Origin of the sequence: Rhodococcus sp. 06-156-4, from assembly GCF_002259345.1 — a bacterium.
Taxonomy (GTDB): domain Bacteria; phylum Actinomycetota; class Actinomycetes; order Mycobacteriales; family Mycobacteriaceae; genus Rhodococcoides; species Rhodococcoides fascians_E.
In genome coordinates this window covers 172,619-221,752 of sequence record NZ_NPGB01000027.1, presented here as the reverse complement: position 1 = coordinate 221,752, position 49,134 = coordinate 172,619, and the positions used below count along the sequence as shown (strand labels likewise).

The 49,134-nt window shown below is 65.3% G+C and carries 58 protein-coding genes and 1 pseudogene (1 of these 59 running past the window's edge); 32 read left to right on the top strand and 27 right to left on the bottom strand.

Translation table 11 applies throughout. The features are described 5' to 3' along the window. Positions 1 to 538 precede the first annotated feature (538 nt). Positions 539 to 1,936, top strand: coding sequence for a replicative DNA helicase (dnaB, locus tag CH290_RS19860; RefSeq protein ID WP_027498586.1), 1,398 nt, complete (start codon positions 539 to 541; stop codon positions 1,934 to 1,936). Positions 1,937 to 1,952: 16 nt separating this feature from the next. Here dnaB and CH290_RS19855 read toward each other — a convergent pair whose 3' ends face one another. Further along, positions 1,953 to 2,639, bottom strand: a complete 687-nt coding sequence (locus CH290_RS19855) for a methyltransferase domain-containing protein (RefSeq protein WP_033190253.1) — start codon at positions 2,637 to 2,639, stop codon at positions 1,953 to 1,955. A gap of 283 nt (positions 2,640 to 2,922) precedes the next feature. Further along, entirely contained in the window at positions 2,923 to 3,534 is a 612-nt protein-coding gene (locus CH290_RS19850; protein WP_033190254.1) for an NAD(P)H-dependent oxidoreductase, read from the bottom strand. 79 nt (positions 3,535 to 3,613) lie between these two features. Here CH290_RS19850 and CH290_RS19845 point away from each other — a divergent pair, with 79 nt between their 5' ends. Both CH290_RS19845 and CH290_RS19840 read left to right on the top strand, forming a co-directional pair. Next, positions 3,614 to 4,198, top strand: a complete 585-nt coding sequence (locus CH290_RS19845) for a TetR/AcrR family transcriptional regulator (protein ID WP_033190255.1) — start codon at positions 3,614 to 3,616, stop codon at positions 4,196 to 4,198. Between the two features lie 82 nt (positions 4,199 to 4,280). Next, on the top strand, positions 4,281 to 4,700 hold the full coding sequence (locus CH290_RS19840) for a glyoxalase superfamily protein (RefSeq protein WP_230621078.1): 420 nt from the start codon (positions 4,281 to 4,283) through the stop codon (positions 4,698 to 4,700). Positions 4,701 to 4,706: 6 nt separating this feature from the next. Here the strand turns inward: CH290_RS19840 and CH290_RS19835 are convergent, their stop codons facing one another. Then, positions 4,707 to 5,927: an ATP-binding protein gene (locus tag CH290_RS19835; RefSeq protein ID WP_033190257.1), complete on the bottom strand. Its 1,221-nt coding sequence runs from the start codon at positions 5,925 to 5,927 to the stop codon at positions 4,707 to 4,709. Between the two features lie 364 nt (positions 5,928 to 6,291). Between CH290_RS19835 and CH290_RS19830 the strand changes: the two genes are divergently transcribed. Next, positions 6,292 to 8,094 (top strand): DEAD/DEAH box helicase, encoded by a 1,803-nt coding sequence (locus CH290_RS19830; protein WP_033190258.1) that lies wholly within the window; start codon positions 6,292 to 6,294, stop codon positions 8,092 to 8,094. Beyond that, positions 8,091 to 8,621: an SWIM zinc finger family protein gene (locus CH290_RS19825; protein ID WP_019665171.1), complete on the top strand. Its 531-nt coding sequence runs from the start codon at positions 8,091 to 8,093 to the stop codon at positions 8,619 to 8,621. Before CH290_RS19830 ends, CH290_RS19825 begins: the two co-directional genes overlap by 4 nt. Positions 8,622 to 8,631: 10 nt before the next feature. Here the strand turns inward: CH290_RS19825 and CH290_RS19820 are convergent, their stop codons facing one another. Continuing rightward, complete coding sequence (locus CH290_RS19820; RefSeq protein WP_019665172.1) at positions 8,632 to 9,204, bottom strand: nucleotidyltransferase family protein; 573 nt, start codon at positions 9,202 to 9,204, stop codon at positions 8,632 to 8,634. A gap of 143 nt (positions 9,205 to 9,347) precedes the next feature. Between CH290_RS19820 and CH290_RS19815 the strand changes: the two genes are divergently transcribed. From CH290_RS19815 to CH290_RS19800, 4 genes are all read left to right on the top strand, one after another. Next, positions 9,348 to 9,608, top strand: coding sequence for a PLD nuclease N-terminal domain-containing protein (locus CH290_RS19815; protein WP_019665173.1), 261 nt, complete (start codon positions 9,348 to 9,350; stop codon positions 9,606 to 9,608). Positions 9,609 to 9,649: 41 nt separating this feature from the next. Next, positions 9,650 to 10,219, top strand: a complete 570-nt coding sequence (locus CH290_RS19810; protein ID WP_230621079.1) for a hypothetical protein — start codon at positions 9,650 to 9,652, stop codon at positions 10,217 to 10,219. Positions 10,220 to 10,338: 119 nt separating this feature from the next. Beyond that, positions 10,339 to 11,094 carry an LLM class flavin-dependent oxidoreductase gene (locus CH290_RS19805; RefSeq protein WP_033190260.1) on the top strand — a complete coding sequence of 252 codons (756 nt, stop codon included), beginning with the start codon at positions 10,339 to 10,341 and terminating at the stop codon, positions 11,092 to 11,094. Next, positions 11,091 to 11,657 (top strand): DUF6188 family protein, encoded by a 567-nt coding sequence (locus tag CH290_RS19800; RefSeq protein WP_033190261.1) that lies wholly within the window; start codon positions 11,091 to 11,093, stop codon positions 11,655 to 11,657. The genes CH290_RS19805 and CH290_RS19800 overlap by 4 nt, the downstream gene beginning before the upstream one ends. A 34-nt stretch (positions 11,658 to 11,691) precedes the next feature. Here the strand turns inward: CH290_RS19800 and CH290_RS19795 are convergent, their stop codons facing one another. Then, a complete protein-coding gene (locus CH290_RS19795; protein ID WP_033190262.1) occupies positions 11,692 to 12,600 on the bottom strand; it encodes a LysR family transcriptional regulator in 909 nt (302 codons plus the stop codon). Between the two features lie 67 nt (positions 12,601 to 12,667). On the opposite strand from CH290_RS19795, the gene mqo reads away from it, so the two are divergent. Both mqo and CH290_RS19785 read left to right on the top strand, forming a co-directional pair. Continuing rightward, positions 12,668 to 14,104, top strand: a complete 1,437-nt coding sequence (mqo, locus tag CH290_RS19790) for a malate dehydrogenase (quinone) (protein ID WP_230621080.1) — start codon at positions 12,668 to 12,670, stop codon at positions 14,102 to 14,104. A gap of 39 nt (positions 14,105 to 14,143) precedes the next feature. Then, entirely contained in the window at positions 14,144 to 14,656 is a 513-nt protein-coding gene (locus CH290_RS19785) for a hypothetical protein (protein WP_230621081.1), read from the top strand. A gap of 9 nt (positions 14,657 to 14,665) precedes the next feature. On the opposite strand, the gene CH290_RS19780 is transcribed toward CH290_RS19785, so the two are convergent. After that, complete coding sequence (locus tag CH290_RS19780; protein WP_230594030.1) at positions 14,666 to 15,583, bottom strand: LysR family transcriptional regulator; 918 nt, start codon at positions 15,581 to 15,583, stop codon at positions 14,666 to 14,668. Between the two features lie 84 nt (positions 15,584 to 15,667). Here CH290_RS19780 and CH290_RS19775 point away from each other — a divergent pair, with 84 nt between their 5' ends. Beyond that, the gene (locus CH290_RS19775; RefSeq protein WP_033190265.1) at positions 15,668 to 16,978 is read left to right on the top strand and encodes an NAD(P)/FAD-dependent oxidoreductase; all 1,311 of its coding nucleotides are present in this window, start codon (positions 15,668 to 15,670) and stop codon (positions 16,976 to 16,978) included. 18 nt (positions 16,979 to 16,996) lie between these two features. Here CH290_RS19775 and CH290_RS19770 read toward each other — a convergent pair whose 3' ends face one another. From CH290_RS19770 to CH290_RS19755, 4 genes are all read right to left on the bottom strand, one after another. Continuing rightward, positions 16,997 to 17,365, bottom strand: a complete 369-nt coding sequence (locus tag CH290_RS19770) for a VOC family protein (protein WP_033190322.1) — start codon at positions 17,363 to 17,365, stop codon at positions 16,997 to 16,999. Positions 17,366 to 17,466: 101 nt separating this feature from the next. After that, the gene (locus CH290_RS19765) at positions 17,467 to 18,690 is read right to left on the bottom strand and encodes an RNA polymerase sigma factor (RefSeq protein WP_033190266.1); all 1,224 of its coding nucleotides are present in this window, start codon (positions 18,688 to 18,690) and stop codon (positions 17,467 to 17,469) included. Positions 18,691 to 18,701: 11 nt separating this feature from the next. Then, entirely contained in the window at positions 18,702 to 19,070 is a 369-nt protein-coding gene (locus CH290_RS19760) for a YciI family protein (protein WP_020110410.1), read from the bottom strand. Positions 19,071 to 19,181: 111 nt separating this feature from the next. Continuing rightward, complete coding sequence (locus CH290_RS19755) at positions 19,182 to 20,339, bottom strand: epoxide hydrolase family protein (RefSeq protein ID WP_033190267.1); 1,158 nt, start codon at positions 20,337 to 20,339, stop codon at positions 19,182 to 19,184. 267 nt (positions 20,340 to 20,606) lie between these two features. Here CH290_RS19755 and CH290_RS19750 point away from each other — a divergent pair, with 267 nt between their 5' ends. Further along, a complete protein-coding gene (locus tag CH290_RS19750) occupies positions 20,607 to 21,848 on the top strand; it encodes a PucR family transcriptional regulator (RefSeq protein WP_033190268.1) in 1,242 nt (413 codons plus the stop codon). Beyond that, on the top strand, positions 21,848 to 22,585 hold the full coding sequence (locus CH290_RS19745; RefSeq protein ID WP_033190269.1) for an EAL domain-containing protein: 738 nt from the start codon (positions 21,848 to 21,850) through the stop codon (positions 22,583 to 22,585). Before CH290_RS19750 ends, CH290_RS19745 begins: the two co-directional genes overlap by 1 nt. Here the strand turns inward: CH290_RS19745 and CH290_RS19740 are convergent. From CH290_RS19740 to CH290_RS19710, 7 genes are all read right to left on the bottom strand, one after another. After that, positions 22,520 to 23,170, bottom strand: a complete 651-nt coding sequence (locus CH290_RS19740) for a DUF998 domain-containing protein (protein ID WP_051127722.1) — start codon at positions 23,168 to 23,170, stop codon at positions 22,520 to 22,522. The two genes, CH290_RS19745 and CH290_RS19740, sit on opposite strands and share 66 nt — an antisense overlap. A gap of 250 nt (positions 23,171 to 23,420) precedes the next feature. Further along, on the bottom strand, positions 23,421 to 24,299 hold the full coding sequence (locus tag CH290_RS19735) for a hypothetical protein (RefSeq protein WP_020110404.1): 879 nt from the start codon (positions 24,297 to 24,299) through the stop codon (positions 23,421 to 23,423). After that, positions 24,296 to 24,640: an Asp23/Gls24 family envelope stress response protein gene (locus CH290_RS19730; RefSeq protein WP_230621082.1), complete on the bottom strand. Its 345-nt coding sequence runs from the start codon at positions 24,638 to 24,640 to the stop codon at positions 24,296 to 24,298. Before CH290_RS19730 ends, CH290_RS19735 begins: the two co-directional genes overlap by 4 nt. Continuing rightward, positions 24,630 to 24,830 (bottom strand): DUF2273 domain-containing protein, encoded by a 201-nt coding sequence (locus CH290_RS19725; protein WP_019665198.1) that lies wholly within the window; start codon positions 24,828 to 24,830, stop codon positions 24,630 to 24,632. The genes CH290_RS19730 and CH290_RS19725 overlap by 11 nt, the downstream gene beginning before the upstream one ends. 26 nt (positions 24,831 to 24,856) lie before the next feature. Continuing rightward, positions 24,857 to 25,081: a hypothetical protein gene (locus CH290_RS19720; protein WP_019665199.1), complete on the bottom strand. Its 225-nt coding sequence runs from the start codon at positions 25,079 to 25,081 to the stop codon at positions 24,857 to 24,859. Positions 25,082 to 25,100: 19 nt separating this feature from the next. Beyond that, positions 25,101 to 25,376, bottom strand: coding sequence for an Asp23/Gls24 family envelope stress response protein (locus tag CH290_RS19715; RefSeq protein ID WP_020110402.1), 276 nt, complete (start codon positions 25,374 to 25,376; stop codon positions 25,101 to 25,103). 14 nt (positions 25,377 to 25,390) lie between these two features. Then, positions 25,391 to 25,870 (bottom strand): Asp23/Gls24 family envelope stress response protein, encoded by a 480-nt coding sequence (locus CH290_RS19710; RefSeq protein ID WP_019665201.1) that lies wholly within the window; start codon positions 25,868 to 25,870, stop codon positions 25,391 to 25,393. 193 nt (positions 25,871 to 26,063) lie between these two features. On the opposite strand from CH290_RS19710, the gene CH290_RS19705 reads away from it, so the two are divergent. The 4 genes and pseudogenes from CH290_RS19705 to CH290_RS19690 all read left to right on the top strand — a co-directional run bounded on the left by CH290_RS19705 (position 26,064) and on the right by CH290_RS19690 (position 28,885). Further along, positions 26,064 to 26,645: an RNA polymerase sigma factor gene (locus CH290_RS19705; RefSeq protein WP_019665202.1), complete on the top strand. Its 582-nt coding sequence runs from the start codon at positions 26,064 to 26,066 to the stop codon at positions 26,643 to 26,645. Positions 26,646 to 26,652: 7 nt separating this feature from the next. Beyond that, on the top strand, positions 26,653 to 27,111 hold the full coding sequence (locus tag CH290_RS19700) for a hypothetical protein (RefSeq protein ID WP_019665203.1): 459 nt from the start codon (positions 26,653 to 26,655) through the stop codon (positions 27,109 to 27,111). A gap of 17 nt (positions 27,112 to 27,128) precedes the next feature. Beyond that, positions 27,129 to 28,202 (top strand): annotated as a pseudogene (locus tag CH290_RS19695) (sensor histidine kinase); the annotation flags it as partial. Next, positions 28,199 to 28,885: a response regulator gene (locus CH290_RS19690; RefSeq protein WP_019665205.1), complete on the top strand. Its 687-nt coding sequence runs from the start codon at positions 28,199 to 28,201 to the stop codon at positions 28,883 to 28,885. The pseudogene CH290_RS19695 and the gene CH290_RS19690, both read left to right, overlap by 4 nt. A 30-nt stretch (positions 28,886 to 28,915) precedes the next feature. Here CH290_RS19690 and CH290_RS19685 read toward each other — a convergent pair whose 3' ends face one another. Next, positions 28,916 to 31,174 (bottom strand): putative bifunctional diguanylate cyclase/phosphodiesterase, encoded by a 2,259-nt coding sequence (locus CH290_RS19685; protein ID WP_019665206.1) that lies wholly within the window; start codon positions 31,172 to 31,174, stop codon positions 28,916 to 28,918. Positions 31,175 to 31,377: 203 nt separating this feature from the next. On the opposite strand from CH290_RS19685, the gene CH290_RS19680 reads away from it, so the two are divergent. The 4 genes from CH290_RS19680 to CH290_RS19665 are packed head-to-tail and all read left to right on the top strand — an operon-like array spanning position 31,378 to position 33,900. After that, a complete protein-coding gene (locus tag CH290_RS19680; protein WP_033190324.1) occupies positions 31,378 to 31,815 on the top strand; it encodes a DUF6069 family protein in 438 nt (145 codons plus the stop codon). Positions 31,816 to 31,837: 22 nt separating this feature from the next. Continuing rightward, positions 31,838 to 32,422: an FAS1-like dehydratase domain-containing protein gene (locus tag CH290_RS19675; protein ID WP_033190271.1), complete on the top strand. Its 585-nt coding sequence runs from the start codon at positions 31,838 to 31,840 to the stop codon at positions 32,420 to 32,422. Positions 32,423 to 32,436: 14 nt separating this feature from the next. Then, entirely contained in the window at positions 32,437 to 33,126 is a 690-nt protein-coding gene (locus tag CH290_RS19670) for a hypothetical protein (RefSeq protein ID WP_027498581.1), read from the top strand. A 51-nt stretch (positions 33,127 to 33,177) separates the two neighbouring features. Continuing rightward, a complete protein-coding gene (locus CH290_RS19665) occupies positions 33,178 to 33,900 on the top strand; it encodes a Clp protease N-terminal domain-containing protein (RefSeq protein ID WP_033190272.1) in 723 nt (240 codons plus the stop codon). A 40-nt stretch (positions 33,901 to 33,940) separates the two neighbouring features. Here CH290_RS19665 and CH290_RS19660 read toward each other — a convergent pair whose 3' ends face one another. Continuing rightward, entirely contained in the window at positions 33,941 to 35,137 is a 1,197-nt protein-coding gene (locus tag CH290_RS19660; protein ID WP_033190273.1) for a multidrug effflux MFS transporter, read from the bottom strand. 43 nt (positions 35,138 to 35,180) lie between these two features. Here CH290_RS19660 and CH290_RS19655 point away from each other — a divergent pair, with 43 nt between their 5' ends. Continuing rightward, positions 35,181 to 35,630, top strand: coding sequence for a MarR family winged helix-turn-helix transcriptional regulator (locus CH290_RS19655; RefSeq protein WP_230621083.1), 450 nt, complete (start codon positions 35,181 to 35,183; stop codon positions 35,628 to 35,630). Here the strand turns inward: CH290_RS19655 and CH290_RS19650 are convergent. Further along, entirely contained in the window at positions 35,627 to 36,595 is a 969-nt protein-coding gene (locus tag CH290_RS19650; protein WP_033190275.1) for an NAD(P)/FAD-dependent oxidoreductase, read from the bottom strand. The genes CH290_RS19655 and CH290_RS19650 overlap by 4 nt on opposite strands. A 118-nt stretch (positions 36,596 to 36,713) precedes the next feature. Here CH290_RS19650 and CH290_RS19645 point away from each other — a divergent pair, with 118 nt between their 5' ends. From CH290_RS19645 to CH290_RS19635, 3 genes are all read left to right on the top strand, one after another. Continuing rightward, a complete protein-coding gene (locus CH290_RS19645; protein WP_033190276.1) occupies positions 36,714 to 37,388 on the top strand; it encodes a thiamine pyrophosphate-binding protein in 675 nt (224 codons plus the stop codon). A gap of 2 nt (positions 37,389 to 37,390) precedes the next feature. Further along, on the top strand, positions 37,391 to 38,311 hold the full coding sequence (locus CH290_RS19640) for a transketolase family protein (protein ID WP_033190277.1): 921 nt from the start codon (positions 37,391 to 37,393) through the stop codon (positions 38,309 to 38,311). 192 nt (positions 38,312 to 38,503) lie between these two features. Further along, positions 38,504 to 38,719 carry a hypothetical protein gene (locus CH290_RS19635; RefSeq protein ID WP_141216333.1) on the top strand — a complete coding sequence of 72 codons (216 nt, stop codon included), beginning with the start codon at positions 38,504 to 38,506 and terminating at the stop codon, positions 38,717 to 38,719. A gap of 19 nt (positions 38,720 to 38,738) precedes the next feature. On the opposite strand, the gene CH290_RS30320 is transcribed toward CH290_RS19635, so the two are convergent. From CH290_RS30320 to CH290_RS19625, 3 genes are read right to left on the bottom strand one after another with little or no spacing between them, the layout of a single operon-like run. Further along, positions 38,739 to 38,906, bottom strand: a complete 168-nt coding sequence (locus CH290_RS30320) for a hypothetical protein (RefSeq protein WP_019665217.1) — start codon at positions 38,904 to 38,906, stop codon at positions 38,739 to 38,741. A gap of 28 nt (positions 38,907 to 38,934) precedes the next feature. Next, on the bottom strand, positions 38,935 to 40,575 hold the full coding sequence (locus CH290_RS19630) for an alpha/beta hydrolase (protein ID WP_170947617.1): 1,641 nt from the start codon (positions 40,573 to 40,575) through the stop codon (positions 38,935 to 38,937). Positions 40,576 to 40,616: 41 nt separating this feature from the next. Beyond that, on the bottom strand, positions 40,617 to 41,522 hold the full coding sequence (locus tag CH290_RS19625) for an MBL fold metallo-hydrolase (protein ID WP_033190278.1): 906 nt from the start codon (positions 41,520 to 41,522) through the stop codon (positions 40,617 to 40,619). 272 nt (positions 41,523 to 41,794) lie between these two features. Between CH290_RS19625 and bla the strand changes: the two genes are divergently transcribed. The 3 genes from bla to CH290_RS19610 all read left to right on the top strand — a co-directional run bounded on the left by bla (position 41,795) and on the right by CH290_RS19610 (position 44,456). Further along, positions 41,795 to 42,715 carry a class A beta-lactamase gene (bla, locus tag CH290_RS19620; protein WP_033190279.1) on the top strand — a complete coding sequence of 307 codons (921 nt, stop codon included), beginning with the start codon at positions 41,795 to 41,797 and terminating at the stop codon, positions 42,713 to 42,715. Between the two features lie 11 nt (positions 42,716 to 42,726). After that, positions 42,727 to 43,704, top strand: coding sequence for an SGNH/GDSL hydrolase family protein (locus CH290_RS19615; RefSeq protein WP_080748785.1), 978 nt, complete (start codon positions 42,727 to 42,729; stop codon positions 43,702 to 43,704). A gap of 110 nt (positions 43,705 to 43,814) precedes the next feature. Beyond that, a complete protein-coding gene (locus CH290_RS19610; protein ID WP_033190280.1) occupies positions 43,815 to 44,456 on the top strand; it encodes a LysE family translocator in 642 nt (213 codons plus the stop codon). On the opposite strand, the gene CH290_RS19605 is transcribed toward CH290_RS19610, so the two are convergent. The 3 genes from CH290_RS19605 to CH290_RS19595 form a co-directional block, all read right to left on the bottom strand. Next, a complete protein-coding gene (locus CH290_RS19605; protein WP_080748786.1) occupies positions 44,352 to 44,939 on the bottom strand; it encodes a winged helix-turn-helix transcriptional regulator in 588 nt (195 codons plus the stop codon). The two genes, CH290_RS19610 and CH290_RS19605, sit on opposite strands and share 105 nt — an antisense overlap. Before the next feature lie 16 nt (positions 44,940 to 44,955). Further along, positions 44,956 to 45,459 carry a PaaI family thioesterase gene (locus CH290_RS19600; protein ID WP_019665252.1) on the bottom strand — a complete coding sequence of 168 codons (504 nt, stop codon included), beginning with the start codon at positions 45,457 to 45,459 and terminating at the stop codon, positions 44,956 to 44,958. Between the two features lie 106 nt (positions 45,460 to 45,565). Then, on the bottom strand, positions 45,566 to 46,603 hold the full coding sequence (locus CH290_RS19595) for an NAD(P)-dependent alcohol dehydrogenase (protein ID WP_033190282.1): 1,038 nt from the start codon (positions 46,601 to 46,603) through the stop codon (positions 45,566 to 45,568). A 125-nt stretch (positions 46,604 to 46,728) separates the two neighbouring features. Here CH290_RS19595 and CH290_RS19590 point away from each other — a divergent pair, with 125 nt between their 5' ends. The 3 genes from CH290_RS19590 to CH290_RS19580 are packed head-to-tail and all read left to right on the top strand — an operon-like array spanning position 46,729 to position 48,574. After that, positions 46,729 to 47,310: a TetR/AcrR family transcriptional regulator gene (locus tag CH290_RS19590; RefSeq protein ID WP_019665254.1), complete on the top strand. Its 582-nt coding sequence runs from the start codon at positions 46,729 to 46,731 to the stop codon at positions 47,308 to 47,310. Positions 47,311 to 47,334: 24 nt separating this feature from the next. Continuing rightward, on the top strand, positions 47,335 to 48,222 hold the full coding sequence (locus tag CH290_RS19585; RefSeq protein WP_019665255.1) for a spermidine synthase: 888 nt from the start codon (positions 47,335 to 47,337) through the stop codon (positions 48,220 to 48,222). 58 nt (positions 48,223 to 48,280) lie between these two features. Further along, positions 48,281 to 48,574 carry a putative quinol monooxygenase gene (locus tag CH290_RS19580; RefSeq protein ID WP_019665256.1) on the top strand — a complete coding sequence of 98 codons (294 nt, stop codon included), beginning with the start codon at positions 48,281 to 48,283 and terminating at the stop codon, positions 48,572 to 48,574. Here the strand turns inward: CH290_RS19580 and CH290_RS19575 are convergent. Then, on the bottom strand, positions 48,571 to 49,134 hold the end of the coding sequence (locus CH290_RS19575) for a bifunctional diguanylate cyclase/phosphodiesterase (protein ID WP_033190283.1). 1,296 nt of this gene lie beyond the right edge of the window; the window shows 564 of its 1,860 coding nt (coding positions 1,297-1,860); the start codon falls outside the window, past its right edge; the stop codon is at positions 48,571 to 48,573. The two genes, CH290_RS19580 and CH290_RS19575, sit on opposite strands and share 4 nt — an antisense overlap.

Here is a 49,134-nt window from a genome sequence, read left to right as displayed (position 1 = left end):
GTGCACGGGCGGTGTGGCAGGCGGGGTGGGGTGGCGTGCGGCGGGCGCGGATTCGGGCGGGATGCAGCGAAACCGGGCTGACGACTGGTTTTGTGAGTGTTCCCAGACACTGTGACGTGAATCACTGGTTTGTTCACTTCGCATTTACTCAACACGCCCGAGTTGTCAACTTGGGCGACACGCCGCGCAATAATTCATACACAGGACAGAAAGTTTATGTACACCCTTTGAGCTGGTGGAATGGTCGATATTCGGAAAGTTATACCCAGGTTATCCCCAGATGGTCAACACAGTTGTTCAGCACTATCCACATTCGATCCCCAGGTTCATCCACAGGCTGTGTTGTGACGGGAAACGATTGCGCCTAACGTCCCAGCAGCGTGTCTCCACCGGCAGAAGGGGTGACGCACGGAGGTGCCCGATCGTGGGTGCGCGTGCGGGATTCTTGTCGGTGGCGAGGGGTAGAAATTGTGTCGGTACGTAGTCGTGCGGTAGTCGGCTGCGAGGTTTCGTACGGGGAAAGGACGGTCGACTTCACGTGGCAGTTGTGGACGATCGAGGGCAATCGGACTACTCCTCCGAGCCGCCGCCCAGTGAAGCCCCGGGCGAAGATTTCGGTCGTCAACCCCCGCAGGACATGGCGGCGGAGCAGTCGGTTCTGGGCGGCATGCTCCTCAGCAAGGACGCCATCGCCGACGTGCTCGAGGTGCTCCGTCCCGGCGATTTCTACCGCCCGGCGCATCAGAGCGTGTACGACGCCATTCTCGACCTCTACAGCCGCGGGGAGCCCGCTGACCCGGTGACGGTCTCGGCGGAGCTGGATCGTCGCGGTGACCTGAAGCGGATCGGGGGTCCTCCGTACCTGATCACACTCACGCAGACTGTTCCCACTGCGGCGAACGCCGGTTATTACGCGGAGATCGTGGCCGAGAAGTCGATCCTGCGCAGGCTCGTGCAGGCCGGCACCCGCATCGTGCAGTTCGGGTACGCGGGTTCGGACGGCCAGGACGTCGCCGAGGTCGTGGATCGTGCGCAGGCAGAGGTGTACGAGGTCACCGAGCGTCGTACTTCCGAGGACTTCCTCCCCTTGGAGGAGCTGCTGCAGCCGACGATGGACGAGATCGACTCCATCGCCAGTCGCGGCGGTATCTCCCTCGGTGTGCCCACCGGATTCGCCGAGCTCGACGAAATTACGAACGGTCTTCACCCTGGTCAGATGATCATCGTCGCGGCGAGGCCTGGTGTGGGCAAATCGACCCTGAGTATGGATTTCATGCGGTCGTGCTCGATCAAGCACGGTATGCCCAGTGTCATTTTCTCGCTGGAGATGAGCCGCACCGAGATCGTGATGCGTCTGCTGTCGGCGGAGGCCAAGATCAAGCTCGGTGACATGCGTTCGGGAAAGATGACGGACGACGACTGGACCAAGCTTGCTCGACGGATGAGCGAGATCAGTGAGGCGCCTCTGTTCGTCGACGACTCCCCCAACCTGACGATGATGGAGATTCGCGCCAAAGCTCGGCGTCTGAAGCAGCGCAACGGTCTGAAGTTGATTGTCGTGGACTACCTTCAGCTGATGTCGTCGGGCAAGAAGGTCGAGTCGCGTCAGCAGGAAGTCTCGGACTTCTCCCGTCAGCTCAAACTTCTCGCCAAGGAACTCGAATGCCCGGTGGTTGCCGTGTGTCAGCTCAACCGTGGTCCTGAGCAGCGCACCGACAAGAAGCCGATGGTGTCCGACCTCCGTGAGTCGGGATCGCTCGAGCAGGACGCCGACATGGTGATCCTCCTGCACCGCCCCGACGCCATCGAACGCGACGACCCCCGTGGCGGCGAGGCCGACCTCATTCTGGGTAAGCACCGTAACGGCCCGACGGCGACCATCACAGTGGCTCACCAGCTGCACCTGTCGCGTTTCGTGGACATGGCGAGGGGCTGATCGCCGCGCTGGGTGTTCAGCTGGACGGGCCGTGGTGGCACACGAGCATCTGCGTGGCGCCCCGTTGGAACTCGTAGTCGACGTTCGCTGTGCGGCAGTGAATGTTTCGGTTGCGCAGTTCGTCGAGCAACTCGGCGAGCCGAGGATAGGGCTCCGACGACCCGACCGGGACGAGCGGAAAGATTCGCAGCTCGTGGGACGTGACTCGCATGAGTTCGACGATCGTGTCGAGGTGGAACGCGGCGTCGAGGGTGTCCGCGTAGCTGAACAGTAGGTGGGAGCTGAGCACCAGATCGAAGCTGGCATCGCTGAACGGCAACGATGGTAGCCGCCCGGGAACGTACCGGCCGGGGTGCCGTCGTATATCGGCCGAAAACTGTTGCGCAGCGGTGTGTCTGGCGAGTCGGTGTTCGTCGGGTCCAGCGAAGAACGTCCACGCGTAGTGGTCGGCGTGCGCGAGTACGTATGCGTGCCCGCGATCAGTCTCGGACAGTGCAACGGACGCGAGTCCCTCCGGGTCGTCCGCGAAATACGCTACGTCGCAGGCTGTTACGTCGCTGCCGCGGTCGGTTGCCTCGCAGGTGAACCCGGAGGCGCCCGCAGGGCAGTCGAGGATGCGACGGGACAGATCGGAGTCGGTCAGGCCGAACATCGCACGATATTCGTCGAACGATCTTGCGGTCATCACTACGTCGAGGGTCATGGGGTGGTCCTCTCGGGATGGGGGCCACCTCGGGCGTCGACCACGAACGCGACGTACAGGTGAGAATCGTCGGCCGACATGAGGCGGCCGAAGGAGTGCACAGGTCAGGGCCGCGGGTTCAGGGCCGCCACCGAAGCTGTACGAACGTGGTCACCTGATCAGTGAAACACATCAGCCCGTGAAAAGGCCCGACACGGATTGCCCGATACCCGGCCGAATCGGCGGGATCCCGTCGAACAGGCGAAGTATCGGGCAATCCATGCCGCTGCCTAGCCCCTGACCTCTATGCATCGACGGTGGCACGCCCTGACACTCGGGATGCAATAGCGTCGGCGATGACGTTCACCTCGGCGGCAAGGGTTTCGCGACTCTTGGTTTCGGATTCGTGCAGGAAGGTCGAGGATCCGAGTGTTGCCCCGACGTATTCGACGATGCCGCGTTCGATCTGGATGGCGAATGCCTGATCGATGCCGTGGCGCCCGAAGCTGTCGGCGTCGTCGGCTGCAACGGCGACGAGGTGGATGGTGAGTCGACCCAGTTTCTTGACGAACCCGGTGTCGGGGCTGTCGTCGAAGGCCCATCCGTTGATGAACACACGGTCGATCCAGCCTTTCAGCTGAGCGGGCATGGACCACCAGTACATGGGAAAGACGAGGACGAGGTGGTCCGCGCGGTCGACGCGGGCCTGCTCGGACGCTATATCGGCGTCGAGGGTTCCGGTTCCGCGGAAGAGGTCCAGGTCGGCCCGGGTGAAGCGGGGGTCGAAGTTCTCGGCGGCGAGGTCTGCGAACTCCACCGTGTCGCCCGCGTCGACGAGTGCGTCGATGGTCGAGCGTGCGACGTGGTGGGTGAGGGAGTTCGGGTCGGAATGGGAGACTACGACGAGGCTGCTCACGGAGATCCTTTCGTTGGGCGAAGAACGCTATGTACCAAAGGTAGGTTACTATTGGTACATAGCGCAAGGAGGTGTGTGGATGGCTCGGACCAGGTTGTCGCGTGCCGAAAGGTACGACCAATTGATCGAGGTCTCATGGGCGCTCGTCCGAGCAGAGGGCGCCGACGCTCTCACCCTCGGTCGGCTCGCGGAACGGGCGGGAGTTGCAAAACCCGTGGTGTACAGCCATTTTGCGTCCAGGGCGGTGCTGCTGGCCGCGCTCTTCCAGGAGTTCGACGACCGTCAGGCGGCCATGCTCGAGGAGTACCTCGACAACGCAGAAGCGACGCTCGACGGCCGTGCCGCGGCAATTGCCAACTCGTACGTCGGGTGCACGCTCGCGCAGGGCCGTGAACTCACCGGAGTACTCGCTGCGCTGGAAGGATCGCCGGAGCTCGAGCAGGTCAAACGCGCTGCAGACCAAGCTTATTCGCAGCGGTGCCGCGAAATCCTTGCCCCGTTCGTCCAATCGTCGACGGGGGTGTCCGTACCCTCGATCACCGCGATCTTCGGCGCGGCAGAGGCGCTGTCTCGTGCGGCCGTGACGGGTGACCTGTCCCCGGATCAGGCCACGAGTCAATTGGCCGAGACCATCGTCGCCGTCGCCGGCAGGAGCGGGGCCTAGAGCGGGTGGATCCAGCGCTCGACGTGACAAGCCGAGAAGCTTGTACTGTTGTCCCGGCGACGCGAACGTGAGGTGAGTGCACGTGAAGTGGAAGAAACGGCCCGGTGACGCAGGTATCGCTCTGGGCCCGAGCATCCCGATTCTTCGCATGTTCGACGACGCGGCTACGCGGGCGTTCTACATCGATTATCTGGGTTACGACGTGGAGTGGGAGCACAGGTTCGAGCCCGGGATGCCGTTGTACATGAGGGTTCGTCGTTCCGGTTCGGTGCTCGATCTGTCGGAGCATCATGGAGATGGAACACCGGGGACTGTCGTGTGGATTCCGATTCAGGACATTCGGGCGTTCCATCGGCAGCTCGACGCCGCCGAGTATCGGTCGATGCGGCCGGGTCTGGACACCGATGCGCCGGGTGGGCCGACGGTGACCGTGATCGATCCGTCGTCGAACGTGCTGCGTTTCTGCCAAGTAGAGGACCCGGACGAGTACACCAACCGGTGAGACCGTTCACGGGTCGTAGCGTCGACGGCGCTGTTTGCGGGCAGGTACCTCCAGTGTCGGCATCGTTCGTAGCAGAAAACTCTCGAAGTGCGGTGTGGTGAAGACCGATTCGTTGTTTTTAGTGATGTGCAGCAGCCCTTTGTCCACCAAACCCGCCCGTGTTCGCGCGCACTGCGCGACGGTACGTTCGAGGGCTCGTGCGGTGTCGATCTCGGCGGGAGCATCCACGATTGCGCGCAAGTACGCGAGGTCCACGTCGTCGACGCGACCGAGGTTTCGACGGAAGAAGTTCTCGTCGACGAACTTCTCGTATTCGGGAACGGCGTTCTCGATGTCGGCCTCGGTGACGACGTCGGTGTTGCGAGCGTCCCAGACGACGAATCCGAGGGCGTGCAGCAGCGCCGGAAATTTCCCCGTGATCGTCGACGCGGCCAGGACCGCTCCGTCCGTCCACGACCCTCCACTGCGCAGCGTGGCGGCGGCATCGGCGTCGGCGAGAGCACCGAGAACCGGGAATTCGAACAGGCGGTCCGCGCGCGCTCGAACCTCGTCCACGGTCGGTCGGTTCGGCGGCTGCGCGCCCTCCGGTATCTCGTCGACGGGATCGGTGAGCCCTGCACCGACGACCGTGATGGGCAGTTCGCGCAGGTAGCAACGATGGAACGCGTCGATCAGCGCGGAGAGCTGTGCCGAGGTGAGCCGCTGTAGCTCGTCGATCACGAAGACGATGCCTGTGTCGTGGGCACGCGCGGCCTCTCCCAGCGCGAGGAGGGTTGCCGTCGTGTCCGCGGACAGCTGCCCGGTGTCGGCTGCCCCGGGCGTCGTCTCGGTCCATTCCGCGGTGAGGGGGCTGCTCGCTCCGAGCACCGAGGCGAACGAGCCGAGTACGCCGGACGCTCTTTTCGCCTCCGATCCCCAGTGCCCGCGGGCGGATACGGCCAGCAAGGCACTGCGGCATTCGAAGGCCAGTTGTCGTCGGAATCCGTCGTCGTCCCGTCGGACCGCATCGATGTCGACGATCGCCCAACGCCTCGACCGCGCGATCGAGACGTACTCGCGGAGCAGTACGGTCTTACCGGTGCCGCGCATGCCGGTGATCAGCTGCGACCGTGCGGTATGACCGCGTTCGAGGCCGTCGAGCAGAGAGATGAACGCCGACCGGTACTTCTCGCGTCCCGCCAGTTCCCTCGGCACCTCGCCCGACTCGGGTGTGTAGGGATTGTTCATAGGAAGAGTTATAGGGGCACTCGGCAGGTAAGTACATCGCTGCGAGAAACTCTGTGACATGCGAGAAAAGTGAGGTACCCCGGCCGCACGGATCGGTAATTGCACACTCCGGCACTTCGGTCTACTCTCGACGGTCTTCAGCCCACGGATGGTGGCCGACCGCGCTGTCCCACTGCCGATCGCCGAACGATCGGAACCCGCCATCCCTCACCGCCCACCAGGTTGGGTCCGACGCGGTTTGTCGGACCTCACAGTGCCCTGACCGGAGGTCACGAACATTTTCACGACGGTAGACGCCCGAACCCACGAACCATCGGTCGATGCGAACCTCCCCGGAACACTGCAAGCGTGCTACTCGATCGAGTTGGACAAGTTTGCCTGGTGGGGCACGGGCAGCCCCTCTCAGGATGCCGTCGCGGCCGGACTACCTGCAGGAACGCCGGCGTCGTTGACCATCGCACTGCCCGACGCCGCCTCCCGATCGGTGCAGGCGCTGTCGGTCCCGGTTGCACTGGTGGACGCGCCGGACGCGCTCACTGCGCTCACCACGTGGCGACCGGGAGATCGCGCGAGTCGGTCACTGCGGGTCTGGGCGCGCATAGCAGTGGCGTCTGCGGCTGGTGGGGACGTGGAGGGCCTCGTCTCGTCGCTGCCGATTGCCGGACACGCGGCGGTCGGACTCGACACGACGACGATCTGGTCTGCAGCGTCCACCGTCGACGCGGCGCTGCATCGGCGGGCGGGTGAGCCGACGCTTCTGCGGGCAGAACTTCGGCCGTATCAGCGGGCAGGCGTCGCGTGGATGAACGCAGTGGCAACGAGCGGCGGGGGAATTCTGGCCGACGAGATGGGCCTGGGAAAGACGGTGCAGGCGATCGCCGTCTTCACGCTGCGACGCGATGCGCCGCACCTGGTGGTGTGCCCGACGTCGTTGGTCGGCAACTGGGCTCGGGAACTGACCAAGTTCGCGCCGGGCATCGAGGTTCACGTTCATCACGGGGCGTCGAGGACGCGGAGCCTCGAGCACGTCGGGCCGGGTTCCGTCGTGATCACCAGCTATCCGACGCTGCGAAGCGATGCGGACATGATCACGGAAGTAGACTGGGACACAGTGGTTCTCGACGAGGCGCAACAGATCAAGAACTCGGATTCGCAACAGGCGCGCGCGGCCAGGAGGCTGCAGGCGCACCTGCGCATCGCGATGACAGGTACTCCGGTGGAGAATCGACTCGACGAACTGTGGTCCCTGATGGCGTTCGCTTCACCCGACGTTCTGGGAGCACGTGCGCGCTTCCGGCGACGGTTCGTCGTCTCCATCGAGCAGAAGCGGTCCGACGCCGCGGCGGGTCGGCTTCGTGAGCTCGTGGGGCCGCATATTCTGCGACGGCGCAAGGTCGATGTCGCACCCGAACTCCCTGCCAAGGTGATGAATTCGGTGGTCTGCACGCTCACCCAGGAGCAGGAGCGACTGTATCGGCGTCACCTCGACAGCTCGTTGACCGAAGGATTCGGGACAGGGATCGGACGCAGGGGACGGATCCTGACGTTGCTCACTCGCCTCAAACAGATCTGCAATCATCCTGAGCTCGTCGACGGTACCGGTGCCGAAATCCAGGGCAGATCAGGCAAACTCGATCGGGTGACGGAGATGCTGTCGGAGATCGTCGACGACGGGCAGGCGGCGCTCGTGTTCACGCAGTATCGCGGGACCGGCGAGTTGTTGTCCCGGCATCTCGGTGACGAGGTCACCGGACATCCGGTGCCGTTCTTGCACGGCGGTCTGTCCACTGCGGCCCGCGAGACGATGGTCGACGAGTTTCAATCGGGCGACGGCCCACCGATTCTGATCCTGAGTCTGCGCGCGGCCGGGTTCGGCCTCAACCTCACTCGTGCGTCGCACGTGGTTCATTTCGATCGGTGGTGGAACCCGGCCGTGGAGAGCCAAGCGAGCGATCGCGCTCACCGAATCGGGCAGACGCAGACCGTCACGGTGCACACACTGCTCACCGAACGAACCCTCGAGCAGTCGATCGACGACATGCACGGACACAAGCGTGACCTCGCGGACATCGCGACCAGCGAAGCGACGCTCGACATCGGTGGCGATCTGGCGAAACTGTCGGACGGTCAGCTTCGCGAGCTGCTCGAGATCGGGGCGGGCCGATGAGTGACGATCTCGGGGTCACCGCGTGGGGGCGTGACTGGGTACGGCTGGCGCAGCCGACGTCCATCACCCGACCGAATCCAGCTCTTCCTCGGGCGCGATCACTGGTTCGGAACGACAAGGTCGGTGACGTCGTGATCTCGGCCGGGTCGATCAGAGCAACCGTGTTCGGGGCGCGTGACCAGCACGTCAGCCTGCATTGTCCCCTCTGGGCGGACGACGCTGCGGAGTCGGCCCGAGCAGCGCTGCGCGGTCTACCCGCCGGCGACGTGCCGGATTCCGTCCACGCCGAATGGTCGAAGGCAGGCATGCCCGTCGGTCCGAGTCGTGACGAGCTGACCGCCGACTGCGACTGCACGAAACGAACCAGTCCCTGTGTGCACGTGCTTGCGGTGTTCTTCGAGATTGCTCGACGCATGGACGAGCGCCCGGTATCGGCGGTCGAGTTGCGCGGGGTGAGTAGCTCGCCCGACGCCGACGCCGCTCGGCTGCCGATCGACGGCCTCGACCCGGCGACCTTCTACGGGTAGGACGGCGCATCTACTCCGGCCACGGGAGAACCGTCAGATGCGGCCAGATCGATGTCCACCGGGCGGCCTTCGACTCGTAGACGTGCCGCATCGGAAGCAGCGGGTTCGGCCTGATCACCCCGGCGAACACGTCGTCGAATCCGTGGGGTGCATACACCGTCGTCGTTCCGTCGTTCTCGCTGCGGGCCCCGAAACAGCAGGTGGTGGACACGAAGTGGTCGATCCCGTCCTCCGTGCTTCGGAACGGCTTCACCGGTGCGCCGAAGCGATCTTCGTACCAGAGATGAACGCGGGCTTGGTTGCGGACCTCGACGTCGACTCCCAGATCGGCGAACAGAGTTTCCGCATGTCGAATGACGCGATCCTCTGATTCGTACGACAGGTCCGTGCCGTCGTAGTAGAGAAAGTCGTAATCGCGTATGCCGGCTCGAGGATCGGAGCCGGCGACGTGGTTCCAGACGGTCTGGAACAGGCCACCTGCCGTCAGATACCAGTCGGTGAGCCCGAGTTCTGGTCCACGCTCCAGGATCTCGACGACCACCGGATTGGTTTCGATTGCCGTCAGAAAGTCGTCACGCCCCATTCGTCCGATCGTGCCACAGCACCCGAGGTCGGGGTCGAGTCGTTCCGAAGGTGTACGGAATGTACATCGCAACGACGATGTGTGACGGCGCCTGCGTTCGTAGGGTGGAGTGCACATCACCGCTTCGACGAAAGGAACGTTCGATGTTGCTGGAACTCAGCGCGCAGGACGACACGGCCACCACGGTTTTCGGCCTCGGTTTCGGGGTTCTGATTCTGATACTTGTCGTCGCGGCGTTCGCGTTGTTCGTCGCCGCCCTGGTCAGCATTTTGCAGTCGAAGAACTACACGACCGCGGGCAAAGCGATCTGGGTCCTGATCGTGCTGGCGTTCCCGTTTCTGGGGACGATCGTGTGGTTCGTCTGGGGTCGCGGTTCGAGTTTCACGACCGACCGTCCGCGGTAGAACGCATGGACTGCGCCGACGTGGCGTGCGACGCTGGTCTCATGCGTACGGGGCGGATCGCAGGGCGAGTCGTGTTGGTCGGCGCCGTGGCGGCAGGGTTGGCGACCGGCATCACTCCCCCCGTCGCGCAGGCTTGCACGTGTGCCTACGTCCTTTCTCAGGTGAGCGACCGTGTTCGACAGCACTCGTCTCCCGACGGCGCGGTCTTCGTCGGGGTGGCGACCGATGTCCGCGACGACGGCAGCACACTCACCTACGACGTTCGGGTCAGCGAGATCTACGACGGTGACGTGGAGGCCGACGCCGTGGTGTCGACGGCCGCGGAGTCGGCCGCGTGTGGCTCGACGCTTGCGGTCGGTGACGAGTACATCTTCTTCGCCCAACGCGGTGAGTCGTCGCGGGATCGTCTGCAGGTCAACAGCTGTTCGGCCACGGCGCCGACGACCGATCGTACGACGCTCGATGCTGCCGAGCGCTCCTACGGCACTCCCACCGTGCTGGAGGCCGATTCCCCTCCGATCGGGGCGACCCTGTGGCTCGGGGTCGCCGGCGTGGTCAGCGTGGCCGTTGCCGTCGGCGGGGTTCTTCTGTTGGGTAGGCGTCGATCCTGACCTTCGGTGGGGCGGGAGTGGAGCCTGCGGAATGACCTTCGGTGGGGCGGGAGTGGAGCCTGCGGAATGACCTTCGGTGGGGCGGGAGTGGAGGATGAAGTGGAAGAGAGAGGGATGTGATGACGCGATTCGGTGTTGTGCTGAGGCCGGAACTGCCGCCGGAGACCATCGTCGACGCGGCGCGTGCGGCCGACGAGGCCGGGGTGGACGAGATCTGGCTGTGGGAGGACTGTTTCTTCTCCGGGGGAATCTCCATGGCCGCAACTGTTCTCGCGGTGACGCCGCGGTTGAACGTCGGGATCGGAGTTTTGCCCACCCCTCTGCGGAACGTCGCGGCCACGGCGATGGAGGTCGCTGCTCTGGCTCGGCTGTATCCGGGACGGACGCGGGTCGGGTTGGGTCACGGTGTGCAGGATTGGATGGGGCAGGTGGGGGCGCGAGTGCAGTCCCCGCTGACTCTTCTTCGCGAGCAGATGACGGCACTGACGAGTCTGCTGGCTGGTGAGACGGTCGACGTTCGGGGCCGTTACGTCTCGTTGGACAACGTCCGCTTGGATTGGCCACCGGCGGAGCCTCCGCCGCTTCTGGTCGGTGCGACGGGCCCCAAAACCCTTGCTGTGAGCGGCGAGACGAGCCGCGGGACGATACTGACCAGCTCCACCACGCCGCAGCAGGTCCGCGACGCGATCGGCCACATCGGTGGTGGGCCGGGCCACGACATCGTCTTGTACGTGTCGGACCTGGTGGACGACCTCGACGAGTACACAGAGGCTGGTGCGACCACCCTGGTACTGGAACCAGGTCCGCAGACAACCGATCTGGCCGGCGTGTTCCAGCGCGCCGTCCACCTCGCGTCCGGTGGACCTCCCCGGTGACGAGTGTCGACGTGCAGAACGCAACAGTGCGGAACGTTCACCTCGACTTCGATCTGAGTATCGGCTTCGACGACGGTTCGGCGGTGGCGTTCAGTCAGCTCGACATCGGTGGCACACGGTTCGACGAGGACAACCAGTTCGAGGGGCTGCGTGCACTGACGTCCCTGCTCACGACTCGGTGCACGATGTCCGAGTTGGCCGCGGACGGCACGCTGACGCTGCGGTTCGACGACGGAAGTGCCGTCACCGCAGCTCCCCGGGAGGAAGTCGAGTCCTGGGAGTACACCGCGCCGGACGGTGCGACGGTGCTGTGCCTTCCCGGAGGCATCATCGAGACGCTGGACGCGCCTGAAACGTCCGCCGCGCCTGCGTCACCGACCGGTTCACCGGCAATCGGCTCGACCGTCGTACGGATTTCCTCCGGTGAGCACGGTGGGATTCAATTCTCGGACGGCACGCTGCTGGCGACGAACGTGGATCTGGAGTCGGCCTATCTGGTTCTGCGCGAAAGCGTCGTTCGGGTCGGGCGAGGCATCGAGCTGTCCTCGGGTCATGTTCTCTGACATCGGGGTACTCGGGTAGGCCGGCTCCGAGTCCTCAGGGTCGAACGATGAGCTGATCCGCGTGTCGGGTGACGTGACGATGGAAGCGCGCGACGGGAGCTGTCGGTCGGCGTCGGCCTGTCGCCAGCCCGACCGATCGAGTGCGGTCACCGGTCAGGGGAACGGTCGTCACGCCGGCGACGGCGACCTCCGGCTTCGGTAGAAGCGCGATCCCGAGCCCGGCTCGTACGAGTGCCTCGATGGTGTCGATCTCACTGATCTCGAAGGGAACCCGCGGGACGAATCCGGCTTCCGCGCACCACGTGTCGAGCAGTGTGCGCAGCTGGAACGACGGCGGGCTGGCCACGAAGGCTTCGTCGGCGAGGTCTTCGACCGCGAGTGCCCGACGAGACGCAAACGGGTGTGTGGCCGCTGCGTGGACGAAGATCTGCTGGCTGCCCAGGACCGTCACGTCCAGGTCGTCGGGCGGAGGAATCATGACGGCGAGATCCAGTCGTCCGTCGCGAATCATGTCCGCGAGGGCTTCGCCGTGTGCTTGCACCAGTCGAACCCTGACGCGGGGAGCGACTGCATGAAAGTCCGTCAGAAGGGCGGCCACCGAACGCGATCCGAGCGTCAGAGGGAATCCGAACCCGACGACTCCGCTGTCCGGATCGGCGTCGGACCGCACCGCGGCGACAGCGTCGTCGAGTTCCCGCATCACTTGGTGGGTGCGGTCGAACAACTCCCGGCCCGACGCGGTCAGAGTGACCCCGCGACCCACCGGTTGGATCAGCGCCAACCCGAGGATGCGCTCGAGGCTGTGCACCCTTCTGCTGACCGAGGATTGGGGCACGTCGAGCCGGGCTGCCGCGCGGGTGACGTGGCCTTCCGCGGCGACGGCGTCGAAGGCGGAGAGCAGAGGCGCTACGGACTCCGGGCGGTCGAACGAGTAGTCATCCATTTCCGGATGATAATTGCTCGAACATCTCATTGGACGGAACGGTCTCGTCGCCGCCAGCATTGACGGCATGACTTCACATGCGGAAATCCTGGACGTCGCGCTCGTCGGCGGCGGCGTCATGTCCACGACCCTCGGAACGCTGATCCAGAGGGTGCTGCCGGACAGGTCGATCGCGTTGTTCGAGCGACTCGACCGGCTGGCCGGCGAGAGCTCGGGTCCGTGGAACAACGCGGGTACCGGTCACGCAGGTCTGTGCGAACTCAACTACATGCCCGACGCCGACGACTCGTCCCGGACCGAGCAAATCGCACGGCAGTTCGCGGTGTCGAGGGCATTCTGGGACTCGCTGACGCGGAGCGGTGACCTCGATCCGTCGTTCCTGAACGCAGTGCCTCACATGGACGTGGTGTTCGGCGATGCCGATGTGGACTACCTGCGACGCAGATGGGAGACGCTGAAGTCGAACCCCCTGTTCCAGGGTATGGAGTATTCCGAGGATCGTGATCGAATTTGCGGCTGGGCGCCGTTGCTCGTCGACGGTCGCGCGCCGGGCGAGCGGATCGCGGCGACGTGGGACGCCGGTGGTACCGACATCGATTTCGGCGCACTCACCGAATCGCTCGGCCGGACGATGGAGGCGAGCGGGTGCTTGATCCGCACCGGCCACGAGGTGACGCGTCTGCGCCGCACGTCGGACGGTCTGTGGCATCTATCGGGTCGAGTCCGATCGACCGGGCGGGTGTTCGAGGTTCGCGCGCGGTTCGTGTTCGTCGGAGCCGGCGGGTACGCACTGCGTCTGTTGCAGAAGGCTCGTGTTCCCGAAATCCGCGGGTACGGGGTATTTCCCTTCGGCGCCGAGTTCCTGTACGCCGATGCCCCGGAGGTCGTCGCGCGGCACGGCGTGAAGGTCTACGGCAGACCGTCGCTCGGTGCGCCTCCGATGTCGTTGCCGCACTTGGACAGAAGGCATGTCGACGGCACGACGTCGCTCATGTTCGGGCCGTACGCGACCTTCAGCACCCGCCTGTTGAAACACGGTCGCCTCCGCGATCTCTTCGGTACCGTCCGTCTTCGAAACCTGCCCGTTCTGTTGTCGGTCGGTATCGGCAACCTCCCCCTCGTCCGTTATCTCGTCGGGCAGGTTCTGGCGTCGTCGAAGCGCAAGTTCGCCGAACTCGAAACGTTCTACCCCGCTGCCGACCCCGCGCAGTGGCGTCTGATTCAGGCCGGTCAACGAGCTCAGCTGATCAAGCCGCGCAGCAGATTTCGCGGTGATCTGATGTTCGGCACGGACATCGTCACCGGCAGGGACGGATCGATCGCGGGCCTGCTCGGTGCCTCGCCCGGTGCATCGGTCGCGCCTTCAGCGATGATCGAGGTGTTGACGAGATGTTTCGCCGACGATCGTTCCGAGTGGCAGCCACGGCTCGACGCATTGCTGGCTGCTGCCGGCTCACGCCATGGCGCACTTCAGGAACAATCCGACAGGTATGGTTTTCGGTGACGAGTGTCGTTGTCGGTCGGGGATGAGGTGGTGGAAGCGGTGAAGAATGTTGTCGCGCCTGGGCTGGTGCTGGTCGCTGTGGCTGCGATCGGTGGGTGCGCCGCGCCGCAGCCGGGCGACCCCAGTTGCAGCGACGCGGTGGCGTCGGATCTGCGTGTGACGGGAGAGGCCGCTCCCGAGTGGTCCGACGAGTGGCTGTCGCAGGCGGGTGGGGCGCTCGGCGGGGGCTGGGTGGACCCGGAGGGTGACGTCTTCGCGCGGGTCTACTCCTGTGTCGGGTTGGACACCATCGCATTTCGGGAGATCACCGGTACGGGAAAGAAGGCGGCGCAGCGAGATGTTCGGGTGGGCGTCGCCGACTACCTGTATCGCGCCGGTGATGTGAGCACCCCCGACGGTCGGTACTCGGTCGACATCGCGGTGTCGAGGTCGGAGCCGGGCCCGGTTCGGTTCGGTGTTGCGTTCTCGCCGCTTCAGACAGAGCGGACGTACATCGACGTCTACTCCGGGGCCTTCGTCGTGCAGCAGATGCGCGAGTCCGGCATCCTGTGACCCCGATCGTCAGAGTGGCACCGGAGACGGCGCCGTATCGGCAAGTGCGGCAATGAGATCCCTCTGAATGTCCGTCGGGGGTATGGACGAGTCGACCACCGCGGAGACGGGAAGTTTCAGTCTGCGCTGCGCTTCGGTGCGGAACACCAGCCCGGTCTTCGGAGTGCTCTCGGCCGTGCTCGCGTAGATGATGGACCAGCATTCGGGGTGGTTGAGCAACTCCGCGCTTGCCGTGTGGTCCATGGCGACGGGTGGGCCGAAGGCCAGGCGTCGACCACTTCTTTTCATGGCTCCTTCGATCACCCGATGCAACAGGATCTGCTCGCTGCGCTTGGGGAGGAGCAGTGGGTACTGAGCGAGCTGCTCGAGTCGCGGATCCGGCCCGGATGCCAGTGGGTGACTGTCGGCGAGTACGACGACGAGGTTCTCCTTCCACAGCTCGGTGACCTCGAGACCGGAGCGCTCGACGTTGCCTCGGATCAAGGCCACCTGGCAGTCGCCCGACGTGACGGCTTCGATCTGTTCGGCGAATCGTTTCAGGACGAAGTCGATCTCGGCTTCCGGATGCCGCTCGCGTACTTGGACGATCGCGGCGATTGCGTTGGCTGCGAACGTCATGTTGCCGGTCAGGCGCAGCTGATTCCGGCGCCTGGCCGTCAACGCGAGCGCGGACTGCTCGAGCTCGACCATGTGCCGTGCGATGGACATCAATTGTGTTCCGACAACGGTCAATCGGACCGAGCGCGACGACCGTTCGAACAGTGACTCGCCCATCTCGCGTTCCAGTTTGCCGATCTGGAGGCTGATCGCCGACTGCGAGACATAGCACCGCTCGGCGGCGCGCGAGAAGCTCAGCTCCTCGCCCACGGCGAGGAAGTACTTCAGTTGCCGAAGTTCCACAGCGCTCCATTCATGAGTTTTACTCATCGATACTATTCCAAATTTCCCGTTGATAGACCACTGGCCGGGGCGTTTCATGGAGTGTGGTTGCTCGATTGGAAAGGAAAACCAGTGGATACGTACGAGGTCGTCATCGTGGGATCGGGATTCGGAGCGTTGGCTGCGGCCAAGTCTCTGGGCAAGGCCGGCGTGAAGTTCTCGCTCGTCTCCAGCACGACGGAGCACCTGTTCCAACCGCTTCTCTACCAGGCAGCGACCGGCATGCTGTCGACCGGCGAGATCGCTCCACCCGTCCGGCGCATCCTCGCCCGTTACGAATCGGCCGATGTCCGGCTCGGCAAGGTCGTCGACGTCGACCCCGAGTTGCACCAGGTCACCTACATCGGCGCGGGCGGTAGCCACACCATCGGGTACGGCCGATTGATCGTCGCGACGGGCGCGACGCAGGCGTACTTCGGACGCGACGAGTTCAAGGACCGCACGTTCGCTCTCAAGACCGTCGACGACGCCGTCGCTCTGCGTGAGCAGATCCTGCGCTGCTACGAGACTGCGCACCACACCTCCGACCAGGAGGCGAGAAAGGAGCTGCTCAGTTTCGTCGTGGTCGGTGCCGGTGCCACCGGTGTGGAATTGGCCGGGCAGATCAGGGATCTCGCTCAGCGGTACTTCGCCGGATCCTTCCCGGACATCCATCCGGACGACGTGACGGTGACACTCGTCGACGGCGTCAAGGACGTGCTGCCTGCGTTCGGCGGCAAGCTCAGTACCTACGCCCGCGCCAAGTTGGAGAAGTCGGGCGTCGAGGTGGTCACCGGGGCAATGGTCACCGACATCGTCGACGACACGGTCACGGTTCAGGATGTGGACTCGAAAACGTCGCGGACCATCGCCGCCAAGACCGTCATCTGGTCGGCCGGCGTGCAGGCCAGCGATCTGGCGGCCACGCTCGCCGAACGCACCGGCTGCGAGACCGACCGTGCCGGCAGGCTTCTCGTCCACGACGACCTGACCGTCGGTACGGCGAAGGACATCTACGCCATCGGCGACGTGACCTCGTTGAACGGTCTGCCCGGTCAGTCGCCCGTGGCAATGCAGCAGGGCCGCCACGTTGCCAAGGTCATCACCGGAAAGGCGGACGCCGGAACCCCGTTCGCGTACACCGACAAGGGAAGCATGTCGATCGTCGGCCGGTTCAGCGCAGTGGTGCGGTTGTTCGGGAAGGTCGACATGTCGGGTCCCATCGCGTGGGTCATGTGGTTGGCGGTGCACCTGATGTACATGGTGGGCTTCCGCAACCGCTACGTGGCCGTGGTGTCGTGGATGAGCTCGTACATCGGAGACAAGCGCCCGCATTTTCAGTACACGGACAGATCCGCCGTACTCACGCAGGCGAAACAGCACGAGGACCGCGAAGCAGCCTAGGAGCAAGGCCGATTGTTTTCACTGCACTGCGTAGAGGGTGTTGCCGTCGATGTCGTCGAACTCGAACATCGGCGGCAGCCCCTCCCAGAGGAGAAGCTCGTTCACCTTCGCCCCGTGCCCGACGAGGTGGGCGTGCAGGGCTCTGGCGTCCGCTGTCACCAACCGCACGCCGGTATCGCGGCCCGCGGAGAATCCCGGGTACTCCGTCAGTAGCGCGATCTCGATACCGGGAGCGCTCATCTGCACCCAACGCGATCCGAGTTCCTCGATCACACGGTCCGCGGACTTCGTCAAACCCAGTGCAACGGAGTAGAATTCGATTGCACGGTCATGGTCGGCGACGGGTATCGCCACCATTCTCACTCCGGTGACATGTGCCTCGGTCATGGTTACCTCCAAGGTCTATGTTTGTCCTTGCGCAGAGGTGGACTCGACGGCGCGATGGAAATCATCGCGGTGCACGAAAGGACTGTGAATCCGCCTCGGTTTCACAGCCGACGTAACTGTTTGTCCAGATAGGCACGGGTGGGAGGGTCTGCGGTGAGGGAGATGGCTTTCTCGTAGGCGGATCGGGCGGAGTCGACGTTACCCAGCTGAGCCTGCAGGTGAGCGCGCGCCGCCCATGCGGGCTGGAATCGCTCGGTTCCGTTCGTTCGATCGAGCAGACGGAGTGCAGCGAGGGCGCCGTCGGTTTCTGCGGTGACGACGGCGAGCGCAACGGCGCTGCCGACTGTCGGTGCCGATGTCTGTAGTGCGGAATACAATTCGCGCAACGCGGTCCAGTCCGTTCGGCCGGTCTTTCGGCGACCACAGTGCACGGCAGAGGCAGCTGCTTCCAGTTGGAAACGCCCGAGTGCACTGGAGCCTGCGGCCACCAGGCGGTGTGCCGCGACGAGATGCTGCTCCCCGCGATGCAACAGGTCTGCGTCCCACAGGTGAAAGTCCTGCTCGGCCAACGGAACCAGTACCCCGTCTCGGCAGCGTGCCGGCATCCGAGCGGCGGACAGTCCGATCGATGCGGCAAGCCCGTGCGCCTCCGCGTCCTCCGGCAACACTGCACACAGTGTCTCGGCGAGGTGCATCGCCTCACCGATCATGTTTTCTCGCACTTCGGATCCCGAGGCGTTCCAGTCGATCGCGAACGCGCCGTACACGGCTTCACGAATCGCGTCGACCCGTGCCGGCAGGGCACTCCGATCGGGTAGTTCGAACGGGATGTGCGCATCCCGGATGCGCTTCTTCGCTCGGCCCAGGCGTGCCGCCATCGTCGAGGCGGGTAGCGCGAACGCCTGCGCGATGTCCTTGGCCGTGAACCCCAGCACGACGTCGAGCATCAGCGGTGTCCTGACCGCACGGTCGACGTCGGGGTGGGCACACACGGCCATCAGCTCGAGCCGCTTGTCCGGCAGCGCATCGACATCGATGTCGTCGAGACGCGATTCGGCGTGGACCACGGGATCGAGCGCTACCGAGGTTCGATGTGCCGCCGATTTCCAGACGTCCCGACGCTTGTTCCTGGCGGCGGTGAGGAGCCAGGCGTCGGGATCGGTGGGCACGCCGTCGCGTGGCCAGGTGGTCAGCGCCCGTTCCAGGGCGTCGGCGAGGGCATCTTCGGCGGCGACGATGTTGCCGTCCGCGGATGCGAGGAGGGCAAGGAGCCGGCCGTACGACGTGCGCACAGCATGTTCGGCCGACTCCTGCGCTGCACTCATCGGTCGGCCTCTCAGGTCCACGCGCCGTCGACGAACGAGGTGGCGGCCGCTCGAACTTCCAGCACTCCGTACTGCGCGCCGGGGCACCGTTCGGCCCACATGAGCGCGGCGTCCTCGTCGGGTACCTCGATCACGAAGACACCGCCGACGCCTTCCTTCGTATCCGCGAAGGGGCCGTCCTGAACCTGCAGTTCGCCGGTGCGCAGAGACAGCGTTCTGGCGGACGAGCTGGACGTCAGAACCTCCGCGGCGACGAGCACACCGGCGGACTCGAGTGCGCGGCCGTACGCTCCGAACGCCTCCTGCATCTGGGCGATCGTCTCCTGGTCGAGGACGCCCTCCTCGGGCTCGGCATTGTTGAGGATCAGGGTGTAGCGCATGTGTCTCTCCTAGCGTCGATGTCCATTTTGTACCGGATCTTCGTGGTTGTACGTAGACATGACGATCGAGGGTTCTCGAAATCGACACGTAACGAGAATCCGTACGCCGGCCTACTCGACCTCCAGATTCCCGGCGAAGGCCTGGATGTCTGCGACGACGAGTTCGGGCACTTCGAGGGCGGCGAAGTGTCCACCGCGAGGGTGGACCGTGTAGCGGACGACGTCGAAGAAGCGCTCCACGAATTCGCGCGGTGGCCGGCCGATGTCTCTGGGGAACACGGCGATTGCCGTCGGAACGTGGATGACCGGGTCCCAGTCTCCCGTATCTGCCCAGTCTTCGGTATCTGCCCGGTCCTGATCGCCGCTCTCCTCGTCCCAGGCTGCGCCTTCGCTGTACAGGCGCGTCGAGGAGTGGATGGAGTTGCGCACCCAGTAGGTCATGACGTTGGTGATCAGGTCCTCGTCGCTCGGTAGGGAGTCCGAGAGGCGACCGAAGTGGTCGACGATCCAGGCGGCGAGGCCGACCGGCGAGTCGCTGAGACCGTAGGCGAGTGTCAAGGGCCTCGACGACTGGATGGAGACGTAGGCGGCGTCGTTCTCGCTCCACGAGTCGAGCGCGTCCAGGAAGGCCTTCTCGTCGTCGGTGACGGACTCTCGGTCGACCATGAATAAATTGGGAAACGGAATGTCCGTGAGGTGCAATCCGAGAATGCGGTCCGGGTTCGCGCGCACCACTTCCTGGCCGACGACGCTGCCCCAGTCGCCGCCGTGGACGAAGTACCGGTCGTACCCGAGGGTCTCCATCAGCGCGACGAGCGGTGCGGCCGTGGTCTCCGGACCCGCGTCGCCGTCGGGCAGCTGTTCGGAGAACCCGAATCCGGGCAGGGACGGCACCACCACGTGGAACGCCGGGGCGTCGGCGTTCACGGGGTTGCGCAACGCGTCGATGATTCCTACGTATTTGGCGAACGAGTCTGCCCACCCGTGGAGCAGCAGTATCGGTCGGGCGTCCGGACGATCGGATCGGGCATGGATGAAATGCAGGGTGCCGTCGGCGAGATGGTGTGGGAACTCGTTCAGTCGCGCTTCGACGCGGCGCCAGTCGTAATCCTGTGCCCAGTAGGAGGTGAGGCGGCGCATCGTGTCGAGGTCGGTCCCCGTTCCCCATCCGGTTGCGTGGCCGTTCGGGAAGCGGGTGCGCGTCAGGCGGGCGGTGAGGTCGTCCAGGTCCGTTTGCGGTACGTCGATGGTGAAGTCGCTGATGTCCATGCGGCTCAAGCTAGAGCGGATTGCGGACATCTTCGGTCCGTGATTCTGAAACTCGTGCGCATTGTTGAAATGTGAATATGTCCAGTTCTGCTGGGGACTCGTCACAACTGCAGGGCCGAAGGGGTGAGTACAAGTCCTCGAATCCAACTCTGGATCCGCGTTTCGGCACCCAAACATTCTCTCGGTCCGTTTGTTGCTCTATCGTGACCTTCTACGACAACAGCGGAGGCCCCGGCCGCCCCGAACGTTTCGGAAGGTGAGAAGCGTATGGCAACCACGATGGTGTCCTCCGATTCGGCAGAGGGACTGAGCCTGGGAGGACGTCCGGCATCCCATCAACTTCGAGTCGCGCGGGATTCGACGCAGAAGATCATCGACCACGTGCTCGATACCACCCAGTGTCGTGAGCTGACCGGGAGGTCCGGCCGGACTGTCGTCGCCGAGGTGACCGCAGAATGCGTCGCGCTGGCGGCAGACGTTCTGGATAGCGGCGTACAACCGTCGACCGAAGCGCTCGGCCGTCTGCGCCGGTCCGCGGGCAAGTGGGCTCGACTCGGCGTTCCACTGGCCGCCATCCAGCACGCGTTCCACGAAGGGTTCTCGCGATGCCTTCGCATGATCGCCGGGCGCGCGGTGGACGGTGAGCACGGCGCGCTCGTCGACGGCGCGGTGCTGATGTTCGGTCTGCTCGACGTGGTGTCCGAGGCGGTCTCCTCGGGATATCTCGACGAATACAAGGCCGTGGCCGCGCAGGGTCAGGACCAGACGCAGGCACTGGTCACCGCCCTGCTCACCGGAGACCGGAGTGCCCCGTCCATCGCCGAGAGGTACGGCACCGAGCTCGCCGAGCGATACGAAGTCGTCGCGGTGCACTTTCCTCCGCACGCCGACGAGGTGGGCGCCCCTGTCGCGCGAGAGGCAGCGGCGACGCGCAAACTGCAACGGATACGGTCCGCGCTCGCCGACTTCCACGCTGCCGAGCCGCCGCTGGCGATCCTCAGTGCAACCGGCGGAACGATCCTCGTGCCGGATCCGGTGGCCGGTGTCGTCGAATCCCTGATCACCCGGTTGACGGAGGCGGGCGAAGTCCCCGTGTCCGCCTCGGCGGCGGTATCGGTGGCGTCGCGCATCGCAGCTGCCGCCGAGAACGCCTACGAGTTGCTCAGGCTGGTGCAGCGCTTGGACTATCGACCCGGCGTGTATCGAATCGCCGACTTGGCGTTGGAGTTCCAGATCGCGCGGCCGGGTGTCGGCCGTCGCCACCTCGAGAGGATGCTGGATCCACTGCGGCGCGTACCGGATCTGCTGCCGACCCTCCAGGTGTTCGTCTCCACCGAGGCCAACCGTAAAAAAGCAGCGAAACAGCTTGTGGTGCACCCGAACACCGTCGACTACCGGTTGAAGAGAATTCAGCAGATCACCGGCATCGATCCGATGAAGTCGTCCGGACTCCGATCGCTCCATGCTGCCTTGATCGCGGACTCGCTCGACCCGAAGAGATCGGTGTGATGGCGCCGGTCACGTCTCTGTCCGCTCGCGCCGCACTCGTCGCGATCGACGACATGGTTCCGTGCTTCCAGCCGGTGGTCGCGTTGCGGACCGGTGTTGTCGTCGGAGTCGAAGCGCTCGCTCGGTGGCCGACGGTCGTCGGGGTCGATCCAGCCGAGGTGTTCGCTCTCGCGCGCACGCGTGGTGTGGTGTCGGACATCGACTTCGCCTGCCGTGCCGCGGCGTTGAAGGAAGCACGCTCGGCGGATCTGCGGCGCGGACTGGCGTTGTACCTGAACTACGAGCCGTCGGGAATCACGGACATCGAACGCACCGAGGCGCACCTCGACGCCCTGGAAGGCGACGGCAGGGTGGTTCTCGAGATCACCGAACGCGGTCTCGTCGGAGACGCGGACAGGCTCCGCTCGATGGTGACGTCGGCCCGACGGCGGGGATTCTCCATCGCTCTCGACGACGTCGGTGCCAACCGCGGCACTCTCGAAGCGCTGCCGATCGTCGAACCGGACATCGTGAAGCTCGATGCGTCGGTGCTGCGCCGGCCCCGTGCGTTCGGAAGCATGCGCGCATTGTCGGCAGTCCGACGGTACGTCGCGTCCACCGGTGCAGTGATCCTTGCGGAGGGCATCGAATCCGAGCGGGATCGGGTGCGGGCGCTCGGCCTCGGCGCGACGCTAGGGCAGGGCTGGTTGTTCGGCGCCGCTGCTGCGGGCGCCGATCTTCGGGCTCGATTCGGCTGACGCGCGGAAGACGACGTGCAGCCATCGTGCGTCGAATCGCCGTAACACCGTTCGACGGGCCAGCGCGACGAGTACTGCTGTGCCGGTGACGGCCATCCATGTGGGCATCGGGTAGAGCGCCAGGCGTTCTCCCAGGCCGAATCCGAATGTCTGCGCCAGCATCAGGACCGCACCGACGACACCGACGAGCGCGCAGACCGCGGACCAGAGTGCGACCACTCGTCGCTCACGCCAGAAGTGCCAGGCGATCAACGCCAGAACCACGTGCCGAGCGATGAAGCCGGGCAGCACGGCGGCCCAGTGCAGGATGGTTCCGTCGTCGGCGGGGAAGAGTCCGGTCGCCGCGGTGCTGACCGCGATGATCACGGCCAGTGACAGGATCGCCTTCTTCACTCGTCCACTTCTGATGTGGCGGTGCAGGAACAGTGCTCCGACGAGTGTCAGGACTCCCAGGGCAACGAACGCGGCGTTCATGACGTCGTGCAGGGGTGAGCAGGAACCGACCTGGCACGTCGTCACCCCGAGTGAGCTGATCGAGTTGTCCTCGAAGCTGTACGGGGTACTCCACGCTGCTGCGGTGAACACTTCCGCGAGCAAGTAGGCGAAGCACAGGACCCACGCGATTCCTGCGGCAGCGTGATGGGCGTCGTGTGTGGATGTCGGTGAGGCGATAGGTAACTCTCTTCGTGGCGAGCCGGCGTTCGGCGAACGCTGTACGGACGATGGCGTGACTGTACGTGCCCAACCTGAGAGTGCAGCCCGGACGACGGCTCTTCTCGTCGACGCCCACCTGCCCAGAGCACCTGATCGATTCTCAGGATGCCCTCGCCCTCGATTACCTGGCCCGACCCGGCTGAATCAGCACCTGGGTGTCCACCTCGAGGCCGGACATGGCGCCGGCACAGGTTTCGCGGAGAGCAACGGCCGACGCGAGGAGGTCCGCGGACGGTGTGCCCGCGTCGCTCGCGCGGGCAGAGATTCGAAGGAGGCGGCCCGTGCCGGTGTCCACCACTCGACCACTGGCCGCATCGACCCCGGGTGACGACGCCAATGCGGCGGCCGCATTCTGTGCGGCGGAGGTCAGGTCCACCCTGGCGTCGTCGCTGCCGATCAAGGAGGCGGCACGCCGGGGCCGGTGTGCCCACAGCCAGTACAGCCCGGCGACGGATACGACGACGGTGGCGCCGGTGAGCGCCCACGGCCACCACGACGTGTCTGCCCACCCGGCGGGGTTCCACGACTCGACCGTCCGCCTGGCGTCGTGCGCGAACTGCGGCAGCCGGTCGCGTTCCCATGCGGCAGCCGCCAATCCGGCTGCGCCGAGAACGAGGCCGACCAGCGCGGTGACCAGACGATCGACAGCGGCGGTGCCGACACCGATCGACGAACTTCGGACCCGCGCCGAGCCCTTGGCGATCCAGACGCCATCGGAACCCGACGGCCGGTGAGTTCGGCTGCGCGGCAATACGGCACAGACGAGCAGGACCAGCCCGATCACCGCGGCGACGATGCCGATCGGAAGCATCGCACCGAGCACGGTGACACCGAGTAGCCAGTCGATCGCAGGCGCGATCCAGGGTGCACCGTCGACGAGACCGAACTCGATCGACGCGTCGCGACCCAGAACGACGCCGACGACGCAGAGGGCCAGCGCGAGAACCACGGCGACTGCACTCGCGCGAGGCGCCGCCTTCGGCGATACCTGTGTGGTCATTCGACTCGCCTTCCTGAACTCGTGACTTTCTCCGGCGCAACGTAACGCATCACGACATCCACGGTGTCGACCTCCAGCCCGCTCGATTGTCGAAGGTCGTCCGCCACGCTGGTTCGCACTCTCGCAGCGACGTCGGCGATGGGCGTCGGCCATCGCGTGGCGGCTTCGACCGTCGCCCGGACTTTTCCGTCTCGGACAGTTGCCTCCACGCGCGGAAGGGCTTTCGACGTGAGGCCACCGGTGACGGGTTCCACGCCGTCCACCCGGCTCGCCGTGATCTCGGCGATGCGGGTGACGGCTCGAACTCGTACCTCGAGGTGGCCTCGTTCGTCAGCGGTCATGGCGGCGGCCACGCGAGAACCCGTCGCGGCTCTGGAACATCGACACGTCCAGTTCGCCGTCGATGTAGCGACCGACGGCGAAACCGACGACGGCGAGGATCACGGCGAAGAGAAACCCGGTGAATCCGCCGGCAGCGGCCGCAATGGCCAACAGAAGTCCTACGAACAAACCGATGGTGGACGTCGTCATGATGATGCTCCTGCTAGATGTGAGGGCTAGATGTCGAAGTAACGTTTGGACCGCAGCCGCCCTGCGGGCCCGAAGATCCTGCGGTAGAGGTGCTTCCACGTGCGCCGACGAATCGTGGTGGGCGCGCGCGAGAACCTTCGGTCGACGGCGGCGAGTTCGGCTGCGTACACAGCCGGGTCGCCGCCGACGTCCGGATGGTGCTTCCTGGCCACCGCGCGGCGGGCGGCGGTGTGTTCGGCCGAACGGCTCATGCGTGAGTGGACCGCATCATCAGCGGATTACGTCCTCGACGGTGACGTGAACCGGGCCGTCGGCCACGGTAGCGACGGCCGTTCGGATCGCGTCGGCGGTGGCCGGAATCGGGCTGCCTGCACGCAGTATCACGTGCACGTCGACGCTGCCGTCCTCACGGATCCGAACGCCGGAGACGCGCCTGCCCGGCAGGTATGTCGCGGCTTCACCGAACATACCGCCGTGCAGACCCGCGACGCCCGCCGTTGCCGTCACCACGTCGGCGATGACTTCCGAGACGTCGGGTGCGCTCATATCGGGTCCTGATGTCACTGAACTCGCGTCCCGGACACTTCCTGCCCGGACTCGTCGTCACCCTCGTCGAGGAAGACGTCGTGCACGACGATGTTGACCTCGGTGACCTCGAGGCCCGTCATCCGCTCCACGGCGGTGATGACGTTGCGACGGATGCCCGACGCCAGGTCGGCGATCGACACTCCGTACTCGGCGACGATGTCGATGTCGACGGCGGCCTGACGCTCGCCGACCTCGACCGACACACCCTGCGACTGGTTGACGCGTGCACCGGGGATGCGCTCGCGCAGCGCTCCGATGGCGCGGGAGGTGCCGCCGCCGACGTCGTGGACGCCCTGGACCTCGCGGGTGGCGATGCCGGCGATCTTCGACACGACGGTGTCGGCGATGGTGGTGCGTCCGGTGGTGCTGACCAGTGCGGACGTGGTGGTCGCGCTCTTGGCAGCCGTTCCGGATGCGGCGTCTGTCGACTTGTCCAGCGTCTGGGTGCTCATGTTCTGTCCTCTCGCGAATCGATTGTGACGTCAAGTAGGTCGTAGCGAAGTCGAGAAAGCGCACGTCCGAAAATAGTGATGTGCATCACAATCATGGTTCGCTGGTACAACGGTGTCGAATGCATCTCTTCCAGGTGGACACACGTGGCACGAGCACTTCGAGGACGGGGGCACCGATGGCGGACACGGTTCGATGACGGACGATCCACCCGGCCGTGTCATGTCCGACGGCGGGCCGCTGTCCGATCACGTGCTCGTCAGCAATGCAGCACTCGGCGACACCGACGCCTTCGAGCTGATCGTCGCCAGGTACGGCCCGGAGATGTTCCGCTACGCCCGCAACATGCTCTCCGATCACGGTGCAGCCGAGGAAGTCGTCCAGGACGCCTTCGTCGCGGCATGGAAGGGATTGGATACGTTCAGGGGCGACTCCAAACTGCGGACCTGGTTGTTCTCGATGGTCTCGCACAAGGTCGTCGATCACCGGCGCAAGCGTGCGGTCGCACCTGCCGAGGACTGGGTGTTCGAGCGCCGAAGCACGGATGCACGCGCGGATCCCGAGGTCAGCGTCACGAACGACGACTTCATGGCGGATCTGGGGCGTGCGTTGGCCGAACTGCCCTACCGCCAGCGAGCGTGTTGGCTGTTGCGAGAAGTGGAGGGGATGACACATCCGGAGATCGGGCAGATCATGACACTGTCGGCAAGCGCGGTACGCGGTCACCTGGTTCGCGCCCGAGCAACATTGAGTGAAAGGTTGGCGGCATGGCAGTGATGCAGCTATGACGTCGGAACCGGACGACTGGGTGTTGCAGCGCGCGGCGCGGGAGCTGCGGGAGGCGCCGGAGGAGCCGCGCTGGTTCGACATCAGCAACTCCATCATCTCCAAGGTCCGTGCGACGACCCGTCGGACATGGCCGGTGGATGCGCGGTTCCCCACGGCGCCGGAAGGCCGTGGATCCGACACTCTGCGCGTCAGCGATCACGTCGTGCGCACGGCAGTGCTTCGGGCACTGTCCGGAGTTCACGGGTGTCAGCCGACCGAGATCGCCGTGCACACGGACGAGCACAAGTGCACCGGGGTTTCGCTCTCGGTGGTCGGTGCGTACGACAGCGACCTTCAAGCTGTCGGAAACGATCTGGCGCGCATCGCCATGTCGATCGTGGCCGAGATCCTCGGTGTGTCGCTGACGCGCGACGACGTCGACGTGCACGTCGACGACATCGAGATACGGCCGTGAACGTTCGGCTCACGGTTCGACGAGCAGTAGTGAGTTGGACTGCTGCAGTGGTGGTTCCGTGTGCCGCGGCGGGACTCATCGACGTGCTGGGAACCGATTTCGACTCGAGTGGAATCAGCGCGCTGTTCTTCGTCGTCGTCCTGTGCGTGTCCCTTCTCGGGGGCGTCGTACCCGCAGCGCTGTCGGCCCTGATCTCCGGGTTCCTGCTCAACTACTTCTTCACCGAACCCCGCTACAGCCTCACGATCGCCGAGCCCGAGAACTTTCTCGTCACCGTGGTGCTGCTGGTCGTCGCAGTGGCGGTGGCCGTCCTGGTCGATCTCGCTGCCCGCCGCGCCCAGCAGGCCAGTCGCGCAACAGCTCTGGCCGAGGCCGACGCATTGCGCCGCGCGCTCCTCTCCGCCGTCAGTCACGATCTGCGCACCCCGCTCGCCGCTGTCAAAGCCGCGTCGTCGTCCCTCCGCAGCACCGACGTGGAGTTCTCCGCCGAGGACACCGCCGAACTGATCGCCACCATCGACGAGTCGGCGGATCAGCTGACGTCTCTGGTGGAGAACCTGCTGGACTCCTCCCGGCTGCAGGCAGGTGTGGTGCGGCCCTCCCTCGCACCGGTCTACGTCGAGGATGCGGTGCAGCGGGCACTGATCGGCTTGGAGGCCGACCCGTCGTCGACGGTCACCGACGTCGGCAGTGCCTGTGTACTCGCCGACGCGGGCCTGCTCGAGCGTGTGCTGGCCAACCTCGTGGGCAATGCCGTCCGACACGCTCCCGGCAGTACCGTGTTCATCCGTGCAACGGACAGCGGAGGTGGGACGACGATCACCGTCGCAGACAACGGGCCAGGTGTCACTCGAGCGGCTCAGCAGACGATGTTCGACGCCTTCCAGCGACTCGGGGACACCGACAACAGCGCAGGCGTCGGCCTCGGCCTGTCCGTCGTGCGCGGATTCGTCGAAGCGATGGGCGGCACCGTCCGCGCCCTCGACACCCCGGGCGGAGGGTTGACGGTGGCCGTGCAGCTCATGTCTCCGGAACCGACGTCGTCGGCAGCTCGGCCCGTTCCGTCGCCGAGCCCGAAGGGTGCGCAGTGACCGAATCACCGAGCATTCGCATCCTGGTGGTCGAGGACGAGCCCCAGATCGTTCGCGCGTTGCGCATCAACCTGAAGGTGCGTGGATACGACGTCGTGGCTGCGGCGTCGGGAGCCGAAGCGCTGCGGGTGGCGGCGGATTTCCACCCCGAGGTGGTACTCCTCGACCTGGGTCTGCCGGATTTCGACGGTGTCGAGGTCATCGGGGGTCTGCGTGGATGGACCGACGTTCCGATCGTCGTGCTCTCGGCGAGAACGGATTCCGCCGACACCGTGGACGCACTGGACGCCGGGGCCGACGACTTCGTCACCAAGCCGTTCGAGATGGACGTGTTGTTGGCGCGGTTGCGGGCGGCCTTGCGTCGAGGCCCGAGGGCGGTGGAAGACGCAGTGGTGGAGACGGATTCGTTCACGGTCGACCTGTCCTCGAAGACCGTCACCCGCGGCGGGGACGTCGTTCATCTGACCCGCACCGAGTGGGGAGTGCTCGAGCTACTGGCCCGCAACCGCGGAAAGCTGGTGTCCCAGCGCGAGATCCTGAAGACCGTGTGGGGTCCGAAGCACGAACGTGAGACGCATTATCTGCGAATCTATCTCGCCCAGTTGCGCCAGAAACTCGAGGACGATCCATCCCGGCCGCGTCATCTGCTCACCGAGACCGGGATGGGATACCGACTGAAATAGCCGGTGCCCGCGTCCTGGGGTGCCTCAGTGCTACTGGACGGGCACGGACGACGGGGCGGAGCCGCTGCCCTGCTTCAGCCAGTGCTGCAGCGGAGCAGGCCGCCCGTACAGGTAGCCCTGGGCGAACCGGCAGTGCAATGCCTCGATGGCGCGGGCCTGATGCTCGGTCTCGACGCCCTCCGCGACGATGGAGACGGGTAGTGCGCGCGCCATCGCGGCGATCGCGGAGACCAGTGAGCCGCCCGACGTATCGGTTCCGATCTCGGCGATGAACGAGCGGTCGATCTTCAGCAGCGCAATGGGCAGTTCACGGAGGCGACTGAGCGAGGAGTAACCGACTCCGAAGTCGTCCAACACGATCAGCACATCCAGTGCAGCGAGGCGGTCGAGGATCTTCTTCGCGGCGAACACATCGTCGATCAACGCCGTCTCGGTGACTTCCAGTGCCAGATCGGAGCCTTGCAATCCGAGTTCGGCCAACAACTGTCCGACGAGCACCGGCAGTGACTCGTCGCGCAACTGAACGGGCGAGATGTTGACGGACATCGTGACGTCCTGGCCCTGCGCCCGCAATGCCGCCAGGTCCGTGAGGGCGGTTCGCAGGACGGCAGCGCCGATCTCGCCGATCAGGTCGGTCGACTCCGCGATGGCGACGAACTCGCCTGGTCCGCGCAGTCGCCCACCGTGCTGCCACCGCACCAGAGCCTCGTAGACGACGGTGGCGCGGGTCGAGGTCATCACGATCGGCTGGTAATAGACCACCAACTCTCCGCGCCGGACGGCGCCGCGCAGAGCGGTGGCCGTTTCGATCGCGGCCGTGGACGACGCCCGTAGGGACTCGTCGAAGTACGCGATGCGCGACGCGCCCTGCGACTTCGCGTGGTACATCGCGGTGTCGGCCTCGCGAATGAGGTCGTCGAGACGATGCGCCCGGTTGGTGGTCGCGGCGATGCCGACCGACGCGGTGATGTACGCGCTGGCGGCACTGAGAACGAACGGCTCGGCGATTCGGTCGACGATCGACTTAGCCAGTGCTTCCATCTCTGGTCGAGTGCAGCGGCCGATCACGATGAATTCGTCCCCCGCGTAGCGAACCACGGTGTCGACCGAGCGGACCGTGGACCGGATTCGGTGCGCTGTCGCCGCAATCATCTCGTCACCGACGCGGTGCCCGTAGGAGTCGTTGACGACCTTGAAGTTGTCGAGGTCGACGAACAGGATGAAAATTCTGCCCGGCTCGTCCCGCGCGCCGAGGCGCTCGAACTCGTCGGGCAACATGGTGCGATTGGGTAGGCCGGTCAGTGCGTCGTGCGCTGCGCGATATCTGGCGTCGTCCTCGCTGCGTTCCATCAGGCTCATGGCGCGTTCGCCGCGGAGGAAGCTGCCGATGAGGATGGCCGAGAGCAGTGTGGAGCGGACCGCGAGATCGGCGGTGGACAACGACGTTCCGAGGACGGGGATGGCCGCGCACACCAACAGCATGACGAAGAGGAACGCGGACCGACGCCGATGACGGGGTGTCGCACGCTGACGCTGAGCCATCGTGGCCATCTGCGGGTGCAGCGCTGCGAGTCCGAGCGAGACGTAGCCGACGAGGTAGATGCCGTCGAGCAGGCCAGGTGACAGTGGTGATGCCCGGGACAGGAAGTGGGCGTAGGCGATGTCGCCGACGAACACCGACAGCAACGCGAGCATCAGCAACCGCAGCGAGGTGTTGCCGCGCTTGGAGGACATCAACAGATACGCCGTCAGCGTGATCATGCCTGCGTCGACGGCAGGGTAGATGCCGTTGAGAACGGCCACGGCAGTGTCCATCTCGGTGTCGAGAAGGGGCGAGATCAGCAGGACCCACGAGAGGAACAACGCACCGATCGCGGTCAACGTCGCGTCGATCAGCGGCGTCACGTCGTCGCGGGAGCGGCGTTCGAGAATCCAGCGGGCCAGTGCGACGGCGATCAACACGTAGCCGCCGAGCATGAACGTGTTCGACAGCGCCGTCACGCCCGAGGGATGGATACTCGGGTCCCCGCGGAGGCTGACGCCCAGCAGGAACAGGATTGCGGTCCCGAACAGGCACCACCAGGAGGTGGCGTCGGCCGGCTTGTGTCTGCGGATGCCGACGCCGATCGCGAGGATGGCTCCGATGGCGAACGTGCCGAGAACCATCGACCGAACCGACGCGTCACCGACGAGAAACAGCACGGCGCCGACAGCGAGAACACTCGCGAAGCCGACGAACTTCGGCGCCCCGGCAAGCGTTCGATGCATCGACGGCGCCTTCGTGTTCATCGAAGGCCCCCTCACCTGCTGCTGTAGTCCACGAACCGGCTGTCAAGTTCGCCCTGTCGGGAAGATTACTGTAGGACCCCTCCACTGTGCTGGGAACCTCGTCACGAGTCCCGCGTCGGTGTGCGATGAGTTCTCGGATCGGTACGGGTCAGATCTGTCGAAGCAAGGCGCCCCTGGTCCTTGCGTACAGGCAGGAGTCACCCATGACCACGTCGATTTCAGGTATTTCTGCTCGGTCGTTGTCGCGGCCGCGTGCAGTGTTGTTCTCCGTGTTGCTCGCACTCGTGTTCAATCTCGTGCTCTGGGTGATCGGGTTGGCGGTGGGTGGAAATTTCGAACTGACCGACGCCGGAACCACCATGGCGGTCGCACCGGGCGGAGTCGTCATGTTGACGGTCGTACCCATGGTCGTGGGAATGGGCGTCGCCGCCCTCGTGTCGCTGAAGTGGCTTCCCGTCATCCGCATCGCGCAGGTCGTCGGAGTCGTTGCTCCCTTGGGCACCATCGCGATGACCCTCGCCGCCGACTTCGACGCGGCCAGCACGGTCACCCTCTCGCTCATGCACGTCGTGATCGCAGTGGTCGTACCGCTGGGCCTGGAAGCCCTGCGCCGGGGAGCCGTCGGGAGTGTGCACTCCTGACAGACGAGTAAAATCGGACACCATGAGTGCATCGGACGGCACAGGATCGCAGGACGACGCCGCATCACGGGACGACGCCGCATCACAGGACGTCCCTGGGCAGGTACGGGCCATGGTCGGGCAGAGTTACCGAATCGACGATGTGTACGAGGTGGGCAAGGCCAAGGTCTCGGAGTTCGCGAACGCGGTTCAGAATTTCCACCCCGCGCACTTCGACCAGGACGAGGCGACGGCTCTCGGCCACAGCAGCCTCGTCGCGCCGCCGACCTTCATGTCGCTCATCGCGTTCGTGGCACAGCGGCGGCTGTTCGAGGAAACGCTCAGTTGCTACGCGATGCCGCAGATCCTTCAGGTGGATCAGCGATTCACCTTTCACCGCCCGTTGCTGGCCGGGGATCGGTTGAGCTGCGAAGTGTCACTGGTGTCGGCGCGCCGGGCCGTGGGCGCGGATCTGATGGTCGTGGAGAACGAGATCTTCGACCAGCGCGATCAACCGGTGTTGACGGCGGCGACGACCATCGCCGCGTCCACGGAGATCCAGGCACCGGAGGACTTCATGAGCGCCGTCGAGCAGATCATGATGGCCGGAACGGCCCCCGTGGCATGAGCGGCGGCTCGCCCATGCCTGGTCTGCCGCATCCTGATCTGCCGGGGCCGGAGGACATGCGTGGTCGGTGGGCGTCGTGTGCGGCCCTCACGGCGGCGCAGGGCCGGCCGGACCACTGCCACGCTCGCCCTGGTAGCGGTGCAGTGAACGGAGGGACGTGGCACTACGACGACGGCGGGGGCAATTGGGCGGCACTGAGAATCGCCGACGCCTCCGCTGGAGGTTCGAGTGGCATCTCTCGGGCTGTTCTCGTGGGGTACGACCACGAGTACAGCGAAACGTACTTCGGCGCGGCCGCCGAGTACTTCGGTGAACCCGAGACGGACCTTCTGCGCGGGTTGCCTGCCTGGACGGGCGACGTGGTGGCCGACTACATCGCGGACATTCAGCGGTCGGGCATGTGGCTGGGGTTCGTCTACGTCTTCGAGCACGGCCGTTGGTCACGCGCCGAGTACAGCGTTCCCGACGGTTTCGTGATGCTGAATCTCCCGCCCGTCAGTGCGGAGGCGACGACCGAGCATCTGACCGAGTTCCTGAACGGCATCGCACGAGACCACGGTGTCACCGCGGTAGTCGACGCGTCGGCGGTGGCCGCCGCGGTGGCTGCGGGTCCGGCGGTCACGTCGGAGCAGCTGCGGGCGATGTTCGGGGCACGGCAGGTCGACATCGAGGCGGGCGTCGCTGCTGCGCGGCTGTTCGCCTGAAATCGTCAACTCAGGGTTGACGATGCTCGATCGTCAACCTATGGTTGACGCATGGTCGAACCAACGAAAATCCAACTCCCTGTCCGCCTCGACGATCTGATCGACGCCATCAAGAAAGTGCACGACGACGAGCTCGAGCAACTGTCCGACGCGGTCGTCGCGGCCGATTCCCTCGGCGATCTGGCCGATCACCTGATCGGCCACTTCGTCGATCAGGCGCGCCGGTCGGGTGCGTCGTGGACCGACATCGGCCAGAGCATGGGCGTGTCGAAGCAGGCCGCGCAGAAGCGATTCGTGCCGAAAGGGCCGGGCGGATCCGATTCCGCGATGGACGCCTCCGAGGGCTTCAAGCGGTTCACCCCTCGGGCCAAGAACGTCGTTGTCGCGTCCCAGAACGAGGCGAACACCGCGGGCAATGCCGAGATCGCTCCCGCCCACCTGGTTCTCGGCTTGCTGACCGAGAAGGAGTCGATCGGTACCCGTTTCCTGCTGTCCGACGGCCGGACCGAACAGCAGGTGCGCGACGCGGCGCAGGCGTTGCTTCCCGCGTCGGAAGGCCGGTCCCCCGCGCTGATCCCGTACGACGCAGGCTCGAAGAAGGTGCTCGAACTCACCTTCCGCGAGGCACTGCGTCTGGGGCACAACTACGTCGGGACCGAGCACGTGCTGCTGGCAATGCTCGAGTTCGAGAACGGCGCAGGTCTGCTCACCGACCTCGGCCTGGAGAAGAACGCCGTCGAGGAGCAGTTGGTGGCGGCTCTCGGCTCCCTCTGAGCGCTGCGCCTCCGTCGCCTGTTCGGACGGCTCTGTCTCGTCAGTCCTTTCGGCTCGCGAAGCAGGCGCCGGCGGCGATGAGCGCGCTGACGAACATGGCGATCACCATGGGACCGGCCGTCTCCTCGCCGCCGAGGCCGACAAGTGGCGAAATGACTGCGGCCAAACCGAATTGAAGTGCTCCCAGCACTGCCGAGCCGGTGCCGGCAAGCTGCGGAACCTGTGTGACGGCAAGGCTCGTCGCGTTGGCGAAGACGAAACCCTCGGCCACCAGGGTGAGGAACAGCAGAACGAGCGTCGGCCACAGGCTGATCCCGACCATGACGAGAACGAGCAGCAGTGTGGTGGTGACGACGAGGGCGGTAATTCCGGCGGTCATCATGCGCTGCAGAGGGATTCGATCGGCGAGCTTCGCGGTGATCGCACTTCCGACCATGAGTCCGAGTGCGTTCACGGCGAAGGCCGCCGAGTACTGACCCGCCGACAGGCCGAGCATGTTCTGGAGTACGAAGGGTGACGCGGAGATGTAGGCGAACATCACGCTGAACGCGAAGGCGAACGTCAGTGTGTAGGACAGGTATCGGCGGTTCTTTACCACCGTTCCCATGCCGCTGATCATCTGAGCGATGCCTCCGCCGCGGCGGTTCTCGCGGTCCAGCGACTCGGGAACCAATGCGATGGCGCACAGGAGCATCACGGCGGTCAGTCCGGCGATGATCCAGAAGACTCCGCGCCATCCGAGGGAGTCGACGACTGCGCCGCCGATGAGCGGTGCGATGACCGGCGCGACGCCGCCGATGATCATCATCAACCCGAACAGTTTGGCAGCGTGGCTTCCTTCGGTACGGTCGGCGATGATCGCCCGCGACAGCACGACCCCCGCTGCACCGGCGAGCCCTTGTACGAACCTGGCAGCGATCAAGAACTCGACCGACGGCGCGAGTGCGGATGCGATGCCCGCAGCGAGACACACGGCTGCTCCGACGATCAACGGGACTCTGCGGCCGAGTTTGTCCGACAGGGGTCCGATGATCAGCTGTCCGATGGCGAGGCCGATGAGAAAGGTGGTCAGGGTGAGCTGAATGCTGCTGGCCGAGGTGTTCAGATCGGCTGCCATCGCCGGAAACCCGGGGAGGTACATGTCGGTCGCGAGAGGTGGTACGGCGGTGAGCAGTGCGAGTACGCCGATGAGTACGGCGCTCGGTGCTGCGGTCCGGGAAGGCGTGGTGGTAGTCATCGGCTACGACAATAGCTTATAAAATTATATGTATTATGTCGGTGTGACGGATACGACCGACCCCGCAGTCCTCGCCTCGGTGCTCCACGATCTGAGTTGGATCATTCAGCGCACGGATCGCGTGGAAGAGCTCGGCATCGAACGGCTCCCCGCGCCCGAGGTCACCGTGCTCAAGCAGATCGACAGGAACACAGGCATCGGTGTGTCCGCACTCGCGGACATGCTGGCGATGCAGCCTTCCAACGTCAGTGCGGCAGTCCGCACCCTCGTCGAACGTGGGCTCGTGGTCAAGACTCCGTCGCCGACGGACCGGCGTGTCACGCAACTCGAGGTCACCGATCGGATGCGGCGCAACCGAACTCGCATCGAAGCAGCATGGTCGGCTCGAATCACCGAGGCGCTGAGCCGACTTCCCGACGAAGCTGCCGCGCAACTCGTGTCGGCAGCACCGGCCCTGATGCTGCTGACGAACGAGCTGCGCGACCGCACTTAGCTCACGGCGCCGGTCGAATCGTCCGGGCCGACGGGCAGTCGAGTGTCCTCCTCGATGAGGCTCGCGACGACACCGCCCGCGGCGCGGACGCCCGCTGCGGCAGAACCGATCACGTTCTCCATCGGGGCGGCGACGTTGCCCGCGGCGTAGACGCCGGCAACCGACGTCGCGCCGGTCTGATCCGTCGCGACGAACGACGCCCCGGCGGGTACGTCGCCCATCATCATGTCGGTGACCTCCAGTCCGAGGCTCACCAGAACGCCGGCGTTGGCGGTGAACGTCGGCTTGGTCACAACGGCGTCCACCGGAACCACCGAACCGGTGGTCACCTGGATGCCCACGAGCGCATCGTTCTCGACGGCGATCTTCTGTACGGCATCCGATATCACCGTGACACCCCGCGCGGCGAGCTTCTTCGATTCGTCTACGGTGGGCGTGAATTCGCGGGTGAAGAGCACCACGTCGTCGACCCACTGCCGCCACATCAGTGCCTGATGAACGCCGAAGGGGCTCCCGATGATGCCGACCTTCTTGTCGCGCACTTCCCAGCCGTGGCAGAAGGGGCAGTGCAGAACGTCGCGTCCCCACCGCTCGGCGAGACCGTCGATGTCGGGAAGTTCGTCCGTCAGGCCTGTAGTCACGAGCAGGCGTCGGGCGGTGAGGGTGGCGCCGTCGGCGAGTTCGACGGTGAAGTGGTTGCCGTGCGCGGTTGCCGCCGTCGCCGTGCCCTCCTGGATCACTGCGCCGTAACTCTGCGCTTCTGTGCGCCCGCGAGCGAGGAGTTCGAGCGGAGGAATTCCCTCCAGCCCGAGGTAGTTGTGGGCGTGCTCGGCCGGCGCGTTGCGCGGAGATCCTGCGTCCACGACGAGGACTCGCAGGCGTGCACGCCCGAGCGTCACCGCCGCTGCTAGTCCAGCCGGGCCGCCGCCGACGATGATGACGTCATGGTCGAGGTGTGTAGTCATGCGTCCACTGTGGCCCACTCGTAACCGTCTGGCAAGTAGGTTTGCCGATTCGGCAAAACGCGTTCCTCGGACGTATCGGCCTTGACCTCGAGTTCGGTTCAGGTTGCACCGTGGAGGCATGCACACGACATACGACGAACTGGCCGGCTTGATGACGCGCATGACCGGCGACGAAAAGCACGACGCGAGTGCGACGTCCACGCTCGATGTCATCTGGGTTCTGTATTCGACGATCCTGCGCACGGACCCCTCGAACCCGTCCGATCCGAAGCGGGACCGATTTCTGGTCTCGAAAGGCCACGGGCCCATGGCCTATTACGCTGTCCTCGCGTCGGCGGGATTCCTCACCGAAGAACAACTCGATGGATTCGGACGGTTCGACTCCCCCCTCGGCTATCACCCGGACCGCACGCTCGTACCAGGCGTGGAGATCTCCTCGGGTTCGCTGGGGCACGGCATCGGACTGGCTACCGGCACGGCGACGACGTTGGCGCTCCGGGGTTCCGACGCGCGCGTGATCGTTCTCGTCGGCGACGCGGAGCTGGACGAGGGAAGCAACGCCGAGGCGATCCAGTATGCGGGTCGCGCTGGGTTGGGAAATCTGACGGTCGTCGTCATCGACAACCGATCGGCCGGCCTGGGCTGGCCAGGCGGAATCGGGGCGCGGTTCGCAGTCGAGGGATGGGCCGCGGAGGACGTCGACGGTCGTGACCACGACGCGCTGCACCGCGCATTCTCCCGACGGTTTGCAGTGCCCAATGTTGTTGTTGCACATACCGAGAGCAAGGAGTGAGAATGCTGGACACAGCGGCGAGGACGACCACGATCACCGACCAGCGTGAGCGCTTCTACCGAACGATCCCGGACCTGCTGGCCGCGGACGACAGACGCTTGCTCGTGCTGGCCGAGATCGGGGCGGGATACATCGCACCCCACGTCACCGATGCAGTGCGAGATCGTGTTGTCAACGTGGGAATACGGGAGCAGCTGATGATCTCGTTCGCGGGAGGCGCAGCGCTGGCAGGGATGCGCCCGATCGTGCACACGTTCCCACCGTTCCTGGTGGAACGGCCCTTCGAACAGGTGAAACTCGACCTCGGTCATCAAGGCGTCGGGGCAGTGCTCGTCAGTGCAGGGGGCTCGTATTCGATGGCTGCCGGCGGCGAGACTCACTTCGGGCACCGTGACGTGGCGCTGCTCGACACCCTGGACGGCTGGCGAGTGCACGTGCCCGGAGACGCCGACGAAGCCGAGAGCGCGTTGCGGTCCGCGATGGACGGCGACGATCGGGTCTACATCCGGTTGGACGGCACATCCAACGCGCGTCCGTATGCCGAGCATCCCGGTCTGACGGTTCTACAGCGAGGGCGTTGCGGCACGGTCGTCGCCGTGGGGCCGACGGCCGACAACGTACTTGCCGCTGTGCGCGATCGAGATGTGACCGTCCTTTACACCGAACGCGTCAGGCCGTTCGACAGAGCAGGTCTCCGCACTCACCTCGCCGGAAACAGCGTCGCGATCGTCGAGCCGTACCTCGCTGGTACCTCGGCTCGCGAGGTGGCGCTGGCGCTGGTGGACGTACCGCACCGGCAACTCGGTGTCGGCGTCGGGCAGCAGGAGCTCCGCAAATACGGAACACCGACCGAGCACGAGCGCGCGCACGGACTCGACGTCACAGGTATTCGTACGTCGCTGGATGCCTTCTTCGGATTCTGAGTCGGTTTGGACCGCCCCAACCAAGTCGATCGACGGTAGAACCCCAGCTCAGCGGACTGTCTACGACTTGAAGGGCTCGCTGGGGTGAGGTTGACTCGACGTGGGAACCGCCGTAGTCACGGACCGCAGGGATCGACGTTGGGGGGATACATGAGGAGAGGACAGCACTCGCACCGGCGAGGTGACGTAGTGGTGGCCGCGCGCAACCTGGGCAAGCGCGCATGGTGCAGCGGGGTACCGGCCGGAACCGTCGGGGTGGTGGTCGACATCGACTGGCTCGGGGATCTACGCGTGGAATTCGACATCGCCGGAGATTGGCTCTCCGGTCGATGCGTCGTCGAAAAGGTCGTGACCGACAGTGACGTACACCTGCTCAGGCCCGCCGAGCGTCGGCTGACCGGAACCTGAGGTCACCGACGCACGGGGATCATTCGGTGTCGGTGGCGGGGCCGTCGTGGGTCGCGCCGCCCTCACCGGACCAATCCCCGGACTCCTCGCCCGCAGCGGGGTCGGACTGAACGTCGTCGTCGGCACCCGTCGGCGACGTATCGGTATCGGTTGTCGCGGGATCAGGGTTCTTGTTCGTTTCACTCATGCGGCCCGGTTACCCCGAGTGCGGGATCTCAACCCGCGATGATCTTGCGAAGACGCTCGGTGTCCTGCGAGGTCCAGCCCTCGGGCTGAAGGATCTCGGCCCACAGGTCGACGGCGTCCTCGCCGTAGTTGTGACCGTATCCCGGCGGAACGTCGGTGGAGAACACCATGTCGAACGTCGTCTGCCAGAAGGTGACGAACGGGAACCATCGAACGCCGGGGTCTACGTCGACTCCACGGGGCTCGCGCAGCCAGTCCGGTTGATGCAGAAGAAGATCCGGCGACCACCACGTGATGGGATCCGACGCGTGCTGCCAGTACACCACACGGGGTTCGGCCCAGGGAGTGCCGATGTCGAGATCGCTAGGTCTGCCCGCGAACCGGACGTAGCGGCCGTCCGATATCACCGGGAGGATCTCGCGTGAACCCGCGTCGCGGTCCGCCGTCGTCTCCGCCCACTGCTTGGTGAAGTTGGGGTTACCGACCCACAGAGCACCGTCGGTGCGCGCCACCATGTCCCGTGCGCCACCGAAGGCGTCCTGCCCGCCGTACGCGCCCAGGCTCTCTCCGAATGCCACCAGTTCGGGCCGCGTGCCCTCGGGACGTTCGAGGATTGCGTCGTACACCTTGTCGAACAGCGCGCGTCCTGCTTCACGCGGTGAATCACGATCTGCGAGAAACGCTATGGGGCTGGGCAGGAACGAGTACTGCATCGACGCGATCGCCGTGTCGCCGCCGTTCATGTACTCGAACGATCCGGCGACGGCTTCGTTGACCCAGCCGCGTCCGGTGGTGGTGGCCACGGCGACGACGGCCCGGTCGAACGCACCGGTACGTTCCAGTTCCGCGACGACGCGGTCGGCGGCCTCGTCGATCGAATCGGCCTCCGCAGCCCCGACGTACGCCCGGATCGGCGTGAGAGCATCTGCACCGGTGAACGATTCGATCTGTTCGGCAGTCGGGCCGGACGCGACGAATCGCCTCCCCTCCATTCCGAGTGAATTCCAGTCTTCGTACGAGTCCGGTGAACCCGATTTCTCCATCGCGTCAGGCTGCTCGACGCCGGGGTGGCTACCTTCGTCGGCCAGTTTGGACGAGCTGGCAATGGTCGCGATGAGAACGTTGTTCACCGCTCCGTTGACGACGAACAGCGTCAGGATCGTGACGACGGCGATTCCGATTGCCTTCGCCGCGGGGATCGGTACGAACCTCGTGCACAGAACGGCCAGCCGACGAGCGCACCAGCGTAGTCCGCGAGCGGCGAGAAGCAGGAGGACGGCAACGACGACTGCGACGAGAAGTACTGCCAAATAGAGGATTCGGCCCGGACCTTCTACGTCGACCTCGACGAGCTGTCGTACGATCTGCTGCCACCACGATCCGAGTATCAGAAACAGTGGCACCACGATCGCGGTGAACACCGCCAGACCCCACCACCCGTAGCGCTTCGTCGCATCGGACCATCGAGGACGAATTCCGCACCGATGCACCAGCCACACCACGGCGCAGCCGACGCCGTATCCCGTGGCGATGCTGATGCCCGACGCGACGCCCTGCAGATACCAGGCGCGCGGCAGCAGGGACGGGGTCATCGAGAAGGCGAAGAACACGACGCCGAGGAACAGAGCGGCCGGTTCGAGTCGCGAGCTGAACAGCCGCAGCGAGTGCATCGTCACATAGTAGAACCGAAGGCGCGGAACGGGGCCGTTTGTCAGTCGGGACGGTTGTGGATCACGCCGCGGTCCACAGTGCCCGGTTTCGCCAGCGCGAGTGCATGTTCGCGCGCGCCGATGTGCTCGAAGTACCGTCGGGCAGAGCGAACGACCGCCGCGTGGGCATCGTCGGTGATGATCCGGTCCCACCATGCGCCGTAGAGGGATTCGAAGCCGAACGGGGCAACCATGTTCACGGCGCGCAGGATGGTGTCCGGATGTTCGGGAATCAAGTTGGGATAGCTGTACATGAAACCGACCCAGCGGCGGTCGGCAACCACGGTGAAGATGTCACCCGCGCACAGCGCCCCGCGCCCGTCGACGCCGTCGGCCCAGTGCATGACCGTTCCGCCGTCGAAGTGGACGCCTGCACGGAGGAGGGTGCGGCCGGGCAGTACTTCCGTGCGCTCACCGGACCACAGGACGACGTTGTCGGTCCGCGTCAGCCAACGGGCGTCACGTTCGTGAACGTAGATGGGGGCGTCGTCGAAGGCGTGGGACCACTCGACCATCGAGCTGTAGTAGTGCGGATGCGACAGTGCGATCGCGGAGATGCCGCCCAACTGGGCGACTCGGTCGACGGCATCGTCGTCGATGTAGGTGACCGAATCCCACATGACGGTCCCGCCGTGGCCGGGGACGAGGAGTGCACGCTGTCCGATGGCGAGCGCGGGGGAGGTCGCGAGTCCCCACAGACCCGGAATTTCCTCACGGATCTCGACGCTGTGGCCCTGCTCCCGGAGTTCCGCGAGCGACGTCCATCGCTGGCCGTCGTAGCCGACGTACTGCCGCTCGTCCTCGCAGATGATGCACGTGGCGGGAAGAACGTCGCGGCCTGCGGAGTCGTGGTCGTGCTGGACTCCGCAGGTCGCGCAGATCGGCAGCCGATCACCCGTGACGGACACCCGAAGGAGGGCTGTCAGAGGAGAGCGAACTGTCAGAGACCGAAGGGGAGAACGCCCGGCTGCAACTCGAAGCCGCTGCTGCCGGCGGACGCGGTGCCGACGCCGCCGAGGATCAGGTTGATGAAGTTCGTGATCATAGGTGTCTCGTCTTTCGTATGTATTCCAGGTGAACCCGGTCGAGGGTACCGGTCGAATGCGGGCCCGAACAGGTACACGGGCCCGTCGGCACTGGGAGGTTCCTGTGAATCGGTACTCGTGGTCTCCTGGGACGCATGGCGCACACACGATCTCGTAGGCAGTTCTTCGTCATCGCAGGTTCGGCGGCTCTCGCGGTCTCCTGTGGCACGGACCCCTCCCCCGACCCCGCTGGATCCAGGCAGCCGGATGCCTCCGAACAACAGCCGACCGGCGCCGAGAAGCAGTTCGCCGCGCTCGAGCAGCGGTTCGACGCGCGGCTGGGAGTGTTCGCCGTCGACCTGGGTTCGGAGGTGACCACGACCTATCGGGCGGATGAGCGATTCGCGTTCTGCTCGACCTTCAAGGTGTATGCGGCCGGTGCCGTACTCGCCGCTGCCGACGCCGGGACGTTGTCGCTGACCGATACACGCATCGTCGAGGCCGAGGACAAGGTGCCGGAATCGGCGATCGACTGGGAGGCAGGCCAGGTGGTGACTCTGGAACAGCTGTGCGTGGCCGCACTGACCCGCAGCGACAACACCGCAGGCAACCTGTTGATCGACGCAGTCGGCGGGACCGGCGAGCTGACGGCGTTCGCGCGATCCCTCGGCGACGCTCAGTTCCGTCTGGACCGCATCGAACCCGACCTGAACACCGCCCTGCCCGGCGACGACCGCGACACCACGACCCCGGCCGGCCTCGCCGCGGGATATCGGTCCCTGCTCACCGACGGGCCGCTGTCGAACTCGTCGAGAGCCACGCTCCTGGACTGGATGGCGGGCACGCAGACGTCGGACACCCGTTTCCGAGCCGGAGTTCCAGCCGGCTGGACGACGGCGGACAAGACCGGCACCGGGTCCTATGGAGTCTCCAACGACGCGGGTCTTCTGCTCGGGCCCGACGGGCGGCGAATTCTCCTGGTCGTGCTGTCGAGAACCGCGAACGACGATCCCGACGCCGCGGCCATGAACGAGTTGGTCGCAGACGCCGTCCGGGAAATCGGCGCGCGGGAGTAACGTCGTCCACTATGCGGCGCGCAGCACCGGGGATTTCTGTATCCACCAGGTTCACTGCTGCACTCGTCCTGGGCGCGGTGAGCATGCTGGCCGCCTGCTCCACCGAATCCCCCGACGCTCCCGAGTCCTCCGCGGTCGAGTCGTCCGGGCTCGAATCGCCCGTGCTCGAATCGCCCGGGCTCGAATCGCTTACGCCGACGGTCTCCGGCGGCACGGACATCGACTACGTGGCACTGGGTGATTCGGCAGCATCGGGGCCGTTGATTCCCCGGTCGACGGGGACGCCCGGGTGCCTGCAGTCCGACTCCAACTATCCGCATGTCCTCGCCGGGCTCGTCGGTGCGGCGTCGTTCACGGACGTCTCCTGCTCCGGGGCGCGGTCGGAGAACATCGTCACCGAGCAACAACAGACCAACAGTGGGCCGATCCCGCTGCAGCTCGATGCGTTGTCGTCGGACACCGATCTGGTGACCGTCACCATCGGCGGCAACGACGTCGACCTCGTCGGGCAGGCCCGCGGATGCGTCAACTTCTCACCGGAGCCGAACGGAGAGTCGTGCGCGGACGCATCGACCGCCGGAGGCACCGATGTGCTTGCCGACGCCATCGCCGCGGCGGCTCCTGGGTGGGGTGAGGTGTTCGAGGCCATCGGCGAGAGGGCGCCGAACGCGCAGGTGGTCGTCGTCGGATACGGAACGTACGTTCGCCCCGGTGGGTGTTACGGAACGCAGGCGGTGTGGGCCCGCGATGCGGATTATCTGCAGGCGAGCGTCGACCGGATGAACGACGAACTGGCCCAGCAGGCAACCGAGCACGGTGCTCGGTTCGTCGACGTGCGTCCGGTCAGCGTCGGACACGATGCATGTGCCGCACCCGCGAAGAGGTACCTCGAAGGTGTCGTTCCGGCGAATCCCGCAGCGCCGCTGCATCCCACTGCCGCGGGAATGGCGGCATTCGCCCGGGTCGTCGCGGATTCGATCGGTCTCTAGCTGACTGCGCCCGACGGGGGTGCACCGGATCAGCTGTCCGAAGAGTGAGCGGGCCAGGATCGTAGAAGTGGACCGATACATCGGCGTCCGTCGGTGACACTGTGGGAGGCATGGTGTCCACGGCAGCTGTGCTGGGGGTCTTCGCTGTCGCTCTGGCGATGGTGCTGACTCCCGGCCCCAACATGGTGTATCTGGTGTCGCGCAGCATCTCTCAGGGACGCAGTGCTGGACTGGTGTCCTTGGGCGGTGTCGCGCTGGGGTTGGTGGTGTACGTGATCGCCACCAATCTCGGCCTCGCTGCCGTGTTCGCGGCGGTCCCGACGCTGTATCTCGTGATCAAGATCGTCGGCGCGTGTTACCTGCTGTGGTTGGCTGTCTCGGCTGTGCGCGGTACGACGAAGGTGTTCGAAGTCGAGGGCTTGCATCGGGATTCGAACCGCAGATTGTTCACGATGGGGCTGTTCACCAACCTGCTCAACCCCAAGATGGCCGTCATGTACATCTCGGTGATTCCACAGTTCGTCGATCCCGCGGCGGGTTCGGTGTTCCTGCAGGGCATCGCCCTGGGTGGGGTGCAGATCGGTGTCGCGGTGACCGTCAATGCGCTGATCGTCGTCGGTGCCGGGTCCATCTCTCGGTTCCTGGCGTTACGTCCGACCTGGATGAGGATGCAGCGCTACGTCATGGGAACTGTGTTGGGGCTGTTGGCTGTTCGGCTCGCGACCGACGGAAGCCGCCCGGCTCCTGCGTGAGCGTCGCTTGTCCGGATCCTGCCGTTCGCGCATCATGTCCGACGCGGCAGGCCCGGCGACGAAGTGAGCTCTGCTCTCGGCCAGAGTGCGTCCGGTACGCCGATCGACGAAGACCGGGTCGATGGTTTCGCCGTCGGCGTCGACGAGAACGACCTCTCGGTCCTCGTGTTCGATGTGTTCGTTGCCCCACGCGTACAACGCCACGATGACCGAGCTGAGTTCACGGCTGCGCTGCGTGGCGACGTACTCGAATCGCGGAGGCCGATCACTGTACCGGCGACGCTCGAGCAACCCGGATTCGACGAGCGATTTCAGCCTGCGCGTCAACATGTTCGGCGCGATGCCGAGGTTCTGCTCGAACTCGTCGAACCGGGTGAAGCCGTCGAGGGCGTCGCGCAGGATCAGGAGCGTCCACCACTCGCCGACCTGTTCGAGCGCGGACGCGATAGGGCAGCCCATCGTGTCGAAAACGTTGCGCTGCACGGTTTGTACCTCGGCCTTACCTCGGAGGGATGACCAGCAGTGAGCTCGTGCCGGTAGCGACGAGCTTACCGTCCTTGTCCACGATCGAACCTTCGGCGAAGATCACGCGTGAGCCCCGCTTGGTGACCGTTCCCGTCCCGACCAGCGGACCGGAGGTGTCGAGAATGTTTCTGAGGTAGCTGACGTTCAGATCGATCGAGGTGTAGCCGACGCCGGCGGGCAGCGTCGTGTGCGCGGCGCAGCCCACGAGGGTGTCCAGAAAGGTGCAGGCCAACCCGCCGTGCACGGTACCGATGGGGTTGTAGTGCGCTTCGGACGGTGTGCACTCGAAGACGACCTTGCCGTCGCTCACCTCGACGGGAGCGAACTGCATGAGGACCGCAATGGGCGGTGGTGGCAGTTCGCCGGAGGCCACCGCCTGCATGACGTCCAATCCGCTCAGCGTCGAAGCGTGACGCAGCACCTCTCGGGGGCTGACCCAGGAGAAAGTCTGCGAACGCTGGTGTTCCTCGGTGAGCATGGCTACCCCTAGCGGCTAGTGACTTGCACGATGCAAGTCAGTATGCGCCTCGGCTCCCATTCCCGCAAAGTCGACCCGAAGGCGACTCCTCGTCGCAGTGGGGGCTTCAGTCCAGATCGGACAGGTCGAGGACGAATCGGTAGCGAACGTCGCCCTTCCTCAACCGATCGAACGCGTGGCCCACCTCGGCGGACGGCACGGTCTCCACATCCGCGGTGATCCCGTGTTCTCCGCAGAAATCCAGCATCTCCTGCGTGTAGCGACGTCCACCGCTTCCCGCCGAGCTCAAGGACTTCCGGCCCACGAGAAGGTCCATGATCTCGATGGACTGCGGACCGAGGAAACCCAGCGAGCACAGGGTGCCGTCCAAGGCGAGAAGCGACAGGTAGGGCGCGACGTCGTGCGGAACGGGTACACAATCGACGATCAGATCGAGGCTCCCGCGCGCGGCGAACATCTGCTCGGTGTTCGTGGACACGACCGTGCTGTCGGCGCCCAGTGCGGCGGCCTCGCCGACCTTCGTCGCCGACGTCGTGATGACCGTGACCTCGGCGCCCAGTGCTCGAGCGAACTTCACGGCGAGGTGACCGAGACCGCCGATGCCCGCGATCCCGACGCGTACTCCCGGACCCACGTTCCATCTCCGCAGCGGTTCCCAGACGGTGACACCTGCACACATCAGCGGGGCAACGGCGGCCGGATCGAGGCCGACCGGGCGGCGGTAGACGAACGCGTCGCGGACCACGTATTCCCGCGAGTACGCGCCGATCGTCGTCGTCCCGTCGATTCGATCGGTTCCGCCGTAAGTCAGTGTCGGAAACTCGCGGCAGAAGTTCTCCTGGTCGGCGACGCACATGTCGCATCGACCGCAGGAGTCGACGATGTTGCCCACCGCCACGGCGTCGCCCACCGAGAAGTCCGTGACGTCGGAGCCGACGGCGGTGACGGTGCCGACGAACTCGTGGCCCGGTGTCACCGGGTAGGTGCCGGACGGATCGCTCGTCAGATGCAGGTCGGTATGGCACACGCCGCAGTGCGACACCTCGACGGCGACGTCGCCCTGCCGCAGTTCTCGTCGTTCGAGAACGGCCCTCTCCAGCGGGGTGTTCGGTGCTGTGGCGCGGTATCCCGTCGTGGCTCGCATGGCGTCTCCCGAGGTGTCGATGTGTTCGGCGGATGGTTCCAACCAACTAGTTGGTCACACCACCGTAGCTGCTTTTGCCGAGGATGCAACCAACCAGTTGGTGACAGCAGGCTAGGCTGGCGCGCATGGGTGACGCAGTGGCAACGCGGGAGCGGATACTTCATGCCGCGACCGAGGAGTTCGCGCGCTACGGAATCGCCGGCGCGCGGGTGGATCGAATCGCGGCGAACGCGTCCATCAACAAGTCTCAGATCTACAGCTACTTCGGCAGCAAGGACAAGCTGTTCGACACGGTCTTCGACACCCGCGTCGACGAAGACATTGCCGGGGTTCCCCTCGATGCCGACGATCTGCCGGGTTACGTCACGTCGCTGTACGACATGTACTTGGGCGACCCTCAGCTGGTTCGTCTGCTGACCTGGGCGCGGCTGGAACGAACCCCGACCGGGAATCTGTTCCACCACCGCGGCGAGGACCACGACAATCAGAAGCTGGCTCCGCTGCACGACGCGCAGAAGCGCGGGACGGTCGTGAACGACGTTGCCGTGGAGGATCTCTGGTCGATGGTGATTGCACTGGCAGCCACGTGGGCGCAGGCCGCGATAGTCCACGTCGCCGACTCCGACGAGAGCGACGCCGTACACGAGCGCCGCAAATCGGCTCTCGCCGAGACCGTCCGACGCGCGTTCTGTGTGTCGCAATCATGAGACGGCGACCATGAGACCACGACCATGAGTGCGAAGGCGCGCAGTCCGAAATCCCGTCGACCGCCCGCGGCGCGCTCGGGAACGGCCGAGGCCGGCGAGTATCGAATCGACACCGGGACAGCGACACTCGTGCGCGATTCCCTGTCCGCCGACGGGTGGACGCTCGAGGTGAACGGCGTACCCAGCTCGCACATCGACGCCCTGGATCCTCAGCGGCTCGATTTCGAGTACATGAGGTGGATCGCGTCTCTCGTCGAGCATCACGATTCTTCGGGCACGTCTGCTTCGCGCTCCGAATCCTCGAACGGCAAGCTGCGGGCCCTGCATCTCGGCGGTGGCGCGTGCACCCTCGCGCGGTACTTCTCGGCGGTGTATCCCGATGCGCGGCAGGTGGTAGTCGAGTTGGACGGCAAGCTCGCGGAGTTGGTACGTGACTGGTTCGATCTACCTCGTGCACCGCTGCTCCGCATCCGGGTGGGCGAGGCGCGTGCCGTCACCGAAACCTTGTCCGAGAACAGTCGCGATCTGGTTGTGCGAGATGTGTTCGCCGGTGCGGTGACTCCGCGGCCACTGACCACCCGGCAGTTCACCGAGCATGTCCGACGGGTTCTGTCCCCCGGCGGGCTGTACGTGGTCAACTGCGGCGACACCCGGGACTTGACGATGGCGAAGCGTGAGGCCGCGACCATCGGTGAGATCTTCCCGTACACCTCGATCGTCGCCGATCCGGCGATGCTCAAGGGCCGTCGTTACGGCAACGTCGTGATCGCGGGGAGCGACGTCCCACTCGGCGACGACCCGGCACTGGCCCGGGAGTTGCTGGGCGGCGCGGTCCCCGCTCAGGTCTGGACGGACGAGCGGGTGCGGGCGTTCTGCCGCGATGCGAAGCCGCTGTCCGACGACGAGGCATAGGCTGGGCCGACAGCTGCACAGCCGAATGCTCGAAAAGAAACTACCCAGGAGATTCACCATGACGTTGGTTGCCCTGCTCGATGTGACACTGAAGCCCGAAGCCCTCGACGAGGGCAAGCAGGTTCTCGGACGGGTGCTCGCCGAGACGCGGGCGTTCGAGGGGTGCCTCGGGGTGGACGTCCTCGTCGACGAGGAGGACGAGACCCATTGGATCGCTTACGAGCGTTGGGAATCGGCGGAGGCGGACGCCAAGTACCGTGAGTTCAGGGCAGGTCCGGGCAAGACCACCGAGTTGGGTCCACTGTTGGCTGCCGTGCCCGGGTTGACCAAGTACACGGTGTCCGACATCTAGGTGGTTACCGGACGACCGGTGTAGAAACCCTGCACCATGTCGACGTCCAGTTCGACGGCGACGCGGAGTTCTTCCTCCGTCTCCACGCCCTCCATGATCAAGGTCGCACCGACCTCACGCGCGAACGCGGCGAGAGCCGCTGTCGCCGCTCGCCGTGTCGGGTCGGTGTCGATCCCGTGGACGAGGGTGTAGTCGATCTTCAGTGTGTCGGGCTTGAGTTCGACGACCTGCCTGAGGCCGGAGAATCCCGCGCCGACGTCGTCGATGGAAATGCGAACGCCTGCCGCTCGTAGCCCCTCGACCGATCGGGCAATGGCCCGGTAGTCGTCCACGCGTTCGTGTTCGGTGATTTCGAGGTAGAGCACCCGAGAGTGAAGGTGGGGGCGCAGCCGCGACAGCAGATCCGTCGAGCGGATGGTGGACGCGGACGCGTTCAGCGAGACGAACGCCGTCTCCGGCAGGACGTGCATCGCACTCAATGCGGCGTCGATCGCGGCCAGTTCGAGTTGTGGTCCGACTCCGGCCGCGGTCGCGTCCTTGAACCACATCAGTGGGGATCC

Bases quoted from the DNA above. Each gene is read 5' to 3' on its own strand.
- CH290_RS19855 (WP_033190253.1), bottom strand. From the start codon at position 2,639: ATGACCCTCGACGTAGTGATGACCGCAAGATCGTTCGACGAATATCGT.
- CH290_RS19845 (WP_033190255.1), top strand. From the start codon at position 3,614: ATGGCTCGGACCAGGTTGTCGCGTGCCGAAAGGTACGACCAATTGATC.
- CH290_RS19835 (WP_033190257.1), bottom strand. From the start codon at position 5,927: ATGAACAATCCCTACACACCCGAGTCGGGCGAGGTGCCGAGGGAACTG.
- CH290_RS19825 (WP_019665171.1), top strand. From the start codon at position 8,091: ATGAGTGACGATCTCGGGGTCACCGCGTGGGGGCGTGACTGGGTACGG.
- CH290_RS19820 (WP_019665172.1), bottom strand. From the start codon at position 9,204: ATGGGGCGTGACGACTTTCTGACGGCAATCGAAACCAATCCGGTGGTC.
- CH290_RS19815 (WP_019665173.1), top strand. From the start codon at position 9,348: ATGTTGCTGGAACTCAGCGCGCAGGACGACACGGCCACCACGGTTTTC.
- CH290_RS19810 (WP_230621079.1), top strand. From the start codon at position 9,650: ATGCGTACGGGGCGGATCGCAGGGCGAGTCGTGTTGGTCGGCGCCGTG.
- CH290_RS19805 (WP_033190260.1), top strand. From the start codon at position 10,339: ATGACGCGATTCGGTGTTGTGCTGAGGCCGGAACTGCCGCCGGAGACC.
- CH290_RS19795 (WP_033190262.1), bottom strand. From the start codon at position 12,600: ATGGATGACTACTCGTTCGACCGCCCGGAGTCCGTAGCGCCTCTGCTC.
- mqo (WP_230621080.1), top strand. From the start codon at position 12,668: ATGACTTCACATGCGGAAATCCTGGACGTCGCGCTCGTCGGCGGCGGC.
- CH290_RS19780 (WP_230594030.1), bottom strand. From the start codon at position 15,583: ATGAGTAAAACTCATGAATGGAGCGCTGTGGAACTTCGGCAACTGAAG.
- CH290_RS19770 (WP_033190322.1), bottom strand. From the start codon at position 17,365: ATGACCGAGGCACATGTCACCGGAGTGAGAATGGTGGCGATACCCGTC.
- CH290_RS19765 (WP_033190266.1), bottom strand. From the start codon at position 18,690: ATGAGTGCAGCGCAGGAGTCGGCCGAACATGCTGTGCGCACGTCGTAC.
- CH290_RS19760 (WP_020110410.1), bottom strand. From the start codon at position 19,070: ATGCGCTACACCCTGATCCTCAACAATGCCGAGCCCGAGGAGGGCGTC.
- CH290_RS19755 (WP_033190267.1), bottom strand. From the start codon at position 20,339: ATGGACATCAGCGACTTCACCATCGACGTACCGCAAACGGACCTGGAC.
- CH290_RS19750 (WP_033190268.1), top strand. From the start codon at position 20,607: ATGGCAACCACGATGGTGTCCTCCGATTCGGCAGAGGGACTGAGCCTG.
- CH290_RS19745 (WP_033190269.1), top strand. From the start codon at position 21,848: ATGGCGCCGGTCACGTCTCTGTCCGCTCGCGCCGCACTCGTCGCGATC.
- CH290_RS19735 (WP_020110404.1), bottom strand. From the start codon at position 24,299: ATGACCACACAGGTATCGCCGAAGGCGGCGCCTCGCGCGAGTGCAGTC.
- CH290_RS19730 (WP_230621082.1), bottom strand. From the start codon at position 24,640: ATGACCGCTGACGAACGAGGCCACCTCGAGGTACGAGTTCGAGCCGTC.
- CH290_RS19725 (WP_019665198.1), bottom strand. From the start codon at position 24,830: ATGACGACGTCCACCATCGGTTTGTTCGTAGGACTTCTGTTGGCCATT.
- CH290_RS19720 (WP_019665199.1), bottom strand. From the start codon at position 25,081: ATGAGCCGTTCGGCCGAACACACCGCCGCCCGCCGCGCGGTGGCCAGG.
- CH290_RS19715 (WP_020110402.1), bottom strand. From the start codon at position 25,376: ATGAGCGCACCCGACGTCTCGGAAGTCATCGCCGACGTGGTGACGGCA.
- CH290_RS19710 (WP_019665201.1), bottom strand. From the start codon at position 25,870: ATGAGCACCCAGACGCTGGACAAGTCGACAGACGCCGCATCCGGAACG.
- CH290_RS19705 (WP_019665202.1), top strand. From the start codon at position 26,064: ATGACGGACGATCCACCCGGCCGTGTCATGTCCGACGGCGGGCCGCTG.
- CH290_RS19700 (WP_019665203.1), top strand. From the start codon at position 26,653: ATGACGTCGGAACCGGACGACTGGGTGTTGCAGCGCGCGGCGCGGGAG.
- CH290_RS19685 (WP_019665206.1), bottom strand. From the start codon at position 31,174: ATGAACACGAAGGCGCCGTCGATGCATCGAACGCTTGCCGGGGCGCCG.
- CH290_RS19680 (WP_033190324.1), top strand. From the start codon at position 31,378: ATGACCACGTCGATTTCAGGTATTTCTGCTCGGTCGTTGTCGCGGCCG.
- CH290_RS19675 (WP_033190271.1), top strand. From the start codon at position 31,838: ATGAGTGCATCGGACGGCACAGGATCGCAGGACGACGCCGCATCACGG.
- CH290_RS19670 (WP_027498581.1), top strand. From the start codon at position 32,437: ATGCCTGGTCTGCCGCATCCTGATCTGCCGGGGCCGGAGGACATGCGT.
- CH290_RS19665 (WP_033190272.1), top strand. From the start codon at position 33,178: ATGGTCGAACCAACGAAAATCCAACTCCCTGTCCGCCTCGACGATCTG.
- CH290_RS19660 (WP_033190273.1), bottom strand. From the start codon at position 35,137: ATGACTACCACCACGCCTTCCCGGACCGCAGCACCGAGCGCCGTACTC.
- CH290_RS19650 (WP_033190275.1), bottom strand. From the start codon at position 36,595: ATGACTACACACCTCGACCATGACGTCATCATCGTCGGCGGCGGCCCG.
- CH290_RS19645 (WP_033190276.1), top strand. From the start codon at position 36,714: ATGCACACGACATACGACGAACTGGCCGGCTTGATGACGCGCATGACC.
- CH290_RS19640 (WP_033190277.1), top strand. From the start codon at position 37,391: ATGCTGGACACAGCGGCGAGGACGACCACGATCACCGACCAGCGTGAG.
- CH290_RS30320 (WP_019665217.1), bottom strand. From the start codon at position 38,906: ATGAGTGAAACGAACAAGAACCCTGATCCCGCGACAACCGATACCGAT.
- CH290_RS19630 (WP_170947617.1), bottom strand. From the start codon at position 40,575: ATGCACTCGCTGCGGCTGTTCAGCTCGCGACTCGAACCGGCCGCTCTG.
- bla (WP_033190279.1), top strand. From the start codon at position 41,795: ATGGCGCACACACGATCTCGTAGGCAGTTCTTCGTCATCGCAGGTTCG.
- CH290_RS19615 (WP_080748785.1), top strand. From the start codon at position 42,727: ATGCGGCGCGCAGCACCGGGGATTTCTGTATCCACCAGGTTCACTGCT.
- CH290_RS19610 (WP_033190280.1), top strand. From the start codon at position 43,815: ATGGTGTCCACGGCAGCTGTGCTGGGGGTCTTCGCTGTCGCTCTGGCG.
- CH290_RS19600 (WP_019665252.1), bottom strand. From the start codon at position 45,459: ATGCTCACCGAGGAACACCAGCGTTCGCAGACTTTCTCCTGGGTCAGC.
- CH290_RS19595 (WP_033190282.1), bottom strand. From the start codon at position 46,603: ATGCGAGCCACGACGGGATACCGCGCCACAGCACCGAACACCCCGCTG.
- CH290_RS19590 (WP_019665254.1), top strand. From the start codon at position 46,729: ATGGGTGACGCAGTGGCAACGCGGGAGCGGATACTTCATGCCGCGACC.
- CH290_RS19585 (WP_019665255.1), top strand. From the start codon at position 47,335: ATGAGTGCGAAGGCGCGCAGTCCGAAATCCCGTCGACCGCCCGCGGCG.
- CH290_RS19580 (WP_019665256.1), top strand. From the start codon at position 48,281: ATGACGTTGGTTGCCCTGCTCGATGTGACACTGAAGCCCGAAGCCCTC.